The 57,671-nt window shown below is 43.1% G+C and carries 54 protein-coding genes (2 of these 54 cut by a window edge); 26 read left to right on the plus strand and 28 right to left on the minus strand.

Features of this window, described 5'->3' with window-relative positions; all coding sequences use genetic code 11:
* Window positions 1-86: the 3' end of a BRCT domain-containing protein gene (locus KIH41_RS10640; RefSeq protein ID WP_214162380.1), read on the plus strand. Its footprint begins 748 nt before the window's first position; the window shows 86 of its 834 coding nt (coding positions 749-834); the start codon falls outside the window, past its left edge; its stop codon occupies window positions 84-86.
* A 74-nt stretch (window positions 87-160) separates the two neighbouring features.
* Here KIH41_RS10640 and KIH41_RS10645 read toward each other — a convergent pair whose 3' ends face one another.
* Entirely contained in the window at window positions 161-709 is a 549-nt protein-coding gene (locus KIH41_RS10645) for a hypothetical protein (RefSeq protein ID WP_213945900.1), read from the minus strand.
* A gap of 374 nt (window positions 710-1,083) precedes the next feature.
* On the opposite strand from KIH41_RS10645, the gene KIH41_RS10650 reads away from it, so the two are divergent.
* The 4 genes from KIH41_RS10650 to KIH41_RS10665 all read left to right on the plus strand — a co-directional run bounded on the left by KIH41_RS10650 (window position 1,084) and on the right by KIH41_RS10665 (window position 6,805).
* Complete coding sequence (locus tag KIH41_RS10650; RefSeq protein WP_214162381.1) at window positions 1,084-2,181, plus strand: DUF4236 domain-containing protein; 1,098 nt, start codon at window positions 1,084-1,086, stop codon at window positions 2,179-2,181.
* A gap of 76 nt (window positions 2,182-2,257) precedes the next feature.
* On the plus strand, window positions 2,258-3,430 hold the full coding sequence (locus tag KIH41_RS10655) for a glycosyltransferase family 4 protein (RefSeq protein ID WP_214162382.1): 1,173 nt from the start codon (window positions 2,258-2,260) through the stop codon (window positions 3,428-3,430).
* Between the two features lie 94 nt (window positions 3,431-3,524).
* Window positions 3,525-4,598, plus strand: coding sequence for a glycosyltransferase family 4 protein (locus KIH41_RS10660; RefSeq protein WP_213945903.1), 1,074 nt, complete (start codon window positions 3,525-3,527; stop codon window positions 4,596-4,598).
* A 29-nt stretch (window positions 4,599-4,627) separates the two neighbouring features.
* A complete protein-coding gene (locus KIH41_RS10665; protein WP_214162383.1) occupies window positions 4,628-6,805 on the plus strand; it encodes an amylo-alpha-1,6-glucosidase in 2,178 nt (725 codons plus the stop codon).
* 181 nt (window positions 6,806-6,986) lie between these two features.
* Here KIH41_RS10665 and KIH41_RS10670 read toward each other — a convergent pair whose 3' ends face one another.
* Together KIH41_RS10670 and KIH41_RS10675 are read right to left on the minus strand one after the other, a co-directional pair.
* On the minus strand, window positions 6,987-7,724 hold the full coding sequence (locus KIH41_RS10670; protein WP_213945905.1) for an EcsC family protein: 738 nt from the start codon (window positions 7,722-7,724) through the stop codon (window positions 6,987-6,989).
* 207 nt (window positions 7,725-7,931) lie between these two features.
* Window positions 7,932-8,834, minus strand: a complete 903-nt coding sequence (locus KIH41_RS10675) for a DUF3078 domain-containing protein (protein WP_213945906.1) — start codon at window positions 8,832-8,834, stop codon at window positions 7,932-7,934.
* 63 nt (window positions 8,835-8,897) lie between these two features.
* Here KIH41_RS10675 and KIH41_RS10680 point away from each other — a divergent pair, with 63 nt between their 5' ends.
* The 4 genes from KIH41_RS10680 to KIH41_RS10695 all read left to right on the plus strand — a co-directional run bounded on the left by KIH41_RS10680 (window position 8,898) and on the right by KIH41_RS10695 (window position 12,242).
* Window positions 8,898-9,167 (plus strand): YidH family protein, encoded by a 270-nt coding sequence (locus KIH41_RS10680; protein WP_213945907.1) that lies wholly within the window; start codon window positions 8,898-8,900, stop codon window positions 9,165-9,167.
* Complete coding sequence (locus KIH41_RS10685; protein WP_213945908.1) at window positions 9,167-10,951, plus strand: SLC13 family permease; 1,785 nt, start codon at window positions 9,167-9,169, stop codon at window positions 10,949-10,951. Before KIH41_RS10680 ends, KIH41_RS10685 begins: the two co-directional genes overlap by 1 nt.
* A 94-nt stretch (window positions 10,952-11,045) precedes the next feature.
* The gene (locus KIH41_RS10690; protein ID WP_213945909.1) at window positions 11,046-11,258 is read left to right on the plus strand and encodes a hypothetical protein; all 213 of its coding nucleotides are present in this window, start codon (window positions 11,046-11,048) and stop codon (window positions 11,256-11,258) included.
* Between the two features lie 111 nt (window positions 11,259-11,369).
* Entirely contained in the window at window positions 11,370-12,242 is an 873-nt protein-coding gene (locus KIH41_RS10695) for a Ppx/GppA phosphatase family protein (protein WP_213945910.1), read from the plus strand.
* 70 nt (window positions 12,243-12,312) lie between these two features.
* On the opposite strand, the gene ppk1 is transcribed toward KIH41_RS10695, so the two are convergent.
* The 5 genes from ppk1 to KIH41_RS10720 all read right to left on the minus strand — a co-directional run bounded on the left by ppk1 (window position 12,313) and on the right by KIH41_RS10720 (window position 19,714).
* On the minus strand, window positions 12,313-14,436 hold the full coding sequence (ppk1, locus tag KIH41_RS10700; protein ID WP_213945911.1) for a polyphosphate kinase 1: 2,124 nt from the start codon (window positions 14,434-14,436) through the stop codon (window positions 12,313-12,315).
* Between the two features lie 123 nt (window positions 14,437-14,559).
* Window positions 14,560-16,515 carry a DNA topoisomerase (ATP-hydrolyzing) subunit B gene (gyrB, locus tag KIH41_RS10705; RefSeq protein WP_213945912.1) on the minus strand — a complete coding sequence of 652 codons (1,956 nt, stop codon included), beginning with the start codon at window positions 16,513-16,515 and terminating at the stop codon, window positions 14,560-14,562.
* A gap of 148 nt (window positions 16,516-16,663) precedes the next feature.
* The gene (locus KIH41_RS10710) at window positions 16,664-17,038 is read right to left on the minus strand and encodes a CoA-binding protein (RefSeq protein ID WP_213945913.1); all 375 of its coding nucleotides are present in this window, start codon (window positions 17,036-17,038) and stop codon (window positions 16,664-16,666) included.
* Between the two features lie 4 nt (window positions 17,039-17,042).
* A complete protein-coding gene (locus KIH41_RS10715; RefSeq protein WP_213945914.1) occupies window positions 17,043-18,629 on the minus strand; it encodes an NAD(P)/FAD-dependent oxidoreductase in 1,587 nt (528 codons plus the stop codon).
* Window positions 18,630-18,748: 119 nt separating this feature from the next.
* Window positions 18,749-19,714: a tryptophan 2,3-dioxygenase family protein gene (locus KIH41_RS10720; RefSeq protein ID WP_213945915.1), complete on the minus strand. Its 966-nt coding sequence runs from the start codon at window positions 19,712-19,714 to the stop codon at window positions 18,749-18,751.
* 134 nt (window positions 19,715-19,848) lie between these two features.
* Between KIH41_RS10720 and KIH41_RS10725 the strand changes: the two genes are divergently transcribed.
* Window positions 19,849-21,057 (plus strand): acyl-CoA dehydrogenase family protein, encoded by a 1,209-nt coding sequence (locus KIH41_RS10725; RefSeq protein WP_213945916.1) that lies wholly within the window; start codon window positions 19,849-19,851, stop codon window positions 21,055-21,057.
* A gap of 13 nt (window positions 21,058-21,070) precedes the next feature.
* On the opposite strand, the gene KIH41_RS10730 is transcribed toward KIH41_RS10725, so the two are convergent.
* The 3 genes from KIH41_RS10730 to KIH41_RS10740 form a co-directional block, all read right to left on the minus strand.
* On the minus strand, window positions 21,071-21,979 hold the full coding sequence (locus tag KIH41_RS10730) for a diacylglycerol/lipid kinase family protein (RefSeq protein WP_213945917.1): 909 nt from the start codon (window positions 21,977-21,979) through the stop codon (window positions 21,071-21,073).
* Entirely contained in the window at window positions 21,976-23,013 is a 1,038-nt protein-coding gene (locus tag KIH41_RS10735) for a phosphatase domain-containing protein (protein ID WP_213945918.1), read from the minus strand. The genes KIH41_RS10730 and KIH41_RS10735 overlap by 4 nt, the downstream gene beginning before the upstream one ends.
* Window positions 23,014-23,084: 71 nt before the next feature.
* Entirely contained in the window at window positions 23,085-24,182 is a 1,098-nt protein-coding gene (locus KIH41_RS10740; protein WP_214162384.1) for a DUF1573 domain-containing protein, read from the minus strand.
* Window positions 24,183-24,253: 71 nt separating this feature from the next.
* Here KIH41_RS10740 and trpS point away from each other — a divergent pair, with 71 nt between their 5' ends.
* Window positions 24,254-25,225: a tryptophan--tRNA ligase gene (gene trpS / locus KIH41_RS10745; RefSeq protein WP_213945920.1), complete on the plus strand. Its 972-nt coding sequence runs from the start codon at window positions 24,254-24,256 to the stop codon at window positions 25,223-25,225.
* A 55-nt stretch (window positions 25,226-25,280) separates the two neighbouring features.
* Here trpS and KIH41_RS10750 read toward each other — a convergent pair whose 3' ends face one another.
* Entirely contained in the window at window positions 25,281-25,703 is a 423-nt protein-coding gene (locus KIH41_RS10750; protein WP_213945921.1) for a hypothetical protein, read from the minus strand.
* Between the two features lie 194 nt (window positions 25,704-25,897).
* On the opposite strand from KIH41_RS10750, the gene hppD reads away from it, so the two are divergent.
* The gene (gene hppD, locus KIH41_RS10755) at window positions 25,898-26,992 is read left to right on the plus strand and encodes a 4-hydroxyphenylpyruvate dioxygenase (protein WP_213945922.1); all 1,095 of its coding nucleotides are present in this window, start codon (window positions 25,898-25,900) and stop codon (window positions 26,990-26,992) included.
* A gap of 137 nt (window positions 26,993-27,129) precedes the next feature.
* Window positions 27,130-28,857, plus strand: a complete 1,728-nt coding sequence (locus KIH41_RS10760; protein ID WP_214162385.1) for a phospho-sugar mutase — start codon at window positions 27,130-27,132, stop codon at window positions 28,855-28,857.
* Window positions 28,858-28,899: 42 nt separating this feature from the next.
* Here KIH41_RS10760 and KIH41_RS10765 read toward each other — a convergent pair whose 3' ends face one another.
* The 4 genes from KIH41_RS10765 to KIH41_RS10780 all read right to left on the minus strand — a co-directional run bounded on the left by KIH41_RS10765 (window position 28,900) and on the right by KIH41_RS10780 (window position 32,470).
* Window positions 28,900-29,118 carry a hypothetical protein gene (locus KIH41_RS10765; RefSeq protein WP_214162386.1) on the minus strand — a complete coding sequence of 73 codons (219 nt, stop codon included), beginning with the start codon at window positions 29,116-29,118 and terminating at the stop codon, window positions 28,900-28,902.
* A 218-nt stretch (window positions 29,119-29,336) separates the two neighbouring features.
* Window positions 29,337-30,302, minus strand: a complete 966-nt coding sequence (gene egtD, locus KIH41_RS10770) for an L-histidine N(alpha)-methyltransferase (protein ID WP_214162387.1) — start codon at window positions 30,300-30,302, stop codon at window positions 29,337-29,339.
* 4 nt (window positions 30,303-30,306) lie between these two features.
* A complete protein-coding gene (gene egtB, locus KIH41_RS10775) occupies window positions 30,307-31,452 on the minus strand; it encodes an ergothioneine biosynthesis protein EgtB (RefSeq protein WP_213945926.1) in 1,146 nt (381 codons plus the stop codon).
* Window positions 31,453-31,522: 70 nt separating this feature from the next.
* On the minus strand, window positions 31,523-32,470 hold the full coding sequence (locus KIH41_RS10780; protein WP_214162388.1) for a succinylglutamate desuccinylase/aspartoacylase family protein: 948 nt from the start codon (window positions 32,468-32,470) through the stop codon (window positions 31,523-31,525).
* Window positions 32,471-32,569: 99 nt separating this feature from the next.
* Here KIH41_RS10780 and murB point away from each other — a divergent pair, with 99 nt between their 5' ends.
* Complete coding sequence (murB, locus tag KIH41_RS10785) at window positions 32,570-33,583, plus strand: UDP-N-acetylmuramate dehydrogenase (RefSeq protein ID WP_213945928.1); 1,014 nt, start codon at window positions 32,570-32,572, stop codon at window positions 33,581-33,583.
* On the opposite strand, the gene KIH41_RS10790 is transcribed toward murB, so the two are convergent.
* Complete coding sequence (locus KIH41_RS10790; RefSeq protein WP_213945929.1) at window positions 33,580-34,062, minus strand: deoxycytidylate deaminase; 483 nt, start codon at window positions 34,060-34,062, stop codon at window positions 33,580-33,582. The genes murB and KIH41_RS10790 overlap by 4 nt on opposite strands.
* Before the next feature lie 180 nt (window positions 34,063-34,242).
* On the opposite strand from KIH41_RS10790, the gene KIH41_RS10795 reads away from it, so the two are divergent.
* The 4 genes from KIH41_RS10795 to KIH41_RS10810 all read left to right on the plus strand — a co-directional run bounded on the left by KIH41_RS10795 (window position 34,243) and on the right by KIH41_RS10810 (window position 35,991).
* On the plus strand, window positions 34,243-34,782 hold the full coding sequence (locus tag KIH41_RS10795) for a DUF4136 domain-containing protein (RefSeq protein ID WP_246535414.1): 540 nt from the start codon (window positions 34,243-34,245) through the stop codon (window positions 34,780-34,782).
* Between the two features lie 197 nt (window positions 34,783-34,979).
* Window positions 34,980-35,339 carry a response regulator gene (locus KIH41_RS10800; protein ID WP_213945930.1) on the plus strand — a complete coding sequence of 120 codons (360 nt, stop codon included), beginning with the start codon at window positions 34,980-34,982 and terminating at the stop codon, window positions 35,337-35,339.
* Between the two features lie 179 nt (window positions 35,340-35,518).
* Window positions 35,519-35,719, plus strand: coding sequence for a hypothetical protein (locus KIH41_RS10805; RefSeq protein ID WP_213945931.1), 201 nt, complete (start codon window positions 35,519-35,521; stop codon window positions 35,717-35,719).
* Between the two features lie 128 nt (window positions 35,720-35,847).
* Entirely contained in the window at window positions 35,848-35,991 is a 144-nt protein-coding gene (locus KIH41_RS10810; protein ID WP_213945932.1) for a hypothetical protein, read from the plus strand.
* Between the two features lie 43 nt (window positions 35,992-36,034).
* On the opposite strand, the gene KIH41_RS10815 is transcribed toward KIH41_RS10810, so the two are convergent.
* Window positions 36,035-37,639: a peptide MFS transporter gene (locus KIH41_RS10815; RefSeq protein ID WP_214162389.1), complete on the minus strand. Its 1,605-nt coding sequence runs from the start codon at window positions 37,637-37,639 to the stop codon at window positions 36,035-36,037.
* A gap of 296 nt (window positions 37,640-37,935) precedes the next feature.
* On the opposite strand from KIH41_RS10815, the gene pckA reads away from it, so the two are divergent.
* On the plus strand, window positions 37,936-39,537 hold the full coding sequence (gene pckA / locus KIH41_RS10820) for a phosphoenolpyruvate carboxykinase (ATP) (RefSeq protein ID WP_214162390.1): 1,602 nt from the start codon (window positions 37,936-37,938) through the stop codon (window positions 39,535-39,537).
* A 66-nt stretch (window positions 39,538-39,603) separates the two neighbouring features.
* Here pckA and KIH41_RS10825 read toward each other — a convergent pair whose 3' ends face one another.
* Window positions 39,604-39,873: a hypothetical protein gene (locus KIH41_RS10825; RefSeq protein WP_213945935.1), complete on the minus strand. Its 270-nt coding sequence runs from the start codon at window positions 39,871-39,873 to the stop codon at window positions 39,604-39,606.
* A 110-nt stretch (window positions 39,874-39,983) separates the two neighbouring features.
* Here KIH41_RS10825 and KIH41_RS10830 point away from each other — a divergent pair, with 110 nt between their 5' ends.
* A complete protein-coding gene (locus KIH41_RS10830) occupies window positions 39,984-40,418 on the plus strand; it encodes a peptidylprolyl isomerase (protein ID WP_213945936.1) in 435 nt (144 codons plus the stop codon).
* Window positions 40,419-40,485: 67 nt separating this feature from the next.
* On the opposite strand, the gene KIH41_RS10835 is transcribed toward KIH41_RS10830, so the two are convergent.
* The 4 genes from KIH41_RS10835 to KIH41_RS10850 all read right to left on the minus strand — a co-directional run bounded on the left by KIH41_RS10835 (window position 40,486) and on the right by KIH41_RS10850 (window position 44,251).
* Window positions 40,486-41,772, minus strand: a complete 1,287-nt coding sequence (locus KIH41_RS10835; protein ID WP_214162391.1) for a NupC/NupG family nucleoside CNT transporter — start codon at window positions 41,770-41,772, stop codon at window positions 40,486-40,488.
* A 134-nt stretch (window positions 41,773-41,906) separates the two neighbouring features.
* Window positions 41,907-42,512, minus strand: coding sequence for a bifunctional nuclease family protein (locus KIH41_RS10840; RefSeq protein ID WP_214162392.1), 606 nt, complete (start codon window positions 42,510-42,512; stop codon window positions 41,907-41,909).
* Between the two features lie 6 nt (window positions 42,513-42,518).
* Window positions 42,519-43,484, minus strand: coding sequence for an electron transfer flavoprotein subunit alpha/FixB family protein (locus KIH41_RS10845; RefSeq protein WP_214162393.1), 966 nt, complete (start codon window positions 43,482-43,484; stop codon window positions 42,519-42,521).
* A 29-nt stretch (window positions 43,485-43,513) separates the two neighbouring features.
* Window positions 43,514-44,251, minus strand: coding sequence for an electron transfer flavoprotein subunit beta/FixA family protein (locus KIH41_RS10850; protein WP_214162394.1), 738 nt, complete (start codon window positions 44,249-44,251; stop codon window positions 43,514-43,516).
* Window positions 44,252-44,324: 73 nt separating this feature from the next.
* Here KIH41_RS10850 and KIH41_RS10855 point away from each other — a divergent pair, with 73 nt between their 5' ends.
* A complete protein-coding gene (locus KIH41_RS10855; RefSeq protein ID WP_213945941.1) occupies window positions 44,325-44,657 on the plus strand; it encodes a tetratricopeptide repeat protein in 333 nt (110 codons plus the stop codon).
* On the opposite strand, the gene KIH41_RS10860 is transcribed toward KIH41_RS10855, so the two are convergent.
* The 4 genes from KIH41_RS10860 to KIH41_RS10875 all read right to left on the minus strand — a co-directional run bounded on the left by KIH41_RS10860 (window position 44,654) and on the right by KIH41_RS10875 (window position 48,682).
* Window positions 44,654-45,655 (minus strand): quinone oxidoreductase family protein, encoded by a 1,002-nt coding sequence (locus tag KIH41_RS10860; protein WP_213945942.1) that lies wholly within the window; start codon window positions 45,653-45,655, stop codon window positions 44,654-44,656. The two genes, KIH41_RS10855 and KIH41_RS10860, sit on opposite strands and share 4 nt — an antisense overlap.
* Before the next feature lie 101 nt (window positions 45,656-45,756).
* Window positions 45,757-46,824: an agmatinase family protein gene (locus tag KIH41_RS10865; protein ID WP_214162395.1), complete on the minus strand. Its 1,068-nt coding sequence runs from the start codon at window positions 46,822-46,824 to the stop codon at window positions 45,757-45,759.
* A gap of 3 nt (window positions 46,825-46,827) precedes the next feature.
* Window positions 46,828-48,108 (minus strand): polyamine aminopropyltransferase, encoded by a 1,281-nt coding sequence (speE, locus tag KIH41_RS10870; RefSeq protein WP_213945944.1) that lies wholly within the window; start codon window positions 48,106-48,108, stop codon window positions 46,828-46,830.
* Window positions 48,109-48,205: 97 nt separating this feature from the next.
* Complete coding sequence (locus KIH41_RS10875; protein ID WP_214162396.1) at window positions 48,206-48,682, minus strand: SixA phosphatase family protein; 477 nt, start codon at window positions 48,680-48,682, stop codon at window positions 48,206-48,208.
* A 151-nt stretch (window positions 48,683-48,833) separates the two neighbouring features.
* On the opposite strand from KIH41_RS10875, the gene topA reads away from it, so the two are divergent.
* The 4 genes from topA to KIH41_RS10895 all read left to right on the plus strand — a co-directional run bounded on the left by topA (window position 48,834) and on the right by KIH41_RS10895 (window position 53,376).
* Entirely contained in the window at window positions 48,834-51,155 is a 2,322-nt protein-coding gene (gene topA, locus KIH41_RS10880) for a type I DNA topoisomerase (RefSeq protein WP_213945946.1), read from the plus strand.
* 161 nt (window positions 51,156-51,316) lie between these two features.
* Window positions 51,317-52,228 carry a hypothetical protein gene (locus tag KIH41_RS10885; RefSeq protein WP_213945947.1) on the plus strand — a complete coding sequence of 304 codons (912 nt, stop codon included), beginning with the start codon at window positions 51,317-51,319 and terminating at the stop codon, window positions 52,226-52,228.
* Window positions 52,225-52,917, plus strand: coding sequence for an SIR2 family NAD-dependent protein deacylase (locus KIH41_RS10890; RefSeq protein WP_213945948.1), 693 nt, complete (start codon window positions 52,225-52,227; stop codon window positions 52,915-52,917). The genes KIH41_RS10885 and KIH41_RS10890 overlap by 4 nt, the downstream gene beginning before the upstream one ends.
* A gap of 15 nt (window positions 52,918-52,932) precedes the next feature.
* On the plus strand, window positions 52,933-53,376 hold the full coding sequence (locus KIH41_RS10895) for an OsmC family protein (protein WP_214162397.1): 444 nt from the start codon (window positions 52,933-52,935) through the stop codon (window positions 53,374-53,376).
* A 45-nt stretch (window positions 53,377-53,421) separates the two neighbouring features.
* Here KIH41_RS10895 and KIH41_RS10900 read toward each other — a convergent pair whose 3' ends face one another.
* Complete coding sequence (locus KIH41_RS10900; RefSeq protein WP_213945950.1) at window positions 53,422-54,213, minus strand: hypothetical protein; 792 nt, start codon at window positions 54,211-54,213, stop codon at window positions 53,422-53,424.
* 551 nt (window positions 54,214-54,764) lie between these two features.
* On the opposite strand from KIH41_RS10900, the gene KIH41_RS10905 reads away from it, so the two are divergent.
* Window positions 54,765-57,671 carry the 5' portion of a response regulator gene (locus tag KIH41_RS10905; protein WP_214162398.1) on the plus strand. It continues 1,191 nt past the right edge of the window, so the window shows 2,907 of its 4,098 coding nt (coding positions 1-2,907); the start codon lies at window positions 54,765-54,767; its stop codon lies beyond the right edge, outside the window.

Here is a 57,671-nt window from a genome sequence, read left to right on the forward strand (position 1 = left end):
TTAAGCAAAGAGAGTTAAGGGATGACATACAGCTGATGAGTGAAAATGAGTTTTTGGAAATGGTACTGGACAACTGTCTGGTATAAAGAAAAACTCCGCAGCCAGAAGCCGCGGAGTCTTTGATTTTTTATAAAAAATCAATCAATCCCAGTTGAAAAAGTTATCCCTCAATCTCTATATCCTCTTGAATCATCTCCAAGGGAATGGTAATCCGTTTAATATTATATACTCCAGGCCCTACATCGGCTGAATTGTTTATTCTACCTTTATCTGACAGGATATGGTCAAAGCTTACCCTCACATCCTGGTCAACACTTTTTTCCTTGGGATAAATACTTACTACAAGAGTATGTTCCCCAGCCGAAAGATCCTTATCCAAATATACCACTATCTCACCGGTCACTTCATTTAGTGCCGCAATGGGAAGTTTCTGCAATCCTGTGCCACTCTCCACCATTTGGTAAACTCTCAGACTCTGTAATGTATCCTGAGAACTTACATTGAGCTTAACCTCTTTGAGGAAATGGTCCTTGGTAAGGTTAAGCTTCAATTCTGCGATCTCATTGTATTCACCCAAGTGAATGGAGTCTCGCACATTTCTCACATCAAATCGGTCGTTGCTTTCCCCTACCAGCGCTTTTTGCTGGCATGAGGTGGCTAAAAGTAAAGCGCAAAAAATACAGCTTAAATAATAGAATTTCGGGTACATAATCAAAATCAATTTTAAAGAACAAATATTTTTTGTTGAAGAAAGCAAAAAAATAGCCAATCTCCCTCCTTGATCTTCAGTGCTAATATACGGTGATATTTTTGAACTTTCCAATAGTTTGAATAGCTTTTTATAAAAATTTTTAGATTAAAAAATTAACTTTAGAACCCATTTACCCGAAGTATTATCACTTTTCAAAGCATATTTATCCCTATTACACTTTTAAGTTAGTCCTTTTTTGATAATTTCTGGTAAAAATACTTTTATAAGCCACGAATAATCAATATATTAGATTAGCAATTGGTTTACTGCCTTACGCAGTTCCTTTCACCTTTTTTTAAAATAAATTTTTTATCACTCTAAATTCCCCTTTTATGAAGTTCAGAAAAAGAACCAAGTTATTCCCCGGTGTCACTCTCAATTTCAGTAAGACTGGTATTAGCACAACTATAGGCATACCCGGTGCTAGCGTCAATATTGGCCGTAATGGAAGTTTTTTAAATACAGGCATTCCTGGCACTGGGATTTATGACCGAAAAAGAATTGGAAGAAGCAGAAAACCCTCCTCCACCCAAATCCTAACTTCTGAACACATCGCCCTTGAGGAAATAGATGACCTACTGTACGATGCATGTCCAAGCGAATACACTTCTAGCGAGCTTGGAGAATTGGCCCATAACCTTTCAGCCTGCTATGAAGAAAGGGGAAGACTTCAAACAGAACTTCACAAGGCCAAGAAAAACTTAAAGCATAAAAAAATCTCACGCACGATTGGCCGATTGCTTCTTGTAGGCTTTCTCATCAGCAAGTTTGATGAGGAAGTAAAACAGGCTCAAGAGACTGTCAGGGAAATTGAGGAAGATTTGGACGTTTGCCATATTGACCTTTCCCTGGATATGGACAAAAGCATGGAATACGATTACAAAAAGCTAATGGAAGCGTATTTTGGACTTTTGAACGCAGAAAATATCTGGGACATCAGTTCTTGCACACCAAATAAGTTCGACGATAAAAGACAGGCGAATGAAATAAGTCAAAATCGAGAAAGAATACTCTTGAACTATGCAAAATTAGACTTTATTCACGCCACTGCCAATGCCATGCACTTTCACAACAAGAAAGGCGAGGATTTATATATTTATCCCGGTTTTGCTTTGGTGAAGGGGTTAAACGATAGGCTGGGCATACTTCGATTCCAGGATCTGGAATTGGAATATAAGCAACAAATTTGGATAGAATTTGACCTGCCACCCGTAGACGCTACTATCGTAGGGAAGACTTGGGAAAAAGTCAATAAAAACGGCAAAAGAGATCTTCGCTTTAAAGTCAATAACATGGTGCCAGTGCTGGAATACGCCAGAATAAACCTCAAAAGTGAGTCAGGATTGCTCCAGAGCTATCTCGTCAGCAACAGCCCTGCTGCCAAGCAGTTTGTAGAAAGATTTCAGATTTTTAAAGAGAACTTAGTATAAGTAAAAGCCGGGGATCCGGCTTTCTTTTTTAAAAATGGAAAGGTTTTTGAATTACCCAGTTCAAAAAACTTTTGATATGTCACGATTTCTTTTTTACGATGATAAGATAATCAACCTGCTGTTAGAAAATGAAAAACCTACCGGCGGGGCTGCCGTACAGGCTTTAAACTGGGTAAAAGGCTTATTGGAAGAGGGCCATGAAGTGGCGCTGATGACCAATGTTCCAAAAGACAAACTCAAGTCAGAGTATCGAAACCTCAAGCTCATCCCTCTCTATGATGATAAGAAAGGTATGAGATGGATAAGATGGGTGAGTTATAGAATTCCTTTCATCCACGATCAAATCAGGGAATACAATCCTGACTTTTTATATCAAGGCGTACCTGGTTGGCAGTCCATGGTTTTGGCATTGATCTGTAAAAAACTAGGCATTAAATTCCTAATGAGAATATCCAGTGATGCCATGGTAGACGACAGGTTCTTGAGAAAATATTCCAAGCCACACCAAATGGTAGTTCAAAATGCATTTAACCTTGCAGATTGCATTATTTGCCAAAACGAATACCAATTTGGGCAAATGCAGGAAAAATATCCTAATAACAAAATTCTAAAGATCACCAATCCTATAGAATACAAGTCCACAACCAACAGCTATGCCTGGAAAGGTCACATTTTATGGCTGGGTTTATTTAAAGCGGTGAAAAATCTGGGATTGCTTTATGAAATTGCCTCCCTCCTTCCAAACGAAAAGTTTGTTGTGGCCGGTGAGCCTGCTAAAAGCATTGACTCCAAAACCAGGGAATATATCCAAAAGCTTGAAAAGCTTCCGAATGTGAAATTTGTGGGCTTTCTGCAAAAGACCGAAGTAACCGAATATTTGATCAATGCCAAATTCTTGCTCAACACGTCTCTATTTGAAGGCTTTAGCAATACATTCCTGGAAGCCATGCAGGTTCATACGCCCATATTGACCACAAATAAGGTCAATCCTGACCAGATTATTACCAAACACAATTTGGGAATTACGTATGATTCTGCCGAAGAATTAAAAAATAAAATTAATAATCTCACGGAAGAGCAAATTATTGCCAAACGGGAAAGCATCCAAAAATACCTCTATAATTACCACCATCACCGACATTTGGCCAAAAAGCTTGTAGAAGCTCTTACAGAAAATACCAAATCTTATAACAAAGGCATTCTACAGACTTTGACGCTGGGACAGTTCAAACCCTCTATTGCCAAATAGTTGTTTTCAAATGGCACCTAGATTGAGGCCTAGGATTAATCGATCACTATAAGGTTTTGCTAAAACCTTGTAATGACCGATTAATCTTTTGCCTATGAGAATAGCACAAGTATCTCCGCTCTATGAATCTGTGCCCCCAAAAATGTATGGCGGAACGGAGAGAGTTGTCAGCTACCTCACTGAGGAGCTGGTCAACCAAGGCCACCAGGTGACTTTGTTCGCTTCTGGTGACAGTGTGACCAAAGCCCGTTTGATAGCCCATACAAACGAGGCCTTGAGGTTGGGACAGACTTTTGACCCACTTGCCCATCATATTGTGCAAATGCAGGAAGTGATCGACCGGATCGAAGAGTTTGACCTGCTGCATTTCCATACCGATTACCTTCACTTTCCATTTACCTTCAGCAACCCCAAGCCCCACCTGACCACCTTACACGGCAGGCTTGACCTACCCGAACTTCAATACATTTATAAGAAATTTGGCTGCCAACCGGTGGTGTCCATTTCCAACTCCCAGCGTTTGCCAATTAATCGGGCAAACTGGCAAGGGACAATTTATCACGGATTACCCTTTGACCTTTACGAAAAGGGTTCTGGTGAAGGAAATTATGTGGTTTTTATGGGGAGGATTTCCCATGAAAAAAGGCCAGACCGCGCCATCGAGATTGCCAGAAGGGCTGGGATAAATATAAAAATCGCCGCAAAAATCGACAAGGTGGATAAAGAGTACTTTGACACCAAAATATCCCACCTCATGGAGCAACCTCACGTGGAATTTATTGGGGAAGTGGGCGAAGAAAAGAAAGGTGAAATTTTGAAAAATGCCAAAGCACTGCTCTTTCCAATCGAGTGGCCTGAACCATTTGGGATGGTGATGATAGAAGCCATGGCTTGTGGTACGCCTGTAATTGCCTATCACCGAGGATCAGTCCCCGAAGTGATTGACCGAGGAGAGACAGGATTTATAGTAAATAGTTTAGAGGAAGCGGTCAAAGCGCTGGAAAACATTGAGCTGTTGGACCGGGGTCAAATCAGGCGGATTTTTGAGAAGAGATTCAGCGCCAAAGTGATGGCTAGTAATTATGTAAAGGTGTATGAAAAGCTTCTGAATCGGCATAAACCCATACATCCAATTTTCGGTAAGCCCAATACTAAACTCGCCGGTTAAATTTTCTCCAACCTTCAAACCTCAACATCATGGCTCAAGATGCATCAAGTGCAAATTACCTCCATGAATCGGCCTATGCCGATGACAGAGTGCAAATCCTAAATGACTGCAACACCTTTGGGATTTTCAGCCGCAGCGGGGACATTTTCCCGGGCGCACGCAAGGCCCAGGGCATATTTCATGAAGACACCCGGTACATCAACCATTTGGAATTGAGGTTGGAAAACCTTCCATTTATCCTACTCAGTTCCAACATCAAAGAGGAAAACGAAATCCTCTCGGTGGACCTTACTAACCCCAAGTTAAAATTAAAAAGCGGGACTGTAGTTCCGGAGGAGACCCTTCATGTGCGCAGAAGCCAAATCGTGATGGCAGAGAAGTTTCACGAAAGGATTGAGCTGGAAAACTACGGGGATATTACACATACTGTCAAACTTTCCATCCTAATTAACGGAGACTTCTCTGACATTTTCGAAGTTCGAGGGGCCAAAAGGGCCAAAAGAGGGACGCTAAATAAACCTGAAGTGAGGGGCCAAAATCAATTGCTCATCAACTATACAGGTCTGGACAATGTAATGCGAACCACCGTGCTGACTTCGGAGATTGATTTTACCTTTGATAAAAAGGAAAGCATTCTCTATTACGACCTTACCTTGGAGCCACAAAATCCGGTTTACCTTAACTTCAGTATCCATTTTATAAAAGGAGAAGTAGAAAAGGAGATCAAAAAACCAAAGGCATTTCACGTGGTAAAAGAGGAATTGATGCCTGATATTGAAAGTACCAAGTCACTTTTTCCTGACATTTTCTCCTCCAATGAGCGATTCACCCATTGGATCAACCGTTCGAAAACCGATTTGGCATCTTTGTTAGCCGAAACACCACACGGCAAATACCCCTATGCCGGGGTGCCTTGGTACAACACCGCCTTTGGACGTGATGGTATCATTACGGCGTTGCAGGTTTTGTGGGTTGCACCTCAGGTGGCCAAGGATGTGTTGAAGTTTTTGGCGGCCCATCAGTCGACCATTGAAGATGCGGAAGCTGATGCGGAGCCAGGCAAAATCCTGCACGAAACACGCGGAGGGGAAATGTCAGCCTTAAATGAAGTACCCTTTAAGAAGTATTATGGAACAATAGACGCCACTCCGCTCTTTGTGATGCTTGCAGGGGCTTACTATTCCCGAACTGGTGATTTACAAACCATACGATCCATCTGGAGCAACATAGAAGCAGCCTTAGAGTGGGTGGATAAATATGGGGACCTGGATGGGGATGGCTTTGTTGAATATAAACACAAGGCCAAGAACGGGCTGACCAACCAAGGTTGGAAAGACAGCTATGATTCCATTTTCTACAAAGATGGTGAGCTGGCCGAGCCGCCCATAGCCCTTTGCGAAGTGCAGGGATATGTATTTGCCGCAAAGATTCAGGCTTCCAAAATGGCGCTGCATTTGGGAAAAAGTGAGTTGTTTTTGAAATGGAAAAAAGAAGCACGCCAGTTAAAGATGGACTTTAACAGAGCATTTTGGGACAAGGAGATGAACTGCTATATTTTGGCTTTGGATGGAAACAAAAAGCCATGCCGTGTAAAGTCTTCTAATGCGGGCCAGGTTCTCTATACCGGCATAGCCGACGACTCTAAAGCAAAGCTGGTGGCCAAATCCATGACGGCAGAAGACATGTATAGCGGCTGGGGCGTGAGGACCATTTCTTCCAAGGAAGCCCGCTATAATCCCCTCTCCTATCACAACGGCTCCGTCTGGCCACACGATGTTGCCATGATAGCCGCCGGGATGGCCAGATATGGATGCAGGCTAGAGGCGGTGAAGCTCCTCACTGGGCTATTCGATGCCAGCCATTTTATCCAGCTGCAGCGGTTGCCTGAGCTTTTTTGCGGACTGGAAAGAAGGGAGCGCGAAGGACCTACCTCCTACCCCGTGGCCTGCTCGCCACAGGCTTGGGCAGTTGGGGCTGTATTTATGCTACTGGAGGCCTTGCTACAGATTAAAATCCGGCCCGAAAAAAAAGAGATATCTTTCTTCAAGCCCATTTTACCTGATTATATAAAATTCATCAATATCAGTGGTCTCGCTGTGCAGAAGTTTAAAATTGATTTGGAGATCACCAATTATGAAGAGGAGGAAATGTTTAGTGTCAATTGGAAAAATCAGCCTCCAGACTGGAAGTTGGTGGTGATAAAGTAAATTATATTGATTATCCTTAATCATGCAAGTAGCCTATTTTTCATTGATTGGCAGGACGGAAGACGGGAGACCGAAGACCGAACAAAAGTTCCATACTAGCATCAGTCCAAGTTTCTGGCAGTTTCAATGATTACCGGATCCTAGTCGGGATATTCATATAAAGAGTAATGGCTTGGTCATATCATAAATTTTGAGCTTCCTTTTGGGAAAAGTAGCGAAGTCGATAGCAGTTCATGGCGGTCTCCCCCAGATGGTTGACCAGGCGGTAGTTGACCACAACCCCTACTCCTGCCCCGATTACGGGGATCAGTTGCGCCAGCTTGGCTAGGTCCAGATAATCTCTATATTCCAATTGAAAAGTTTTCCAGTCAAAATCCTCAATCTTGGAAGGAAGTTTATGGCTGTATTTTTCCCAGTTTTTGATTAAATTCAACACCTCTAGTCTCTTGGCATGCGTGCAGAAGGCCAACTGGAAAACATGCAGTAAAAACAATCTTTCCCTGAAATCGGAAACGTGATAGCCATATAAAGAACCAATTTCCATCAGCATCCTAAACTTGATACCCAAGAAAGCCGGAAAATCTACAAATCCCATGATAATCCCACCGGCTCCCGTAATTCCGCCTTCCACAGCGGCGGTTTTCTTATAAAATTTTATTTTATCGCTGACAAGTTTTTCCCGGATGGCGAGGGGTGTGTTTGGCTCAAGACTGGAAGTGAACATGGAAGTACCGAGCTGAATTCCTTTTACCATCTTTTCAACTATGGCTGTAATGGCCTGATGGAATTTTTCGGGTAGCCAGTTGTTGATTTTGTTTTGGACGGCTTTGGGAAGACTGCCTATGATACTGGGTTTTCTGGTTATTTTCCTCTCCCAATAAAGCATATCCCCATAAATCTCCTTTTCGTAATAATCCATAACGTCTCTATTTTCTCTGCTTTACTGTTCACGCAAATCCAATAGGTTTGTTCGGAATGAAAAAGCTTTAAAGCAAAAAAGCAGGAAAAATTTTCCTGCTCTTTATAATGAAAACTAAACCAACTATTATTTAACTACCACAATTAGAACAAATTTAACAACTTTTTCCAAATAGCAAAACAATTCAAGTAAAATCTTTCAGCGTGCTTACTTTTTATTACCAATTTTATACAATAAACCAATTGCTAGCGCCTGGCTATACTGAACATTCGGGTCCTGATCGAAATCATACAGGTTTATACTGGTAAAAGTCACGTTAACCCACTCCGTAATTTTGGCGGTTAAGGTGAGGTCAAATCGGTGATCTATTCTTTGCCATTCCAAGGTTTCGTAATTGGCAAACATCATATACCTAGACCTGATATTGAAATTTTCGGTGATGTCCTTATCCCAAGTAGCGAATAATTGGAAAGCCAACCACTCCGTTCTCATCCTGCTTCCGATTGGTACACCATAATTATCCGGCACATTTAGGAACAATTCCTGATTTCTCATAAATGTAAATCTTGGCGAAAGAGGTGCTATACGCAGGTTAAATTCCTGGTTAGGTTTGTATTCAATCCCCAACCCCGTGGTAAGGTAACCCGGTGAAAGAAAATCAGAGATCATCAATCTTTCGGGAGTATCATAGTCGTAACCCGGAGCGAATTGTGAAATGAAGTTGGCAGAGAAAAAGGCCCCCCAATTTCCCGTCAATTGATACCCGACTTTGGAGTCCATAAAAATCCGGTCATTTTGCTTTCGGGATTGTTCTCCTTGATTGTTGACTATACCGTAGAGCAACTCGACTTCGTTATCCCAGGTCATTTTGCCTTTCATGTAATTGGCTTTTCCAGCCACTATACCACCAAAGGCGATGGAATTGATACCTCCACCTCTCCAGTTTCCGCTGAAAGAAGCCTGATTAAAATTGATCCCAACACTAAAGTCACTAGTCCAAAAACCTTGTTCCAAGGTATTAATAAGTATGGAATCAGCGGGAATTACTTGTGATTTTGAAGGAAAAGCTGCAAATAGCAGAAAAAATACAATTAGTAAATAATTTTTCATATTATTAGTATATTTAATATAGGATATTCAAATATAACCATATAAAGTTAATTTTTAAATGCAATGGCTGAAGAAACTACGCTCATCATTAGGGATTATCTGGCAAGACAAAGAACAAGAATGGCCAATGAAAGAACTTTGCTCTCCTATATCAGGACAAGCTTATATTTTCTGGTAAGTGGCACAGCACTTGTTAAGGTTGAAGATCTAGCCAACATTAGTAGTTTAGGCTATTTTTCCTTTGCCATAAGTATCGTATTAATAATTGTTGGCTTTTTTAACTTCTTCCGTGTAAGGAGAAAGATGCGAAAAGGCTATTACCATAAAATGTAATGACCGGAGAAATCACCGCAGTTTTTGCCATCATCATTTTGGCCATGGTTCTGTTTTTTACAGAGAAATTCTCTATTGATACCGTTTCTGTTCTGGTCATGGCGCTGTTTATGGTCACAGGGATCCTGACTTTTGAAGAAGGGATTTCCGGCTTTAGCAATTCAGCCACCGTTACGGTCGGGGCAATGTTTGTTTTGAGTGCGGCAATCTTTAAATCCGGCTCCTTAAACAATTTAAACAAGGTTTTTCTCAGGATGAGCAAAAAGAATGAATTCTTGTTTATGCTCACCATGATGGCATTTGCTGGAGGACTTTCTGCATTTATTAATGATACAGCCGTAGTAGCCATTCTGATGCCTACTGTAATCAAAATAGCTAAAGACACCGGTATTTCCCCATCCAAACTATTGATGCCCCTTTCCTTCGGCGCCCTCATGGGCGGGGTTTGCACTCTTTTAGGCACCAGTACCAACATTTTGGTCAGTGGAATCGCCGAGAAAAACGGTTTACAGCCCTTCGGGATTTTTGAAATGAGCGGAATGGGCCTGGTTTTCCTTGTATCGGGCCTGGCATACATGCTCACTATCGGCAGATGGCTGAGCCCAGACAGGCCGGCAAAACGGGATTTGACGGAAACTTTCGACCTTGGGGATTACCTTACCGAAATCAGCATACAGGAAGATTTTAAAGACATTGGGACCTCTATCAAAACTTCCCAATTCTTCAGTGAGCATGAAATAGAAGCTCTGCAGATTGTGCGAAAAGACGGAGAAGTTTTAAATGCATATCCTTATTCTGTCATTAAAGAAGGCGATACCATACGGATAAGTTGTGATAAGGAAACCCTTAAAATAATCAAAGATCACCCCGGGGTATCCCTAAAGGTGGACCTGAAATTTACCGATGAGGACTTGGAAACCGGCAACACCAAACTGTATGAGGCCATGGTCACACCGCATTCTTACCTGGTGGACAAAACGCTAAAATCCATCAACTTCAGGGATTTTTATAGTGGCAATACCGTTTTGGGTATCCGTCATCGAAATGACATCAAGTCCACCAAATTGACCCATTCCAGAATGTCGGCGGGAGATGTATTATTGATCAGGTCAGAAGACAAAATGATCAACAAGATCCGAAACAGCTCGGAGGATTTGCTGATCATATCGGAGGAACCAACTTTCAAGTTCAGCTGGAAAAAAATGATCTTGACATTGAGCGTTGTGGCTTTGGTGGTTTTGCTGGCCACTTTCAAAATATTCCCTATAGCGGTGGCTGCCATTACAGGTTGCGTGTTGCTTATACTTTTGAGGTCCCTGACTGCCGAAGAGGCCTATAAGGCGGTTGATTGGAAAGTGATCTTCATGTTGGCTGGAATTTTATCCATGGGAGTGGCTTTGGAAAAGACTGGCGCGGCAGACCTTCTGGCCAAAGGCCTGACCGAATCTCTGGGTCAATTTGGCCCTACAGTTATAATGAGTGTTATTTTTGGCATCACGTTTTTGGCCACCAACATCATGAGCAATAATGCCACGGCGGCCCTTTTGGCGCCTATCGCAATAGCCGTGGCCAGTTCCATGCAGGTGAGCGAAAGGCCATTTTTGATGGCAGTCACCTTTGCGGCATCCTTGAGCTTTATGACGCCCATGGGATACCAAACCAACACCATGATCTACACCCCGGGTAATTACAAATTTGTGGATTACCTTAAAATAGGCACACCGCTTAATTTGTTATACTGGGTATTGGCAACCCTTTTAATGCCTTATTTCTTTCCATTTTAACCAAACATTGGAAAAATAGACCAATTTCATTCTTGAAATCCTGATAGTTTGGTCAATATTTTGCGGTAACAATTATGCACCAAACTTAACCACTATGAAAGTCTTTGGAATGATACTGGTTGTATTGGGGATTATCATGCTGATCATCACAGGATTTTCCTATACTACCGAAGAGACCATAATCGATGCCGGTCCACTCAATGTGACTGCCGAGCAGGAAGAAACAATAAACTGGCCCCCCTATGTGGGCGGTATTGCCTTGATCACAGGTGTGGTATTATTGGCTATGTCAAGGGATAAAAACTAAAAAAGGGGGGGGGACTCCCCTTTTAGTTTTTATTTTTTCAAATCCATAGGAATTTTAACCTACATTTTTCAATTTGCCAAAATCAAACCGGAACCAAAACCAGACAACGTATTGAAATTAGCTGCCGTAGATATTGGCTCCAATGCCATCCGTTTGCAAATTACCAATGTCATTAACTATCAAGGTAATATAAATTTCAAAAAACTTGAATACCTCCGATTCCCTTTGCGGTTGGGGAATGATGTATTTTACCATAAAAACATCAGCGATAAAAACAGGAGAAAGTTTTTGAAGCTGATGAAGGCCTTTAAAATCCTGATCGACCTGTATGAGGTAGATGATTACATGGTATGCGCCACTTCGGCCATGCGTGAATCCGAAAACGGGCGAAAAATCGTAGAGGAGGTCAAAGAGGATATCGGGCTGAAAATCCATATTATTGACGGCAACAAAGAGGCCGATCTCATCAATAAGGCGCTAGGCGCATACATCGACGACAAGGCTTATCTCCACATTGATGTCGGCGGGGGAAGCACCGAGCTCAATATCTATAAGGATAAAAACAAAATTGCAAGTAAGTCCTTCAAAATCGGTTCTGTCCGCACTATGGACAGCCAGGAAGACCCAAAGGTCTGGAAAAAGATGGACAAATTCATCCAAGAAAACATCTCTGAAAAGCAAAAGATAACCTGTATCGGCACTGGAGGCAACATCAATAAGATATTTGAGCTTTCAAAACCTTCAAAAAACAAGCGCTATCTCCATATAGAAAAAATACAGGAGATCCAGCATTACCTCGAAGGTTTTACCTTTGAGGAAAGAGTCAACGTGTTGAATTTGAACAATGACCGGGCCGACGTAATTATCCCAGCCTCGAAAATATACCTCCACGCCATGAAAGCCGCCAAATCCAAACGCATGATTGTCCCTGATGTGGGGTTGAAAGACGGGGTGATGAACTTGCTGTATGAGCGGAATAAATAAAAAGACCGGAGACCGGAGATGCAAAAACAAACTGGCCTTTCAAGCTAAATAGATTTGAAAGGCCAGTTTTTTAATCGATCAGTTTGACTTCTCTGACTTTGTTGATGTCCAGGTGGAAAAACTCCCGGTGGATATTGAAGGGTTCCTCGCCTTCTGCAGGACACTTAGGCACATAACTTCCATCTTCCTGCATGACATAACTGTTGACATTGTCTCTTAAATTGAAGGATAGAATATTCATCAATTGTTTTTGAAGCATTGGGGACTCCACACGAAACAGCGACTCTAACCTGCGGTCAAAGCTCCTCACCATCATGTCGGCACTGCCTACATAGGTGCGGAAATCGCCGTTGTTATGGAAATGGTAGATTCTGGAATGCTCCAAAAAGTCACCCACTATGGATATCACCTCAATATTTTCACTCAGATCCACTCTTCCAGGTCTTAAACAACAAATACCCCTTACCACCAATTTAATGGGGACTCCAGCTTGTGAGGCTCGATAAAGGGCATAAATGGTCTCGCTATCTTCCAGAGAATTGACCTTGATGAATATGCCACATTTCAGACCATTTCTGGCATTTTCAGCTTCATTTTCTATAAAATTGATCAGCTGATTTCGCATATCGCGAGGTGCGGTGATCAGGTTTTTATAGGTAGTAGGCATGCTGTGTCCGGTGATTACATTAAAGAATTCTGATACATCATTGGCCAAGATTTCATTGGTAGTCAACAGACCTATATCCGTGTACAGCCTTGAAGTATCTTCATTGTAATTCCCTGATCCTAGGTGGACATACCGGGTCACTCTATCCTCATCCTTTTTCACGATCAAAAGAAGCTTAGTATGGGTTTTCAAGTTACTCACCCCATATATCACAAAGCAGCCGGCTTTTTGGAGTTTTTTAGCCTCCCGCATGTTGTTTTCTTCGTCAAATCTTGCCTTGACTTCAAAAAGAACCGAGATATGCTTACCATTCTCCACTGCCCGCAACAAAGCAGAAGTGATCCTGGAATCCTTCGCCAAACGATAGATGGTCATCTTAATGGCCATCACATTGGGATCATCTGCGGCTTTCTCCAGCAAATCCAAAATCGGGTCAATGTTGTTGTAAGGATGGTGCAAAAGCACATCTTGGTGCTTTAACACTTGGAACACATCCTCCGTGCTGGCATCAGGATAAGAAAGCGGCGGAACCGGATCGGGTATTGGCGGGATTTTATCCTTAAAACGCTTGTTGCCTATCACTTGCCACAACCCTGTAAAATCGAGCATACTGGTTTTGGCTACGGTAAAAATACTGTCGTCCTTTATTACCCAACGCTCCTTCAGCAGGTTGACCATCCATTGGCTGTAGCCATCCTCAATTTCGATCCGGACCACGCGCCCGGTTTTTCTGGCGTTAAGTTTCCTTTTCACCTCCTCCAGGAAGTTGTTGTCCATGTCCTCACTTTCCTCCAAGGTGAAATCACCGTTTCTGGTAATCCTGAAAAGGTTAATGGATTCGATGTCAACATTCCTAAACAAGGACACAATATGCACTCTGATAACCTCTTCAATAGGGACATAAATCACCAGATCCTCCCTTTCGATTTCGAAAAACCTCGGGATATTGGATGGAATCTGAACAAATGAAAGTTTGCGGTTATCCTTTTTGTCTCCCGGACTGATTGTTACCACTCCAAATATCAGGAGCTTGTTCATCAATATGGGAAAGGTATGGTATCCATCAAAAACCATGGGAGTCAACATGGGGTAAACCGCCTTGAAATAATATTCTTTGATATATTCTTGCTCTTCGGGCAGGAGGTTTCGCACATTGCTTAGCATGAAACCGGAGTCTATGAGACTCGGCAACAAGCTGTTTTGAAAGTGATCTTGGATTTTGGCATGAAAATCCTGACATTCCTGCATCAGTTTCATTTTGAAGGGCTCTTCCCGAAGACCGGAATAATCGACCCTTTCTTTATCATAATCCAAGTAATTATATAGGGACCCTACCCTAATCATGAAAAACTCATCCAAATTGGAAGCGGCAATGGCCAGAAACTTCAGCTTTTCAAAAACCGAACGGGTCTCCTTGGTGGATTGATCATATACACGATCATTAAATTTGAGCCAACTCAAATCCCTGCTGATCAGGTCACTGCTATAAATTAACTGTTCTATTTTATCTTGCTGAGCTACTTTCATTTCCATATCAGTTTGGCAAAATCCTTTCTGAATCTGTCTCAAATTCTGCCTTATAAATATAAGGTATTTGTATAAAAAAAGGGGCCCATGGCCCCTTTTCTGCTATCTTTCGACAAACGCTTATCAAGTATCGATTTTGGCGTACTTGGCATTTTTCTCGATAAAATCTCTTCGGGGTGCTACCTCGTCTCCCATCAGCATACTGAATAAATGGTCAGCCTCTGCTGCGGATTCAATGGTAACCTGTTTCAAGGTACGCGTGTTTGGATCCATGGTGGTACTCCAAAGCTGCTCAGGGTTCATTTCCCCAAGACCTTTATATCGCTGAATCGAAACACTTTCCTCTTTCCCATCTTTGGCCAATTCCTTGATCATTTCCTTTCTTTCTTCCTCTGTCCAGCAATAGCGTTCCTCTTTTCCTCTTTTTAACAAATAAAACGGAGGAAGTGCAATGTAGACATATCCCTTTTCAATCAAAGGTCGCATGTATCTAAAGAACAGGGTCAAAATAAGGGTACGGATGTGGGAACCGTCAATATCGGCATCCGTCATGATTATTATTTTGTGATAACGAAGGCTGGTGACATCCAGCTCACGTTCGTCGTTCACCGTACCAAACTTAACCCCAAGGGCAGTCAGTATGTTTTTAATTTCGTCATTGTCATAAATTTTATGCTCATGGGCTTTCTCCACGTTAAGGATTTTACCTTTAAGAGGCAGAATAGCCTGAAAATCACGATCACGGCCCTGCTTGGCAGATCCACCCGCAGAGTCTCCCTCGACAAGGTATAATTCACAGACAGTCGGGTCACTGTTGGCGCAATCGGCGAGCTTTCCTGGAAGTCCCCCTCCACCGAGCACGTTCTTTCTCTGCACCATCTCACGGGCTTTTTTTGCCGCATGACGTGCCTGAGCGGCCAATACGACCTTACCAACGATGATTTTCGCCTCTTTTGGATGCTCCTCAAGCCAAATCTGCAAAACTTCTGACACAGCCTGATCCACAGCCCCCACCACATCGGAGTTACCCAATTTGGTTTTGGTCTGTCCTTCAAATTGTGGCTCGGCTACTTTTACTGAAATCACCGCCGTAAGACCTTCTCTAAAATCATCACCTGAAATGTCAAACTTGAGCTTGTCAAGCATACCAGATTTATCGGCATAGCTTTTTAGTGTTCTGGTAAGGGCTCTTCTGAAACCGGATACGTGTGAACCACCTTCATAGGTATTGATGGTGTTGACATAAGAAACCACATTTTCAGAATACGAGGAATTATAACTCATGGCCACCTGTACGGGCACACTGTTTTTCTCAGATTCAATGTAGATAGGCTCCGCTATGATCTTTTCCTTGGTTTCATCAAGGTATTGAACAAATTCAACCAATCCGCCTTCGGAAAAGAACTCCTCAGACTTAGGCTGCCCATCCTCTTCTATTTCACGAAGGTCAGTAAGGGTAAGGCGTATACCGGCATTAAGAAATGCCATTTCTCTCAATCGAGTGGCAATGGTTTCGTACTTGTATTCCGTATGTTGAAAAATTTCCCCATCGGGTTTAAAGTGGATGATGGTACCTCTTTTCTCGGTAGTCCCAATTTCGGTCACTTCTGTTTGGGGAATACCTTTGGAGTATTCCTGTTCGAAAATTTTCCCGTTTCTATGAACCGTAGCCCTTAAATGGGTGGAAAGTGCGTTCACACAGGAAACCCCCACACCGTGTAAACCACCGGAAACTTTATAGGTATCCTTGTCAAACTTACCACCGGCGTGGAGCACGGTCATCACGACCTCAAGTGCCGATTTATTTTCTTTTTTGTGCAGGTCGGTAGGAATCCCCCTACCGTTGTCCTCCACCTTGATGGAATTGTCTTCTAAAACTGTAACATGAATGGTGTCACAATGGCCGGCCAAAGCCTCATCAATTGAGTTATCTACAACTTCCCAAATGAGGTGGTGAAGCCCTTTTACACCAACATCGCCAATATACATGGCGGGCCTTTTTCTTACGGCCTCTAATCCTTCTAAGACTTGAATATTACTCGCGCCGTAATCCGCGCGGTTTTCATTTTCTTGACTCATAGTAATCTCAATAACATTCTCAAAGGAGGCATGGGGCCTCAGTTATTCAAAGTTTTTCAATCTTTAATAATACGGCTTTTTTGGCGAAAAACCGCCAAATTAGAGGAAATTTCCTCATTTGGAAGGTAAAATCCGAAGGCGGTGAAAATTAGAACTGATCGGACCTCAGCATGACCAGGGTGCAGCCAAAAACAGTTTCCACACCCTGCTCTTTGGCTTTGTTCATAAGCGACTGATCCTCAGTACCCGGATTGAATATTATTCTTTTGGGATGTAGGGATAAAATGTAATCGTGCCACTCAGGCAAATTTCTGGCTCCAATATATAGCGTGACCGTATGCACATCTGGTACCTCAGGCTTTTGCCTTAGGTCAAGAATTTCCTTTCCGTTAACCTTTCCTGTTTTTATGCCCACAGGGATGTATTCCATCCCATATTCCTCCAACATGTTGGCTGCTACAAATGCGTATCGGCTGGAGTTGGTCGTTGCCCCAAGTATTACCGTTTTTTTTGGTGTCATCATGTCATTATTTAGTGCGGTGGTATTGTTCGATGAGCTTTTCTGCACATCTTTCCCCATCCATAGCAGCTGAAACTATGCCACCTGCATATCCTGCGCCTTCTCCACAGGGATAAAGTCTTTTTAATTGGGGATGCTCAAAAGTATCCTTGTCCCGCGGAACCCTCACAGGGGATGAGGTACGGCTTTCCACACCGATTATTTGGGCCTCATTGGTCAGATAACCCCTCATTTTTTTCCCAAATGCCAGAAAAGCATCCTTCAACCTGCTCGCCACAAAATCTGGCAAGACTTCGTGCATATTCACAGAAGCCAAGCCCGGCTGATAGGAAGTGCTCAGCAGGGAGTTGCTGACTTTTCCATTGACAAAATCCTGCATGCGTTGGGCAGGTGCCACTTGTGTTTTGCCGCCATAAACCCAGGCATTTCTTTCCACTTCTGCCTGAAACTCCATGGCTGCCAAAGGCCCGTATTTTTGATATTGAGGCAGGTCCTCCAGCTCCACAGCCACGACCATACCGGAATTGGCAAACTTGCTATCTCTCCGGCTGGGGCTCATCCCGTTTACCACCAATTCCTCCTGTGCGGTGGCGGCCGGCACGATAAATCCACCCGGACACATGCAAAAGGAAAATACCCCCCGCTGCTTACCTTTAAACATAGTCTGCTCCACTAAGCTGTAGGAAGAAGCTGGCAGGTATGGCCCGCGGTCAATCTCGCAATGATATTGGATTTGGTCGATTAGATTTTGGGAATGTTCTATCCTGACTCCCAAGGCAAAGGGTTTCGCTTCGATCAGGACTTTATGTTCATGCAATAGGTGAAATATATCCCGCGCAGAGTGGCCTGTTGCCAGAACTACTCCCATACCGGTTATTTTTTCGCCATCCTGAGTCACGACACCCTTGAGTTCATTTCCCTCAATAACAAGGTCGGTGACTTTGGTATCGAAAAGTACCTGCCCCCCAGCATTGCGGATGGTTTCTCTCCATTCCTCTACTAGCTTGGGTAGCTTGTTGGTCCCGATATGCGGATGGGCGTCTACCAGAATCTCTTCGGTGGCCCCATGGGCAACCATAATTTCGAGAATTCTTCTGATGTCTCCTCTTTTCTTGGAGCGGGTATAAAGCTTACCATCGGAATAGGTTCCTGCGCCCCCTTCGCCAAAGCAATAATTGGATTCGGGGTTTACCTTATGCTCTTTGTTGATGGCGGCAAGGTCTCGGCGCCTGGCCCTTACATCCTTGCCCCTTTCAATCACAACGGGTTTAACCCCCAACTCAATAGCCCGCAAAGCGGCAAAAAGTCCCGCCGGACCAGCACCAACGATGATCATTTGCTGGGCATTGCTGACATTGGGATAATCAAAAGTGTTGGTCAGGCGTGATGGAGGTGTTTCTTTGACAAACACCTCAGCCTGTATATTCACCTTGACCTGGCGCCGGCTTCTCGCATCAATGGAGCGCTTCAAAACGCGGACATCCGCGCTTTTTTCCTGCGGTGAAACCCCTGCCTGCCTGAGCAGGATATCACGCAAAACCTGCTCCTGAAACGCCTCTTCCGGCTTCAGTACTAATTTCAGTTCTTTTCTCATATCAGTAAGGTATTTATCCTTAAAAATTTTCAATTCTAATCTTAAGGCAAATAGGCCTTGGTGCAACTTCTTTTAAAACTTTGTGCCCATTGTGCCCATTTCCTTTTGCACTTTCCTTCCTAAAGCTCTTCTTTTCCGAAAACCTCTTTCACAACCCAGCCTTTCCCCCACTCAGCTATCTCCTCCTCAGTCCAAAGTTCGGGATAGAAAATTACCTTTTGGAAACGCGGTGGCAAATACTTTTGCCAATTGGTACCGCCTGTGGCCGCAATGTCAACCGGATCGCGTTGCAAATAGCGCACGGCCGACTTGTAGTGCGAAAGCGGCCAATACACGTTGGCTTTCAGGTCAAAGGTCTTCATCAGCCCCTTCAGCTCCTCATCCTTGTCTTCACAAAGCAGATACTGCTGCCAAAGATTGCTGTGCTTATATTTATCGATCAGTTCCTTGATCTCCTTGCCATATTTTTGCTCAAAGGACTTTAGGGTCAACGTTTTTTCTCCCGTCGCAAGTTCAGTTGCCCCAAACTGCCAGTAAAGCTTATCAAACAGCTCCTGGGTTTGGCTTTCGGGGCTTAGCTCTTTTCTGAATTTCATGGCAGCCAGGGTGTGCGTATCAGTGGCCAGCAACTCGATAAATCTATACTGGGCACTTTGGAAACCACTGGATGGCAGAAGCGACATCCTGAATTTGAGGAATTGCTCTTTCTCCATCCCCTTCCACATCACTGCAAAAGATGAAATCAAATGGTCAAAATACATGATTACCCGCTCCAATCTTTGCTTGAAAAATTCAGCTTTGATATTTTTCTCTTCCGAGAGTTGCTCCATTTCCCAAAGGCATAATTTAAAGTACAGTTCGGTAATCTGGTGGTAGATGATGAAAATCTTCTCATCCTTGAAAGAGGTCTTTGGCTGCTGAAGCGTCAAAAGGGTATCAAGATTGATGTAGTCCCAGTAGGTTAAGTAATCCGCATAGAGTAGGCCCTCCAAATAAGAGGACAAATCCTGTCCGGAAGCCTTGAATTTCTGCTCTAAAAGCTCAATCTTTTGGGTAATGTCATTGTTGGGTTTATGCTTTTCCATAAGGAATAATTTCTGCAGGCAAGGTAGCTTTTTAAGAAAGTTCTTGCTTACTTGAGTTAATCTTAAAGCTGAGCATTTGATCAGCATTCGAAATGTAAAATTCTATTTTAAAAACCAATTAAGCAAAATTAATTATGGAGGCAGCCGAGGCAAAACACAAATCTCAAAAGCAGGACGCATTCGAGGGGGTGGATTTTTACAACTTGGACGATCTATTGACCGAGGAGCACAAGCTGATCCGGAATTCCATCCGGGACTTTGTCAAAAAGGAAATTTATCCGAATATAGAAAACTGGTGTCAGGACGCTTACTTCCCCTATGACATTGTGAAGAAATTTGGTGATGTGGGTGCCTTTGGACCTCAAATACCAGAAAACTACGGGGGCGGAGGATTGGACTATATTTCCTATGGCCTCATCATGCAGGAAATCGAGCGAGGCGACTCGGGCATGAGGTCCACCGCCTCTGTCCAGGGTTCATTGGTGATGTATCCCATCTATAAGTTTGGCTCCGAGGATCAGCGCAACAAATACCTGCCCAAACTGGCTTCCGGTGAAATGCTGGGCTGCTTTGGCCTTACCGAACCTGACCACGGGTCCAACCCAAGCGGTATGGTGACCAACTTCAAGGACATGGGCGACCACTACTTGCTCAATGGAGCGAAAATGTGGATCTCCAACTCTCCAAAAGCTGACATTGCGGTGGTTTGGGCCAAAAATGAGGAAGGCAGAATCCATGGCTTAATCGTAGAAAGAGGTATGGAAGGCTTCACCACTCCAGAAACCCACAACAAGTGGTCACTCCGCGCTTCCTGCACGGGTGAATTGGTTTTCCACGATGTGAAAGTTCCAAAGGAGAACCTGCTTCCTGGCAAATCCGGGCTTGGTGCACCCCTTATGTGCTTGGATTCCGCCCGCTACGGGATAGCCTGGGGAGCAATTGGCGCTGCTATGGACTGCTATGACTCCGCTAGAAGGTATTCGCTCGAAAGGCAGCAGTTTGGCAAGCCAATCGGAGGCTTCCAGCTGATCCAAAAGAAACTTGCCGAGATGCTGACGGAAATCACCAAAGCACAACTCCTCACCCACCGACTGGGCCAATTAATGAACGAGGGAAAGGCAACTACCTCCCAAATCTCCATGGCCAAGCGAAATAATGTCAACATGGCCTTGGAAATAGCGCGTGAAGCACGTCAGATTCATGGCGGCATGGGCATTACCGGAGAGTATCCGATTATGCGCCACATGATGAATTTGGAGTCTGTGATTACTTATGAAGGAACACACGATATTCACCTTCTGATATTAGGAAATGAAATCACCGGGATTCCGGCATTCAAATAAAGTAAACAGGGAGCTACTCGCTCCCTTTTTTGATTTCCGATGGATTTATGATCACTTTCAGCCGGTTTTTCATGATCCCAATTTTTGCCTTTCTCACATCCCGCTCGACGTCTCCGTCAATTTGAAAAGTTGCCCCATCCGGGTTCTGGATGGTGGCCTCGGTACACTTCCAGGTTTTCACAAAATCGCAGCTTTTCAGCTCGCCTCTCATCAGGTGGTAAAAAAAATTTACAATTTCATCGATACCGTCTGGATTAAATGCCAAGATTTCAAACATTCCATCGTCAATCCTGCCAGCGGGGTTGATAATAGCTCCAGTCCCATATTGATTCCCATTGGCTATTAACAGCATTCTCGCCATCACTTGGATTTCCTTTCCATTTATCTGAAGATTAAATTGGTATGGCTTATTTTCAAACAGCTCTGATAACGCACCTTTTAAATAGGTGATCATTCCCCTACCCTCAATCTGCTCATATTTTGCCACCAAACCCGCGTTGAATCCAAAATCACTGAGATGGAGACAGATGTTATCGTTGATGGTTAGGATATCCATTTCCGTGGAATCATTGGCAGCCATGGCCTCTAGGGCTTCCTCCAATTCTGACATGCCCAAGCAGGTGGCCAAGCCATTTGCTGATCCCAAAGGAAGAATGCCAAGTGGATAGCTATAATTATCTTTTATAAAAACCTCCACAATTCTCCGTACCGTACCATCTCCCCCTGCCACAATGACCAAATCCCATTGGAATAAATCCAGACTTTTTTTGATGCTCTCAGGTGATTTGTTTTCACCTTTGAGAATGTGGCTGTGCAAATTTTCCAATGCAGGAAAGGTGAGGTTAATCCTGGATAATAAAAACTCTTCCGCCACCTGGGTTCTTCCAGCAGTGGGGTTAAAAAAAAGCAAGATTTTCTTCATATTGTATTGGGCTTGATAAAGCCATTTTCAAGTGCATGGTCAATTGCTTCATGGGTGTTTTTGACGTAAGCAATCACCACCTTATTTTTAAATCTGTCGAGCAATCCCCGGCGTTCATCGTCCATGGGTTTGATGATCCGAATATACACGGCGATGACTTTGTCGGGAAACTCTTCGATGGCTTCAGCGTAAAGTTCCGGATCATGCTGCCCACTATCCCCTACAAGGATAAACTTCATGCTCCGATAAAGTTTAAAAAGTAGGATGATTTTATCTTTCTTGTGCTGATGGCTTCCCCCTCCCGATTTCCAGATGTTTCTGATGTTGACGTGCAGATCCTGCAACAAAAGAGGGCCTCTGGGTATATGTCGGTATTCCAAAAAGTCTTTGATCAATTCATTTAAATTCCAATCACTGCTAGAGACATAGAAAACCGGGTTTTCCTCATGGTTGGTAAGCCCTTTGTAAAACTTGCTAATACCGGGAAAGGGCCTACGGGTGTAGGCATTTTTGGAAATGGACAGCCATAATTTTTCGCCAAGCTGTGTAGCTTTTGACACCAAAATGGTGTCATCGATGTCCGATATGATGCCCAAAGGGTGATCGGATGAATAGCGGCTTACTGGAAATAGCACCTCTTTCTGCTGGTAGGAAAGGTCTCCATTCTCAATAAAGGTAAAGCTTACGAGTTCTTGCTTGGCGGTTTTTGGAGTTTTAAACTTCCCTTCCAAAATCCCCTCTTCATCACTCACCATTACAATTTCCTTATCCCCCAGTCGAGCAGCAACCTCCACATCGGAAACACTGCTACCGGAATACCTTCTCACAGCGGCCAGCATATTTTTTGGCGCTGACTTCCGCTCCGAGGGTACGCTTTGCTTGTAGGATTCTACCACCCGTGCTTTTATATAGACTTTCCTTTCATTGCCAAACGCATACAGAGGTTCAATTTGGATCATGTCCAACTTTCCCACGGCTCTTTTGAGCTTTGAAAACCCATAGCGAAAAGGTAATGTCAAAAGCCTAGCTATCATATGTTTTAGAAAACTGGTAGAACTAAACTTAGAGCAAAAAGAAAGCCTCAAAAAACTTTGAGGCTTAAAACTTATTTGATGCTGCTTTTTATCAGAATTGTTCTGGTGGGGCTAAGCGGGTCGTTACTGAAAATTGTAATGGTTTTATGGTCCAGCCCCTGTCTGCCCCGAGGGTCAAAGGTAAACCTCAGTTGCTCTTTGTCACCAGGCGCGATATCATAATTTCTAAGCTCCACTTGCAAACATTCACAATTGGAAACCACCTTGCGAATGTTGACAGGCTGCCCGCCCATGCTGCTCAAGGTCACGGCATTGCTAACCGGTCTGTTACTGGAAACATTACTCAGATTCACATTCACGTCGGATATTCCCAGCTTAGGCTGATCGTTTACCTCAGACTTTTTTACCGGAGGAAAATACTCATGCACTGTAGTCAAAAGGCGGACTTCCATTTCGGTAGTCCCCCTGTCTTCAATGAAAAACTGTATCCTCTCATCGAAAAAGCCCAGATCCCCCTTTTGTTCCCCATCATAGGTGATTTCCAAAATCCCTCTGGATTTGGCTGGCACAATTGCCGGGCTCATTTTCAGTTTGATATGGTCTGGCAGTACGGTTTTGGAATCGTTGAGCGTCACAGACATATCCTTGAAGTTAAAAAAGTCCACGTATTTGGTCTTGGGCTCATTATTAATTATATCCCCAACATTTACACTGGTAAATTTGAACCCCATATCGCCCACCCGGTGCGAATAATGCACATCCACATTTTCGGGGTAAGGCAGGTTATAACCTTCCAGAAAAAGTGTATCCCCGTCGGAATCAATGTTGGTTTTGACGATTACCATCTTACTGAACTGCCCTCCCCTATTGGTAGGGTCGTATGCCACCTTGATCTCACCGATTTTGTCTTGGTACAGGGTATCAGTAGTGTAGGAGGCCACTGTACAGCCGCAGTCGGTTTCTACATTTTGAATAAAAACAGGAAAATCAGCTCTATTCACAAAATAGAAATCGCTGGTGACCATCCCCGATTCTTCCATCACCATGCCGAGGTCTACCCGTTGTTTTTCCCAAATAATTGGCCGGTCAGCAATCGACTGAGCAGCAAGACCATGGGCAAATCCCAAATAGAAAATCACACCTAAAAGACTGAATACTGAATTTCTCATAATGGCAAATAACGGTAAAAAAACAGGGATTTGTGTGCACATTTCTTTAATTTGCGCCAAAAATTTTATCGATGGCGAGAGTATTAACAGGAATTCAAAGTTCAGGTAGGCCCCACTTGGGCAATTTGTTAGGAGCAATCGAACCTGCGATTGCCTTGACGAAAAAAAACAACAACGAATCTTTCATTTTTATTGCCGATTTTCATTCTTTGACCACTATCAAAGATGCTTCCACCCGAAGGGAAAACGTGCAGGCTGTGGCTGCTGCCTGGCTTGCTTTTGGGCTGGACATCAACAAAAGTGTATTCTACCGACAGTCCAGAATACCAGAGGTAGCCGAATTGACTTGGTATCTCAGCTGCTACACCCCTTTTCCAATGCTTGCCAATGCGCACAGTTTTAAGGACAAAGCGGACCGTTTATCTGATGTTAACGCGGGGCTTTTCACATACCCAGTGTTGATGGCTGCTGATATTTTGCTTTATCAAGCGGATATCGTCCCTGTCGGGAAAGACCAACTGCAACATTTGGAAATGACCCGTGATATCGCCAGTTCATTTAACCACAAGCTGGGAGAGGACTTCTTCACCCTTCCGGAGGCCCGAGTAAACGAAGAGGTGATGATCATTCCGGGTACCGATGGACAAAAGATGAGCAAATCATACAACAACTATATCGACATCTTCCTACCGGAAAAGCAGCTTAAGAAAAATATCAACAGCATAGTCACCGACAGTACCCCATTGGAAGACCCCAAGGACCCGGACGCCTGCAATGTGTTTAAACTATTTAAACTTATAGGTACAGCTGAGGAAACCCAGGTGCTTAGAGAAAAATACGAAGCGGGTAATTTCGGATATGGCCATGCCAAGAAAGAATTTATGGGCTTAATTCTGGACAAATACGCGGAGCAACGCAAGGAGTTTGATTTCTATATGAGCCACTTGGAAGAGCTGGATTTGAAACTTTCAGAAGGTGAGGCCAAGGCTAGGGAAATTGCCAGTGAGCTGATGAGAGACATTCGGTTCAAGTTAGGCTTTTAAATAAAAAGGCGCGACGGGGAAATCCAGTTGCGCCTTTTTAATTGTTTTACTTCATTTATCTTGATCTCCAGAGGTCTTTTAAAGAGACCCCGTTGATTTGCATCACAAATCTCGTTGGATTGGGTACAAGGATAATTCTCACATCCTGTCCGTCAAATTGCTCAGATTCCACCGGCACACCTTCCATGCCTTTTACCTCATAGCTCACTACACCTCTTGCATCGGGAAGCATCGGGGTGTATTTGTTTGCCAAATAGGCGGAAGGCAATAAGACATCATTGTCTGGACAAAGCTTGTCATATATATTTTCCAACTGCGTTTCCAGATATGGTCCAAATTCCTCATTTAGATCATCTTCCAAATCGTGAAGCTCTTCTTCAATATCATCATAGTCCGGATCGGCATAGGTTTTCTTGCTCAGTGAGATTCTCTTTTCCACAATCGCCGTCAAATCCCTGTCGAGTTTGTCTAAATCCATAAATAAAGGTTTGTAGTTTTCAATGTAAATATGAAGGTAAAGAATAAGGAAAAAGTTTCCAAAAAGGGCTGAATTTAAAGTTTTCCCCTCATTTGGGCATAGTTCAACTATTGCGGGAATGTATTGCCGAAATTGGCTAGAAAATTTTATCTTTGTCTACACCAAAAATGAATATAAACCCAAAACTATAGATTATGCAAGAAGATTTTCTGCCTATAAACGGCACAGATCACGTTGAAATGTATGTGGGGAATGCAAAGCAGTCTTCACTTTTTTATCAGTACGCATTCGGTTTTGAGCAAATCGCTTATGCCGGGCCCGAAACCGGAGTAAAGGATCGCGCCTCGTATGTTCTTAAGCAGGGGAAAATCAGATTGGTGCTCACTACCCCTCTACAGCAGGATCACCCCATCGCCGACCATATCAAAAAACATGGTGATGGCGTGAAGGTTTTGGCCCTATGGGTGGATGATGCTGAAAAAGCCTATCAGGAAACCACTTCCAGAGGCGCTGAATCCTATGAGGCCCCAAAGGTGCTTTCTGACGAAAACGGCGAGGTGAAGGTAGCATCCATCAGAACATACGGAGAGACAATCCACACCTTTGTGGAAAGAAGTAAATACAATGGTCCTTTCCTTCCAGGTTTCATTGAAAAGAAAAGCTTGTACAAATCCACTCCGGTAGGTTTCAAGTTCATAGACCACTGCGTAGGTAATGTCGGATGGGGCGAAATGAACAAATGGGTAGAGTTTTATGAAAAAGTAATGGGCTTCAATTTGCTGGTTACTTTTGATGACAAGGATATTTCCACAGAATATACCGCCTTGATGTCCAAGGTTGTTTCCAACGGAAACGGCTACATCAAGTTCCCAATCAACGAACCTGCAGAAGGAAAGAAAAAAAGCCAAATCGAGGAGTACTTGGACTTCTACAATGGCGCGGGCGTTCAGCACATGGCTATTGCTACTGACAATATTATCGAGACCGTGACTGAGTTGAGAAATCGCGGTGTGGAGTTTTTGGAAGTGCCTGGCACGTATTATGATGACTTGCTAGACCGAGTTGGGGCGATCGAAGAGGACCTGGAGCCTTTGAAGAAGCTGAACATATTGGTGGACAGAGACAATGAGGGCTACCTGTTGCAGATTTTCACCAAGCCGGTTCAAGACAGACCTACCCTGTTTTTTGAAATCATCCAGAGAAAAGGTGCAAAATCCTTTGGAAAAGGCAATTTCAAAGCTCTTTTTGAAGCAATCGAAAGGGAGCAGGCGCTTAGGGGCAATCTGTAAGCTAAGATAAACAAATTAAACAAGTCCCAAGTTTTTAAAGCACCGAACAATCAAAAATGGTTTTTGGTCTTAGACTTGGGGCTTTTTTATTCCTTTAGCAAAACGTATTTTATTTATATATAACTTTTTATCAGAAAATGACAGATACACTTATCACCCAAAAAGCTGAAAAATGGCTTAAAAGTAACATTGATGAGGCAAGCAGGTTGGAAATCACCCGAATGATGGCCGCAGAAGACCAGTCTGAGCTGGTGGATTGTTTTTACAAAGACCTAGAATTCGGTACCGGCGGCCTTCGTGGAGTTATGGGCGTGGGCTCAAACCGGATGAACGTATATACCGTAGGCATGGCCACACAAGGCTTGGCCAATTACTTATTGGCATCCTTTCCAGGCCAGGAGATTAAAGTGGCTATCACCCATGACAACCGCATCAACAACACGCTTTTTGCCGAAACTACGGCCAATGTTTTAACCGCCAACGGCATCCATGTTCTTTACTTTAGGGAATTGAGACCAACCCCCATGTTGTCTTTTGCAATCAGGCATTTTGGCTGTAAAAGCGGTGTGATGGTTACCGCCTCACACAATCCAAAGGAATACAATGGATACAAGGCTTATTGGGAGGATGGTGCACAGATAGTGGCCCCTCACGATAAAAGTATTATCATGGAGGTCCAGAAGATCGACTCCTTTGACAAGGTAAAATGGGAGAAAAATGAATCCCTCATCACCTATATCGAGGAGGACTTTGACTTGATCTACTTGAATGAAGTGAAAAAACTAAGCCTTTCGCCGGAGGCTATTCTTACCCAAAAAGACATGCCCATTGTTTTTTCCCCAATCCACGGGGCAAGTGGCAAAATGGTGCCGGCTGCCTTGAAGGTATTTGGCTTCGAAAACGTTCATGTGGTAAAAGAACAGGCTGAGCCCGACGGAAATTTCCCTACGGTGGTATATCCTAACCCAGAAGAGCCAGAGGCTTTGGACATGGCCCTCCAATTGGGCAGAAATGTGAACGCAGCTTTGGTTTTGGCTTGTGACCCTGACGGGGACAGATATGCTGCGGCCATATTGAATGAAACGGGTGCCTATGAATTGCTGAATGGCAACCAGGCTGGCGTAATCCTCACAGAGTATTTACTCTCTAAAATGCAGGAGCAAGGCAGATTGACCGGGGAACACTTTATGGTGAGTACCATCGTGACCACCGACCTGATCCACGAGATTGCCAAAGCTTACCGCACTAAATATTATAGCACCCTTACCGGCTTTAAAAACATTGCGATGGTGATCCGGGAAAAAGAAGGTAAAGAAATCTACATTGCCGGCGGGGAAGAAAGTTTTGGATTTTTGATCGGGGATTTTGTGAGAGACAAAGATGGCGTGTCTGCATGCGCTTTGACTGCTGAAGCAGTTGCCTATTATAGATCCAAGGGTAAAAGCCTTATTGATGTACTCGCTGACATCTACATGAAGCATGGTTTCTACAAAGAGGCCCTCATATCCGTGACTAAAAAAGGAAAAGACGGTGCAGAGCAGATCCAACAACTGATGCATGGCTTCAGAACAGCCCGACCAACCCACATTAATGGAATCAAAGTAGTAAAAATTGTGGATGTTCAGGAAAGCATTGAATACGATGTAGTGAACAATGCTGAAACACCATTATTGCTTGACAAGTCTAATGTGCTGCAATTCTACTTAGAGGATGGCAGTAAGATTTCGGCTAGACCTTCGGGCACAGAGCCAAAAATAAAATATTACATTTCTGTACATGAACCGCTTCCAAATCGCGAAGCCTACAGGAAAGTAGAAGAGTCCTTGAATAGAAAAATTGAAGCGCTAAAAACTTTCTTTGAGTAAAGAAAAAAGCCTTGCAATGATTTTGCAAGGCTTTTTTTATTTTTAACCCCTATTCACAGACTCTTGACCTTTCACCTGTCGGTGGGTCAACCAAGTAAAAACAAATCCCAATTGTGGTATGAGGAACAATAAAATTGTTGGCGTCAGATTTTCGGCAGCAAGGCCAAATTCAATCTCCAGGGTTCTTCCTGCCATCAACATAATGATGGTAGCAAATAAAGCAAATATATTAGCAGCGATTAATTTATTTCGATTAGACATGGCAGTTTGCGGTATAAGGTTATACAATTAATTAAAACAATCTTTCCATAAGAAAGCAAACACTCTTCCAAAAATTATAATTAATAATTTTTTAATTACAAAAAATGGTTAAAGCATCCAATTTTGTTTATAAACGACCGTGAGGTGTAAAATAAAAAGCATTTCCTTTTCAAAGGAAATGCTTTTTAAAAGATTATAACTGATTGATTTATTGAAATTTAGGATTTCACCCAGAGGCTATCCGAGAAAAAAGCTTCGTCATCCATAAAATTCTTCTCTACTTTAAACCCTTTTTCCTGGCTTAAGGCGTCAATATCATGAAGCCCATATTTTTTGGAAACTTCGGTGAAAATTGGTTCTGCATGGGTAAATTGAAAGGTTTTATGGAGAGCCTCGATGAAAACCTGTTGTTCTTCCATACTCACCAAGAAACTTTTGCATTCCCCACTTACCGGATCGTAAATGGGCCAATGCTTGAATTTATTAAGCTCAAAATTCCCTCCCAATTCCCTATTGATTCTTTCCAATAGATTTAAATTAAAATCCCTGGTCACTCCCTGAGCATCATTGTATGCCGCCAAAATAAGTTCAGGGTCTTTTTTCAAGTCAAAACCCATCAAGAGTCCATCATTTATCCTAAGCGAATCTGAAATCCTGTCTAATAGCTCTTTGGCGTCTTCTTCCAGAAAATTGCCATAATTGGATCCCAAAAACAGCATAAGGGTTGGGCTGCCGTTATCCCATTCGCGGTCCTTCAAAGCGTGTCTGTAGGTCCCTGTGATTGGATGGACTTTTACTTGGGGACATATCTCTTTAAGGTCCTCTTCCAGCTCCTTCAATACGTAACCCGAGATATCAATGGGAAAATAGGTAAACTCCACTTTCTGATCACATAAATATTGAATAAGTATTTTGGTTTTTAAGCCATTCCCGGCACCGAGCTCCACCAGGTTAAAAGGCTTTCCCGATTTTGCAAACCTGTCCAGGATTTGGGCCTTATAGGTTTCCAAAATTGCATATTCGGTGCGTGTAAGGTAATATTCCGGCAATGCCATAATAGCCTGAAAGAGCTTGTCGCCCTTCTCATCATAGAAATACTTGGAGGGGAGTGTTTTGAGCGGGGATGAAAGCCCCTGAAGCACATCCTGGGCAAAAATTTGGTCGTAAGTGGTAGTGTGGTTCATATAGTTATTTAGCTAATCTAATTCCTGAAAATTGCCATCTGGATGGCGTACTGAAAAAATTCCTATAGGTTTTTCTGGAGTGATTTGGAGAAGTGGCAATTGACGCCCCTCTCAAAACCATCTGGTTCACCATAAATTTCCCGTTATACTCCCCTATCGCCCCGGGAGCCTTGGCGTATCTGGGGTAGGGCAAATAGGCCGAACTGGTCCACTCCCACCGCTGTCCCCAGTCAAATTGGTCGGAGGCAGCCTCCCATTCGAATTCGGTGGGAAGCCTACAGCCTTTCCAAGCGGCATAAGCAGCAGCCTCGTAAAACGAAATATGGGCTACCGGGGCATCCCACTCAATCGGTTTTAGTCCATTAAGAGTATAATAAAAAAATTGATCGTTTTGTTTGTGCCAGTAAAGGGGTTTGTCGAATTCATGCTTATTTAACCAATCCCAGCCCTCCGAGTGCCAAAAGTTGTGATCTTCATAGCCACCGGCCTCCATAAATTCTAGAAACTCTCTATTGGTCACCAAGCTTTTGGAGATCTCAAAGGGCTCCAAAAAAACTTTGTGACGGCCATGTTCATTGTCATAAGAAAAGCCGTCTCCCTCAAACCCTATTTCATACAGTCCTTCTGTCATCTTAACCCAACCTTCTGCGTCTTGAACCTTATATTCATTGCAGTCCAATACTACCGGAAATAAGGGATTGAGGGAAAGGTTGTATTTTAAATCTGTAAGCAATAGCTCCTGATGCTGCTGTTCATGATTGAGCCCCAACACCATCAAATCGTGGATTTTTTGGTTGATTTCTGTTTTTTGGAAAAAGCGCTCAACACCCCGATTCACATGGTCTCTATATGCAAAGACCTCCCTCACGGTAGGCCTCGTCATCAGGCCACGATGATCCCGTTGGGTTCGGTCTCCCTTACCATTGTAGTAACTATTAAAAAGAAAATTGAAGTCTGGATGAAATTCCGAATACTCTGGGTCGAGCTCCTTCAATACAAAAGTCTCAAAAAACCAGGTTGTATGGGCAAGGTGCCATTTGGTCGGGCTAACTTCTTCGCTGGCTTGGATTACAAAATCTTCTGTTTCGAGGTTTTCGCTGAGTTCTTCAGTTAAACCTCTAACAGATTTGAATTGCTCAAAATTAATCATTTCAAAGTTTTAAAAGGTGAAACGATTCAATTTAGCAATTTTTTTATTAAAATTTAAATATTTATTATCACTAAACCCGACCTATGTGGACGAGCGCATCGCCTGCATTTACAACTGGCTGATTGTTAAGACCTACCACATAGCCGTTTGACGTACTTTTCACAGGGACCTTCACCTGTCCATAAGGATCAGATATCTTGGCTAACATTTGCCCCTTCTTTACTTGCTCGCCCAACTTGACGGTGGGTACAAAAATCCCTGAAATCTTGGCCCTGAGCCAAGAGCTTTCTGTTACCACCAGAGACTCCCGCAGCTGCAGGTCTCCTTCTATCATCCCCAAATATTGCAACATCCTCTTGGTACCGGCTATGGCCTCTTCCACAGATAAATCATCCAGCCTCATCGATTCCCCGCCTTCATATACCAAGATATGCTTATTGTTTTTGAAAGCTTCTTTTCGGAATGATTTGTCAATATGGGGAGAATTAATAATGAAGTAAGAGCCAAATGCTTTCGCAAGATCCAAACCCATTTTGTCCTTAAAATCCACCCGGATTTGGGGATAATTGCTGAGCATCCTGCCACCCGTATGGATATCAATACCGTAATCGATGTGAGGGATGATTTCCGTGGTCAAGATATTGGCAATTTGCGAGGCCAGAGAACCTTTGTTGCTTCCTGGGAAGCTTCTATTCAGGTCCCTTCCATCGGGAAATGTACGGCTGTTGCTCAAAAATCCATACACATTTACCAAAGGAATAAAAATCAGGGTCCCCTTGATCGGGTCAAACATTTCCTCCTCAAGCATCTTTTTCACCGTCACGATCCCATTGATTTCATCCCCGTGCACTCCCCCGCTAATTAAAACCACCGGACCTTCCTGTTTGGAACGTTTTATGAATACCGGCAGATCAATCAAAGTATGCGTAGGAAGTCGCGCAATCGCTATGTCTATATTGATGGATTGTCCGGGCCTGATATTGACGCCATTGATGATAATTTCCTTATTTTCCTTCATCTAGTTCTGGTTTGGGTTGAGGTGAAAATCGGAAGGCAAAAAAGCCAATTCCTTTCTTATTGGCCAAAAACTTATTTAATTCGCAATAATAAACAAGGCATGAATATACAAGAAAACATTTCTTTAAAAGAATACAATACCTTCGGAATTGACAAAAAAGCGCGTTTTTTCACAGAGGCCCATAATATTGAGGATATTTTGGAAGCACAGCAGTTTGCCAGAGATAAAGGGCTGGAGCTTTTTGTTCTTGGCGGAGGCAGCAATATACTTCTCACCCAAGATCTAAATGCGGTAGTTTTAAAAATAAATCTATGCGGAATTGAGCTACTAGAAGAGAATGAGGACTCGGTTTTGGTGAAGGTCGGAGCCGGCGAGGTATGGCATGATTTTGTACTTGAGGCGATATCAAGAAATTGGGCCGGGGTGGAAAACCTAAGCCTTATCCCCGGAACGGTTGGCGCTTCCCCAATGCAAAACATTGGGGCCTATGGGGTAGAGATCAAAGAAATATTCCACAGCTTGGAAGCTGTGGAAAGGTCCACTGGCAAAGTCAAAACATTCACCCAGCAAGAGTGCCAGTTTGGATATAGGGAGAGCATTTTCAAAACCACAGAGAAAGGGAAATTCATCATCACCTCGGTTACTTTCCAGCTCAGCAAACAACCGGTTTTCAACACCAGTTATGGAGCCATTTCTGATACGTTGAAAGCCATGAAAGTGACAGATCTGAATCTAAAGGCCATTAGTGACGCAGTAATCCAAATCAGACAAAGTAAACTTCCAGACCCCAAAAAAATTGGTAATGCCGGCAGCTTTTTTAAAAACCCAACCATCGCTGAAGGGCAATACCAAGAATTGAAAGCAACGCACCCATCTATCCCAGGGTATCCTAACGACGAAGGAGTAAAAGTACCTGCTGCTTGGCTGATTGAGCAGGCCGGCTGGAAAGGCAAGCGTTTTGGCCAAATTGGCGTACATGAATTGCAGCCATTGGTACTGGTTAATTATGGGGATGGTGAGGGTGCGGATATCAAAGCTCTAAGCCGTAAAATCCAAGAAGATGTGAAAAGCAAATTCGGGATTGACCTACACCCGGAGGTCAATTTCATTTAGATCAATACGTCCTGGAATTCTATTTCCTTTTCGTATTTCTCCACTTCCACTCCAAATTTCCTCAGAAAAGCCAACCCCTCGTCTTCCTTCAAACCTTTGTATTCCGCATAGCTAAAAAGGAAGACGACTTTGGCTATGCCCATGCTGAATATAATCCGTGCACAAGCCAAGCAAGGCGCCAATGTCACATACAGCGTTGAACCTTCCACAGAGGCATTATTTTTTACCGCATATAATATGGCATTCTGCTCCGCATGAAGGGCAAGTGAGCAACTCCCCTTGCTGTCCCTGCTGCAGCCGTGCTCAGGGAATTCTTCATCGCAATTGTGCGTGCCTGGAGGTGGCCCATTATACCCAATGGAGATGATCCTGGTTTCTTTGGTCAATACCGCACCCACATGCTTTTTAATACAGTGCGAACGCTTGGCCAGATTGACGGCCAGCTCCATAAAAATATCATCAAAATCCGGCTTTGCCATTTTTGTCTCAAATATTTGATTGCCACAAATGTAAGGAATGGCGGCAATTTAGGCTATTCCCTTTAATATTATTTAAAGTTTCCAGCACAACCTGTCCATTTTCTGGCCGTTAATTACCTTGAAAATGGAAAGTCTGAAGGTGCAATACCTTCCCTAAACATATATTACCAGAAGTTTATCATGAAATCAAATATTAAATTAATCCCAGTCATCGCTTTGATGGCCATCGTTTCTTTGGCTTGCAGTCCTGTGAAGGTATATACGGAGAAAAGCGATTTTGTCGAAGCCAAGCAGTACCAGACCTTTGCCATACTCAGTGAGGTAAAAGGCAAGCCCGCTTTCAACTCACCCATAGTAGAGGAAAGACTCCAGCAACATTTGGTGGAAGGGATGGAGCAGAGAGGTTTTTCCTATAATGCAGACCAGCCCGACCTGATCATCCGCTACAATACCGATGTGACGCCCAATCAGCGCATCATTTACCCCAACCCCTATGACATGTGGTGGCCCATGTGGGGACCTCCTACTACCCGGACACAAAAGTATGACCAGGGTGAGGTTATCATAGATTTCATCGATCCGCAGGCCGACCGCGTGATCATGAGGGCAACAGCTGTGGGCACGGTGAACAATCCGGATGAAAAGCAAAAAAAGGTAAAAGCAGCAGTTGACAAGATTCTAAAAGAATTCTCTACCAAACTAGTCAACGTCAATTCTTGACCTCCCCGATAAACATATATTGGGCATCCTAGTGAATCCAAAGCTAACCCGCTGATTCACTAGGATTAAAAATGTATTTTAAGTACAAAAAATTTGCTTTCGAATAAAATATTTTGCAATTTGTATTGCGTGATAATATTTAATAACTACTTTTACATCATTATTTATGCTATTCGACACCCATATTTTGTACTTCAATGGTTAAGATTGTTCTGATTGATGACGACCCTATCAGTACTTTTGTGACGGAAAAACTGATTTCCAAGAACATAAAAGAACCTTGCGAGATTTTTAAATTTGATAAGGCCACTGATGCTCTAGAGCGCATTACCAATATAAATCCCAATTATTTGTTTCTGGATTTGAATATGCCTGAAATGAACGGTTGGGAATTTTTAGATGCCTTTACCTCCAGAGAAACTCATTACCCTGAAATCTACATCCTGAGCAGCTCCGTAGATGAAAGCGACATCAATAAAGCCATGAATTATTCGGTGGTGAAGCGCTATTTGTCCAAACCGCTGGTAAAAAAATACATACGCACCATTTTCAATTGACAAAAATTTGGCCCTGATAATTTCAGGGCTTTTTTCTTACCCCTCCACACCACACCCCTTATACAATCCACTGAAAACCAAATTCTTATATAGATATTTTTTTTTGATAATTTTTTATTTACACAAATAGTTAATTCTCTTTCAATTAATATATTTGTATCAAACAAACCATTATCCTTATGTTTGACGATTTTGATGACGACATGGATGAGCTCAATGACATTGATGATGATGTCAACGAGTTCGAGGCCGAATTCCGCGAAGAAGTTTACGATTTAGATGAAGAAAATGAATTCGTAGACGACAGTTATGTTGATTTCGATGATGACCTCAGCGAAGACGATGGGGACTTCGAAGATTTTGACGATGAGATCGATTAAAAACACCCTTTAAAAGAACGTAAGCCAACCTGATAGAGGTTGGTTTTGTTTTTAGGTACATATTCCTTTGTCTTAAGGTGAGTCTGTATTAAATTGCGCAAAATTTGAAACTATAAATCCACTTTCATATGCTATTGGAAATTTTCAGCGCTCCGATCATGCCAGGAGCCCAGACGTTTTTACTAATCGTCAGTATTTTAGTAGGCCTAGGAGCCGGTATCACTGCCATCGATTTTAGAAAGTCTGTCAGCAAAGACAAAAATGAACATTAATAATAGCAAAAAGGGCCGTTTCATCAGAAACGGCCCTTTTTGTTTAGTGGACTTCCTTCATCCATTTATTCATAAACGGCGAGAGGATCAACACGATAACCGCCCCTGCCATGGCATACTGCGCAATAAGCACAAAACCATCCGCATATACATCCAAAGTTGCCAATCCGGCTGTAGCCCTACCTTCGGTGTTTTCCACGGATAGTTGCTTGGCGATGAATCCTACGATCTGAAATGCATAAGCCGAGGACAAAAACCAAACCCCCATCATAAAGGCCACCAACCGGGCCGGTGAAAGGGACGTAATCTTCGACAGACCTACCGGGGACATAAACAATTCACCAGAGGAAATCAACAGATACATTAATATCAAATAAATAAAGGGTACGTACCCTTGCGCATCAGCAAATACCCTACTGAATCCGAGGATATAAAACCCAACCGCCATAAGTCCCAGCCCGAAAGAAAACTTATAAGGAGTCCTTGGGTTGAGTTTGGCTTTGTCAAGACCAGTCCACATCTTAGAGACAGGTATGGAAAGCAAGATGATGAATATCGGGTTTATGGCATTCGTTTCGGCGGCCCCAATCGACCAGTTTCCTTCCACAAACGGAAGCCATCCAAAGCTGATGTCGGGCAGGATGACATTCCTATCGGCAAAAAGCGTGATCACACTTCCACTAAGCTCATGGAACCCCCAGAACAGGGTCATGAAAATGGTCAGCAAAATAGCCACGAAGAGCTTGCCTCTTTCAGCAGCGGAGGCCCTGTAAATTTCATACCCCAAGTAAACCAAGATGGCCAAACTTATGCCATAAAACAATACGTTGACAATAGTCACTTCGCCTAGAAACGTATTTCCCCCACCAATATAATTGTAGGAAGAAATCAGAAAAGCGATAAAGGGTACCGCAAGTACAGCGAGTATAGGAATCAAGGTCCCCAATGGAATCCCCATCACTTTTTCCTTTAATTTTTCTGGGTTTGGAGGAAGGCCTTTGTCCATAAATACACCTTTTCTCATCCCATTCCAAAAGAAAAACAGGCCTAAAAGCATCCCTACACCCGCCAAGCCGAAACCGTAATGCCAACCATAATAGGTGGCAAGAAGTCCGCAGAGAATCGGTGAGGCAGCTGCACCGATATTGATCCCCATATAGAATATGGTAAATCCGGAATCCTTGCGGGGATCAGTAGCCCGATAAAGGGAGCCTACAAAGGTGGAAATGTTGGGTTTGAAGAACCCATTACCCACTACGATTAGGGCGAGGGCTAGGAAAAATGCCACATTGTTTTCAATGGCCAAAACAAAATGCCCTACGGACATCAAAAGACCTCCAAGCATAATGGATTTTCGGAATCCCAAGTAGGAATCGGAAATTTTACCTCCAATGACCGGGGAAGCATATACTAGGGATCCATAAGCAGAATAAATTACTGCGGACACTGCATCTCTGTTGGCCAATGCCTGAAAGATCTCATTTACCATGTAGAGCATCAACAGGGCCCTCATCCCGTAAAATGAAAATCTTTCCCAAAGCTCCGCAAAGAACAGATAAAATAACCCTTTCGGGTGGCCAAACAACTCCGGTTCGGTCAGGTTTTCAGGCGCATGGTGCTTGCCCTGATACATTTCTTCGTTTTCCAACTCTATATATTTAGGTTCAAATTCAATTTCGCACCTGCAATGATAACAGATTTTTTCGAATTGAAGGAAATTGCCCGAAGGGAACTCTAAAACCGATTGCGATATTTTGAAAATTAAGGGTAGATAAACAGTAATATTTTGTGTATTTTTTGTTATTTTTAATTATTGTTTAAAATCTAACCAATGGGTTATGAAAACGATTGAATTGCGAATAAATCCACTTTTTTGGCATACTACTTGTCAATTATATCTATCTTTACGCAACAAATTAACAATCCTTTTTAATACCCAAAATTATGCAAGATCTTATGCTCAAGTCTGCTGAAAAAACACTGTCTTCAATAGGAATCGAAAAGGTCAACAAGGCCTTTTGGAACTTGTCTCCGGCAGAACTAGTAGAACATGCCCTTCAAAACAAGGAAGGCAAACTCACTAATGACGGAGCCTTGATGGCTGACACTGGTAAATTTACCGGAAGATCCCCGAAGGACAGATTTGTAGTCAAAGACGACAAAACCGCAGAAAGCGTATGGTGGGGAGATATCAACATCCCGATCAGCCAAGAAAACTTTGACGGCCTACACCAGAAAATGGTGAAATTTTTGGCAGACAAAAACGTCTATGTGAGAGACGCCTATGCCGGTGCCGACCCAAATTACCGTTTGAACCTTCGTGTAGTCAACACCCACGCTTGGCAAAACCTATTTTGCCACAACATGTTTCTCCGCCCTACTGCAGAGGAATTGGAAGATTTCGATCCAAATTTCACCATCATCTGTGCCCCGGAATTTGAGGCAGACCCTGAGGTGGATGGAACGAGACAGAAAAACTTTGCTATCCTCAACCTTTCCAAGAGAATGATTTTGATTGGAGGCACTGGATACGCCGGAGAGATGAAGAAAGGAATTTTCTCTGTACTAAACTATATCCTTCCTCACGAGCATGAAGTGCTTTCTATGCACTGCTCAGCCAACATAGGCAATGAAGGCGATACCGCTATCTTCTTTGGTCTATCGGGTACCGGAAAGACCACTTTGTCAGCAGATCCTCAGAGAGGCCTAATTGGCGACGATGAGCACGGCTGGACTGAGAATGCGATCTTTAACTTTGAAGGGGGGTGCTATGCCAAGGTGATTGACTTGACAAGAGAAAAAGAGCCGGATATTTGGGATGCCATCAAATTTGGGGCGATCGTAGAAAACACGAGATTCTACCCAAATTCCAGAACTGTAGACTATTCAAACAGCGAAGTAACTGAAAACACACGGACTGCATACCCAATTCACCATATTTCCAATGCAGTATCTCCTTCAGTGGGAAATATTCCTAAAAACATCTTCTTCTTGACAGCGGATGCATTTGGGGTGATCCCTCCGATCTCCAAGCTGAACACCAGTCAGGCCATGTACCACTTTATCTCTGGATACACTGCCAAAGTAGCCGGTACTGAAGTAGGCATCACGGAGCCTCAAACCACCTTCTCTGCCTGTTTTGGAGCAGCCTTCCTTCCTTTGCACCCAACGCAGTATGCGACACTTTTTGGCAAAAAGATGGAAGAAAATGATGTAAACGTATGGTTGATCAACACAGGCTGGACTGGTGGTCCTTACGGAATCGGCAGCAGAATGAAGCTAAAATACACCAGAGCCATGATCACTGCGGCATTGGAAAATCAGCTGGACAATGTGGAATTCAAAAAGCATGACATCTTTGGCGTAGAAGTGCCTCAGACTTGTCCTAACGTTCCGGATGAAGTATTGAATCCAAGAGAAACTTGGTCTGACAAGGCTGCTTATGACGCAAAAGCGCAAGAGCTGGCTAAGTCATTCGTGAAAAACTTCGAAAAATATGCTGACTATGCCAGCGAAGAGATCCTATCTGGAGCTCCTAAGGTATAAACACCTATATATTATATAAACCCAAATATAAAACGGGCCAACCTCAGTGGTGGCCCGTTTTTATTATTACTCCTCTTCCTTATCCAAGCCGTGCTCCTGTTCAAATTGGTTTCTGCGGATTTCAAACCGTTCAAGTTCCTCATTCAGCATATCCAGAGATTCATTATACCTGGAATAGAGATCCCCCATATTTTTCTCCATGTTCGTAAAACTGAATTCCATGGCGTCCAATTGTAACTGGCTGGCTTTCTCAATCAAGGCCACCTGACTGTTTTTTAGATCCTCAAGTAGTCGGAGAGCCCGATCCATTTTCTCTAATTTTTCTCTATTGTTCATAATGCTATACAAGTTGGTAGTCTTAATTTAATCAAATTCTTTATCCTAATGTTTAAATTAATTTGACCTCCCCATGAGAATCAGTATTTTTGCAAAAATCAAAATCAAATATGAGAACAGGAGAAATACATACCGCCAAAGGAGTCATGAAGGTTTCCTTCTACGACGAAGACGCCCCAAAGACCGTTGATAACTTTGTAAAACTATCCAAAGAGGGTTTCTATGACGGACTTACTTTTCACCGAGTAATCCCTAATTTCGTAATCCAGGGAGGTTGCCCTAATGGAACGGGTGCCGGTGGCCCAGGATATACCATAGACTGCGAACTTAACGGCGATAACCAACACCACGAAAAAGGCGTGCTAAGCATGGCTCATGCAGGAAGAAACACAGGCGGAAGCCAATTCTTCATTTGCCATAATAGAGATAATACTCGCCATTTGGATAGAAACCACACTTGCTTTGGAAAAGTAACTGAAGGTTTGGACATTATCGACCAAATCAAAGCTGGTGATAAAATCGAGAAAATTGTTATCAACGACTAATCAAAAGTAAAACTATTAAAAAAGCCATGGAGTTAATTCCATGGCTTTTTTTAATGTCTTTATCTTATCAGCTAAACAATGCCCCAGCAATGGTCGCAGTCATCAAGCAGGCCAATGTGGCTGCCAACAATGCCCTCATCCCCAATTTTGAAAGGTTACCCTGCTGGTTGGGCGCAATTGATCCGATACCACCTACTTGGATGGCAATGGAGCTAAAATTAGAGAACCCACAGAGGGCGTAGGTAGCAATTACCACTGACTTGGCAGAAAGCGTACCTGCCTGCTTCATATCAGCAAGACCTAAATAGGCTACAAACTCATTGATTACGGTTTTTTGTCCCAACAAAGAGCCCACCTGAAGAGAATCGGACCATTCTACTCCAATAATAAAGGCAAAAATCCTAAATACTTGTCCCAGAATATATTCTAAGGAAAAGCCGCTGAATTGCCCATTGGTGGATGCAACCACAAAAGAATTCAATCCGGTAACTTCCCCAATCAAACCGGTGAGAATGTAGTTTACGGCTGCAATTACCGCAATAAAGGCCAGAAGCATCCCGGCCACATTCACTGCCAGTCTCAAACCATCAGAGGCCCCTCTAGACATGGCGTCAATCAGATTGACTCCCATGTTTTCTTGGCTAACTTCTAGTTCATCGTTCAGGTTTTCCCGGTTGGTTTCTGGGATAATGATTTTGGACATAACAATCGCGGCAGGGGCATTCATGATACTTGCTCCCAAAAGATAAGCCGCAAACCTGCTTTGTTCCTCCAGACTATCACCTCCCAAGAAGGCCACATATCCTGCCAGCACCCCTCCTGCAATAGTAGCCATCCCCCCAGTCATCAAACACATGAGCTCAGAACGTGTCATGGTGGGCACAAATGGCCTAACCAGCAATGGGGCTTCCGTTTGCCCGAGAAAGATGTTGCCGGCTGCCGACAAGCTCTCCGCTCCAGACAGCCTCATGGTACGCGACATCACCCAGGCGATGGCAAAAACAACCTTTTGCAAAACACCCAAATAATAAAGCCCAGCTGAAACGGTGGAAAAGAAAATGATGGTGGGCAGTACCTGAAAGGCAAAAATAAACCCGAAGGAGTTGGTGGCCAAGTCCCCGAATAAAAATATCGCTCCATCACTGGAGAAGCTTAGAAACTTTACAAAACCACGGCTAACTGCGGAAAATATTTGGGCGACAAAGTCCACTTTGGTGATCAAAAACCCAAATACACACTGAAGAATTACCCCAATGCCTACCAAGCGCCAATCCACCGATCGCTTATTGGATGAAAAAATCAGCGCAAACGCAAGCAGGGCGACAATCCCTATAATACCTCTTATGTAATCCATTTATATCTTGACGAATTGCCCCTTGAACAGGACAATACATTATTTTTCAAGGCGGTAAAGATAATGGATTTTGGCTGGAATTTGTATACAAAAAACAAAAGCCTGAATAATCTTCAGGCTCTGTTTTCTATTTATCAATTACGTCTGTTTATCTCGTCCCGTATTCGGGCTGCTCGCTCATAATCCTCACTGTTAATGGCCTTGTCAAGCATCTGATTCAATTTCTCTAAACTGAAATCCTTCAGATTGCCCTCTGAAGAAGTGGCTTTGGCTGCTGGCTTTGGGGCTTTCTCCCCTCTGGCAGCGCTTTTTTCCTCTTCTTCCTCCTCCGTAAACTCAATGGCAGCTTCAGACATCACCTTCTGCGTGCAATAAATCGGGGCGTCAAAACGCACCGCTATGGCAATAGCATCAGAGGGTCTGGCATCAATCTCCACGTTTTTCACCGAACTTTGGCACACGATCTTGGCGTAAAACACCCCTTCGCGCATGTCAGAGATCAGTATATGGTCAATGGAAAAGTTGAAGTTGGCCGCAAATGATTTAAAAAGATCATGGGTCATAGGCCTATTAGGAATAATCTTCTCAATCTCTATAGCAATGGCTTGGGCTTCAAACATACCGATCACAATCGGCAGTCGCCTACTCCCATCCTGCTCACCCATCACCAAGGTAAAAGACCCCGATTGGGAATGATTGGAAGACAATCCTAATATTTCTAATTCTACAGTGTTATCCACAGCAAGTTATTTTAACGCTTTAACAGCTTCTGTAAGTTTTGGCAACACCTCAAATGCATCGCCGACAATTCCGTAGTCAGCTGCCTTGAAGAAAGGAGCTTCCGGATCTTTATTTATAACTACAATATACTTGGAAGAATTGACTCCTGCAAGATGTTGAATGGCTCCCGAGATACCCACAGCCACGTACAAGGTTGGCGCTACTTTCACACCTGTTTGCCCCACGTGCTCATGGTGAGGTCTCCATCCAATGTCTGACACCGGCTTGGAACAACCTGTGGCCGCTCCCAACTCCTTGGCTAAATCTTCGATAAGGTTCCAGTTTTCAGGCCCTTTCATACCCCTTCCTCCAGACACAACGATATCTGCTTCAGGCAAAAGAATATCACCGGTAGCCTGATCTGTAGAAGTAATTTTGGCAGCAAATACAGATTCATCAAGGCTCACCTCGAAATTTTCGACAGCGGCATCAGCACCATCCGTTTTCAGATCAATCGCGTTTTTCTTAACAGCCAAGATCTTGTTGTCGGTAGAAAGCTCAGTTTCAGCGAAAGCTTTTCCTGTATAAATGCTTCTTTTCACTTTGTAGCCTGAACCTGTATCGGGAAGGTCGGTGACGTTAGAGACCAACCCAGCATTCAGTTTGATCGCCAATCTGGCAGCCACTGCATCCCCAAGGGAACTTTTGGCAAGCACCAAAGTTTTGGCTCCTACTTTTTCAAACGCCTGTGCTACGGCAGCGGCATGCGCTTGGATCACGCCAGCGTTAAGTTTTTCGTCGTTAACATGAAGAACTTTGGCAGCGCCTGCCGAACCGGTCTTTCCAAGCTCACCTTGATCGATACTACCTAACGCAACCGCCGTTACGTCACCACCTTCTTTATCAGCCAAAGCCTTGGCAAAAGAGATGGCCTCCAATGATGTTTTTTTGATGGCTCCGTCAGCCTGTTCTATATAAACTAAAATAGACATATTTTTCAATTTTGAATTCAAACAATAAATTAAAGGACCTTGGCTTCGTTTTTCAAAAGCCTCACCAGCTCTTCCACATTGTCCTTATCGATAAGTTTCACATCACCTTTTGCAGGTGGTAGCTGAAACTCAACCACACTTGTGGCGGTCTCGTCAGATACGGCATCCACTACATTCAATGGCTTGGTTCTGGCAGACATGATTCCTCTCATGTTTGGGATTTTCCATTCGGCGATCGGCTCTTGGCATCCGGCAATAAAAGGAAGGCTGACCTCCAAATATTCCTTACCCCCTTCAATCTCTCTGGCCATTTTAGCAGTGCTGCCTTCAATGTCCAGCTTCATTACCGGCGAAATCGAAGGCATACCCAATAGCTCTCCCACCATTCCGTGAACCATACCTCCATTGAAGTCAATAGATTCTCTGCCCATAAGGATCAAATCATAACCACCCTCTTTGGCATAGTGGGCAATTTGCTTGGCTACAAAAAGTGAATCTTTTGGAAAGGCATTTACCCTAATGGCATCGTCAGCACCAATAGCCAAAGCTTTTCTGATGGTCGGCTCAGTTTCAGCCTCACCCACATTGAGTACGGTCAAACTTCCTCCTGTCTGTTCTTTCAATTCCACAGCCCTTGCCAATGCATAATCATCGTAAGGACCTATAATAAACTGAACACCAGACTTGTCGAATTTGGTGTTGTTATCTGTAAATTGAATTTTGGATGTTGTATCCGGCACGTGAGTGATGCATACAAGAATTTTCATATATTTTATTATTTTATTTTTCTTTAATTTGTCGTGAATTTAATGAATACAATGTTAATTAAAAAACGTAATCATGAGCAATTTAGGCCGTATTGAGCAACTACTGGACTTTGCAAAGGAAGAACCTGACAACCCATTCAACTTTTATGCTTTAGCTCTTGAATACCAGAACACCAACACTGAAAAAGGCGTCCATTATTTTAATTTGCTGCTTGAGAAGTTTCCGGAGTATCTCCCTACCTACTATCATGCGGGTCTGTTTTTTGAAAAAAAGAATGAGTTGGAAAAAGCAAAATCAATATTTGAACAGGGAATCTCCCTGGCAAAGGCTAAAAATGATAACCATGCCCAAAGGGAGCTGCAAAATGCTTACCAAAATTTTCTTTTTGAAAACGACCTTGATTAATCCATGCTGATAACAATCTTTCCGATCTGATCCCCGGCTTTCATCCTGTCAAATGCCTCGACAGCTTCTTCTAGCTTATAAACCTTGTCAATCACAGGCAAAATTTGTTTTTCCTGGACAAAGGCCAACATTTCCTTAAAATCGGCATCACTCCCCATAGTGCTTCCCTGGATGGTCAACTGATTCCAAAAAACCCTGCGCATATCCAGCTCCTTGGGATTGCCCAACGTGGCCCCATAAAAAACAAGCTTGGCACCTGGATTCATCACTTTGAGCAGTTTGCCCCAAGTATCCCCTACCGCGCTGTCAATGACCAAGTCAAAGCCACCGGTTTCTTTTTTTGCTTGCTCGGTCCATGCCTCCTCTTTATAATTAAACCCTCCTTTGGCACCTTGCTTTTTGGCCACCTCTATCTTTTGGTCATGTCCGCTGCTTACATACACTTCTCCACCTGCTGCTATGGCAAACTGAGCTGCATACTGGGCCACTCCCCCACCAAAACCAGTAACCAGCACTTTTTGGCCTTTCTCCACTTTTCCATGAAAGAAAACTGCCCGATACGCCGTGAGCCCCCCCAAGGGCAATGCACCAGCCTGTTCCCAATTAAAATGCTCTGGCTTTTCATGCAGCCTGTCTGCTTTGACAATGACATATTGGGCAAAAGTCCCATGAGAAGGCATGCCTAAGATCTCAAAATCCTTGGATTGGGCTTTTTGGTCTTCCCCCCAGTTCATGGCCGAATTGATAACCACTTCTGTCTCAAGCCACTTGGAGTCAACATTTTTGCCCACCTTGCTCACCACTCCAGCCCCATCGGAACCCAAAACCACACCATTGCGGATGTTTGGATATCGGCCTTCACGGCACCACTGATCCCGGTGATTTAAGGCTGCAGCCTTGACCTCAACCAGCACCTCATCATCTTTCAATTCTGGTAATTCTACCTCCCTGACCTCAATTTTGGAGGGATTTTTATCATTTAAGATTAGTCCTTTCATTTAAAAAACTGGATTAAAACCTTTTGCGAATATAACTTTAACCATTAAACCTTAACTAAAAACACAAAAAAGAGGCTGCGATACCACAGCCTCTTTAAAGGTTATTTAAAACTCAATCTTTTTTGTGACACACCGTAAAGATTGCACATTCTGTACAATACTCTAGCACCCACATTGCCGTCCCATTCATCCTCACCTGGCCCCGGTGCCACTTCCACAAGGTCAAAACCGACAATCTCCTTCCCGGCTCTCACTACTTGCTTCATCAGGTACAGCACTTCCTCCAATTCAAAACCGCCAGCAACTGGCGTTCCTGTGTTTGGACAAAGTTTTGGGTCCAGACCATCAATATCGATGGTGATATAAACTTTATCCGGCAATTCCCGGATGATATCATCACAGATTGACCTCCAGTTTTTTCCTTCATACAATGCCTCCTTGATGGATTTGTCATAGAAAGTACTGATTTTCTTATTACTTTGAGCCAATTCAGCTTCTGCTTCACAATAATCTCTGATCCCAACCTGCACCAATTTGCTGACTTGGGAATATTTTAAAGCATTGTAAGAAATGGAAGCATGGCTGTACTCAAAGTTTTCATAGGCCACCCTCAAATCAGCATGGGCATCGATCTGGAGAATACCAAAGGAGTCATGCTCCTCAGATAGCGCCTTGATCATGCCAAGCGGGGTGCTATGATCACCTCCCAGAAGAGCGACCAACTTACCTTGGGACTTGTATTTTTTAACGGTGTCGTAAACCCAGGCATTCATTTCTTCACAGGCTGTATTAATTAGGTCTGGAACGGCAGAGAATCTTTCCTGATCCTGCTCAGGTGATCCTTCTTCCAAAAACTTAATATAGTTGGATGACAGGATTCTATAATTGTTGCTTGAAACTTTAATATGGTCAGGAATCGGAATCATATGGATCCCCATCTTCCAGGCATCATTAATGTCATCTTGGTAGAGATCCAACTGAGGCGAGGCTGCCAATACCGCTTCCGGACCATCAGCAGTACCTGGGTTGTAGGACACTGTCACCTCCCAAGGCACAGGAACCACGATTAATTCGGCTGTATTTTCATCAAAAGGCAACCCAAAAAGAGTTCCCCCTTCTCCAACCCCATTAGGATCAAAACTGTCAATTATTTGAGATTTTGCAGACATAGACTAGGATTTTGGCTGTATCATTTTCTGAACAAAGTTAGGCAGCACAAATGCGGCCTGGTGGATTTCAGGATTGTAGTAATTCAAGTCAAAGGAAGGAAGCAACGCCTGTGCCTTTTCCTGAACTTGTTTTGGAGAGCAGTCGCCTTTGGCACTGTAAGAGAAAGACCACATACCTGTAGGATAAGTAGGGATGTGTACTAAGTAACAATGTACATTCTCCTTTCCGAAAATTCCTCTATAGCAATCGTAAATTTCCACAAAGACTTTCTCGTTGAAACGTGGGGACTCTGACTGGGTCACCATGATGCCGTCTTTTTTAAGAATTCTGTGCACTTGGGTGTAAAATTCAGCGGTGAACAAGCCTTCTCCAGGACCCACTGGGTCAGTACTGTCCACCAACACTATATCGAAAGACTCGTCAGCAGCTTCATTCACATACTTGATTCCGTCTTCGATCTTAAGGTTCAATTTGGGATGGTCAAAGGATGCTGCGATGCTAGGCAAAAACTCTTTGGAAGCCTCCACTACTTTTTCGTCGATTTCCACCATCACCACTTCCTCAAGTTGTTCATATTTCAGGATTTCTCTGGCCGTTCCACCATCTCCTCCACCGATAATCAATACCCGCTTAGGATCTGGATGCGTTTGCATCGGCACGTGCGAAATCATCTCGTGATACACATACTCATCCTTTTCGGTGGTCATTACCATCCCATCTAGGGTCAGCATGTTTCCATAAGCAAAGGTTTTGTAAACTTCCACTTTTTGAAACTCAGATTCCTGTTCGTACAATTTACCGTCATGCTTCAAAGACAAAGCAATGTTGTCGTTTCTTTCGGTAAACCACACGTTTTTGGTTCTCATCGGACCGCCTTCTTCAGAGGATTTTTCATCACGCATCTGGTTGATGTCAAAATCCTTGTGTGTAAGCAATGCCATCTCTCCTCTTCTTAGCTCGACAGCCGATCCGTGGGCTGCTTCAAAAGCTTTTTTCAAATAGTTATAAGAAACCCATGGGTTAACTGTTTCCCCGCAGGTAAACAAATCCACGGATGCATATCCAAACTCTGGCCAGGTGTGAATCGCCAAGTGGCTTTCCTGGATCACTACTACCCCCGACACTCCATAAGGCGAGAAGTGGTGGAAAGTGGAGTTAATTATTGTGGCGCTTGCCTCCTCGGCCGCCTCTTCCATACTGTTCTGAATATGTACCACATCATTGAGAATTTCCGGATTACAGTCGTAAAATTCTACAATGATATGCCGTCCTAATGCGCTCATAACTGCTATTTTATATTTTTTCTAAAGTTTTAACCTCGCAAAAAAAATAAAATTTTGCGTCTAATTAAAGAATTATATTCTTTCCTTGGCAAATTATCTATTGGACCACCTCCAATACGGACCCGCAATTACCTGATATATAGGACCATTTTTCAATATGCAGCTCCATTATCACACAGGTGCCCGGCTGCAGGTAATATAAGGGCTGGTCGGTGAGGTAATTGACTAATTCCATCAGGCCGGGATTGTGCCCCACCAGCATCAGCTTGGATACATCGTCCCCCACGGATTGTACTACCTTGATTAGATTGGACAAGGAACTTTCATAGACACTTTCCTTTTTAATAATCGATGAAGCCGAAAAATGTTCCTGTATAATTTGAGCGGTCTGGGTCGTCCGGACAGCCGGACTATGGATCAAAAGTTCAGGCTTGGAATATTGTACGCTCAGAGATTTTCCCACCCGTTGAATATCCATTTGACCATTTGGAGTAAGATTTCTCTTGAAATCCTCGGAAAAACTTCCCCCATGTTCTGCTTCTCCGTGTCTTAAAATATAAATTAACTTTGTCATTGGTGTTTAAATAATTCATCTTTGCACATTATAGCAAATAATTGTGCCACAAAAAAGACCAAGGTCTGGGATTTGGACATGAAAAATATCAGGTCTAATTTTACATTTTTATTGTGGCCTCCCAAAAGACCAGTAATTAAACCATAAACTTATGCCAAAAAATCTAGTCATAGTCGAGTCACCTGCCAAAGCCAAAACCATTGAAGGCTATCTGGGCAAGGACTTCAAAGTAGCCTCAAGCTACGGTCACGTCCGTGATCTCCCCAAAGGTGATAAGGCCATTGATATAAAGAATAAGTTCAAGCCCACCTATGAGGTCACTCCGGACAAGAAGGAAGTGATCAAACAGCTTAAAGGCTTGGTCAAGGATGCAGAGACCATCTACCTAGCGAGTGACGACGACCGCGAAGGAGAAGCTATCAGCTGGCATTTGAAAGAAGTATTGAAACTTAAGGATGAGGCTACCAAAAGAATTGTCTTTAGGGAGATCACCAAAAACGCCATCTCAAAGGCGATAGAAAATCCACGCACCATTGATATTGACTTGGTGAATGCACAGCAGGCAAGGAGAATACTCGATAGGCTGGTGGGGTTTGAGCTTTCCCCTGTATTGTGGAAAAAAATCAAAGCAGGCCTTTCCGCCGGCCGGGTGCAGTCCGTAGCCGTGAGGTTCATAGTGGAAAGGGAGCGGGAAATCGACAAGTTCAAGGCAAAAGCCGCCTATAGAATCACCGCTCAGTTTTTAGTGGATGGCAAACCACTTTCTGCTGAATTACCCAAGAAATTTGACACCGAGGAGGAGGCTGAGCAATTTTTGCAAACCTGCCTCAACGCAGAGTTTTCCATCAAAAACCTGGAGAAAAAACCTGCCAAAAAGACCCCGGCACCCCCTTTTACCACCTCCACCCTTCAGCAGGAAGCGAGTAGAAAAATGGGTTTCTCGGTAGCACAGACCATGAGCGTGGCCCAAAAGCTATATGAATCAGGTAAGATCACCTATATGCGTACCGATAGCGTGAACCTTTCCGAAGAAGCCATGCAGAAGGCTCAGAATGAGATCCAAAGTGCCTATGGAAAAGAATTCCATAAAGCCAGAAAATACAGCAGCAAGTCGGAAGGGGCCCAAGAGGCCCACGAAGCCATCAGGCCGACTAATTTTACCGAGCATGATGCCGGAAACGACCGGAATGAGCAGAGACTTTACGAATTGATCTGGAAAAGAGCAATTGCCTCCCAGATGGCCGATGCCCAATTGGAAAAAACCAATGTCACCATTGGCATCTCCAATGCCGAACAGACCCTTTCCGCAAGCGGTGAGGTGATCAAGTTTGAGGGTTTCCTGAAAGTGTACCTAGAAAGTACCGATGATGAGCCTGAAGAAGAGGAAAGCACCAACAAGGGTCTTTTGCCTCCATTAGCGATCGGCCAGCAGCTTGACTTGGTGGAAATGAAGGCAAAGCAGACCTTTACAAGGCCACCGGCCAGATATACGGAAGCTTCCTTGGTAAAGAAACTGGAAGAAATGGGTATTGGGCGACCATCTACATATGCCCCGACCATTTCCACCATACAGAAAAGAAACTATGTAATCAAGGAGTCCAGAGATGGTACGCCAAGGGATTATGTAGAAATGAAAATCAGTAACGGCAAGTTTGCAAAAGCCACCAAGACCGAAAACGCAGGCTCCGACAAAAACAAACTGTTCCCTACCAATATTGCTATGGTGGTAAATGACTTCTTGGTAGAGCATTTCCCCAATGTAATTGATTACACTTTCACCGCAAGGGTGGAAAAAGAGTTTGACGACATTGCCCAAGGCAAGCAGGAGTGGGAAGAGATGATCGAAAACTTCTACTCAGTCTTCCACAGCAAAGTAGAGCAAACTGAAAATGTAAGCCGAGCGGATGTCAATTCCAGTAGGGAACTGGGTACCGACCCCAAGACCGGAAAACCTATCATTGCCAGACTTGGAAAATTCGGACCTCTTGTTCAGATTGGAGATCAAGAAGATGAAGAGAAACAATTTGCCAGTTTAAAAAAAGGACAGTTTATCGAAAACATCACACTTGAAGATGCGCTTGAACTATTCAAGTTGCCGAGAGATGTTGGTCATTTTGAAGATAAAAAAATTGTTGCGGCAATTGGACGCTTTGGCCCATATATCAGACACGACGGTAAGTTTGTTTCATTAGGCAAAGAATTGGATCCGTTGAGCATCACCGAGGATGAGGCCATTGAGCTCATCAAAGATAAGAGAGAGGCGGATGCTAAAAAACATATCAAAACCTTCGAGGAAAATCCCGAAATACAGATATTAAATGGCCGTTGGGGACCTTATATAAAGTTTAACAAGAATAATTATAAGATCCCGAAGGATAAGGAAGCTGAAAACCTAACCTATGAGGAAACCCTTCACATCATAGAAAACCAGCCTGAAAAGAAAAAAGGGCGGTTTGCAAAAAAGAAAAAATAATCAAAGCTTCCCCGATTGGGGAAGCTTTTTTCATATTAGCGCTTTGTTGGAATGCCTATTGCTTTTTATAAAATTTAATTTTGACTTTTTCCAATACACTTATGCAACTCTACTATATAATCATTCTTATTTGCTCGCTTGCCGGTTTGGGGTGGACTTTTATGGCTTATAAAAAAAGGGACCGGGTAGAAGTTAAAGAAGATGACCCGAGAGACCACATTAGAGGGATGTACTTTTTAAAAATCCCCTATGAGAAAATCATTATAGGTTTCTTTGCCTTCACAGCTTTGGTTTACACCGTCAAACTTTTTGTGCAGGCCTTTATAAATCACCTGGATTTGGCCATGTTTATGGTTTCAATGGCTATTGTATTGCTCTTGGTTTACAAGATCCTGATGAGTTTTACAGCGGTGGCAGAGTTTCAATGGAGCTCGGTCGGAATGCTGGTGTTAAATGGGGTTATAAGCTTTTTCATTTATCAGCAGATGACCGGAGTGATCGAGCTTTTTCAGGAAGCGAGGGAATATACCCTCACAGTACATTTGCTGGGCATGGTGCTTGGTCTGGGCGGAACCACAGTTATAGACATCATGATTTTCCATTTCCTGCGAAATTTCAAAATCAATAATCAAGAGGCGGTAATCATGCACCTCATCAGCCAAATCATCATCATTGGCTTGATTCTGCTTATCGTAAGTGGGGTCGCATTGTTCTTAACCGATATCGAGGGATATTTATCCAATGACAGGTTCATGATGAAAATGACCGTTATGGTTGTGGTGATATTAAATGGGGGTGTCCTAAACCTATATATTACGCCAGCCTTGGAGGAAATCAGCTTGCTTAAAAAAGACCTTCAGAAAAATAATACCTTGAAGAAAACCTCCTTCGCCGTAGGGGCCATCAGCATGCTGTCCTGGTATTCGGCATTCTTTTTTGCCATGATCAAAGATTTAAGCTATTTTTCCTATGTGGCGCTGTTAATCCCCTACCTGCTCTTTCTGGGCCTGGCCATAGGGATCAGCCAGTTTGCCAAAAAACAGATGGAGAAAAAAGTCTTGAACCAATCATGAAAAAACTAGTAGTACTGACAGGGGCAGGGATTTCGGCAGAGAGCGGAATCCAGACTTTTAGGGATTCCAACGGCCTCTGGGAAGGCCATGACGTCATGGAGGTGGCCACACCTGAAGGCTGGAAAAAGAATCCTGAATTGGTATTGGAATTTTATAACCAAAGAAGGAGGCAGGCATCCACTGTCAAACCCAATGCGGCGCATTACCACCTGGCAGAATTAGAGAAACATTTTGATGTGACCATTGTTACTCAGAATATTGATCCGCTTCATGAAATGGCCGGATCCAAAAAGGTGGTTCACCTGCATGGCGAGTTGTTCAAAAGCCAAAGCTCATTGGATCCTAGCCTTGTTTATGATATTGAGGGCTGGGAACTGAAGAAGGGCGACAAGTGTGAGAAAGGCTCACAACTTAGGCCCTTTGTGGTGTGGTTTGGGGAACCTGTCTTGAAAATGGAAGAAGCAATTGAGATCGCCGCTGAGGCCGATATTTTTGCCATCATTGGAACGAGTCTGGTCGTTTATCCTGCCGCCAGCTTGATTGGGTATACCAAACCAGAAATAAGCAAATACATTGTCGACATCAAGGTCCCACATGTTGGCTTTGTGGAAAATTTGACAGCCATCGAAAGTACCGCAAGTCAGGGTACGGGAAAATTAAAGGAAATTTTAATCAACAACGAACTATAAAACCACTCAAATTCTATGAAAAGAAAAGCAACATCCATTTGGAAAGGCAACGGCTTGGAAGGAAAAGGTCACCTCTCCTCCCCCAGCGGATTTTTCGACAATACACCCTATACCACCAAATCACGTTTTAAAAACGAGGATGGCAAGTTGGGCACGAACCCTGAAGAACTATTGGCTGCAGCCCATGCTGGGTGCTTTAACATGGCCTTGAGTTTTCAGGTAGCCAACAAAGGCTTTGACGCAGACGAACTGCACACGGTCGCCACAGTCACCATTGACAAGGAGCAGGGAAGCGATGATTTTGGCATTCAGGAAATTCATTTAAAGCTCAAAGGCAAAGTGAAAGGTATGAGCAAGGAGGATTTTGAAGTTGTAGCCAGAGTAGCAAAGGACAACTGCCCCATTAGCAAAGCTCTAAAAGCGGTGCCTATATCCCTTGATATTGAATTTGAAGGTTAAAAATAATAAAGGCCAGTCCCATAATCATGGAACTGGCCTTTTTAATTATCTCACCACTTTCTCCAAAGTAGCAAGATAGACCCATTTTTGATCTCTGGATTGAAGTCCTCTCTCCACTGCTTGCTTATCTTCCTCGGAAGCCTCTAAATCCTCATATTCCATAGAATTGAAAAACTGCAGGTAATCCCTGTAAAAATTCATTGTCATATGCGTTGACTTGGCTTCACTTCCAAAGGGAAGTGCGGTACGAAGCAGACGCCAGCCCCCCATCAAATCATTATCAATTCTTTTTTGGTGAAAAGGCTGAAAAACCTCCTTCTCGGCCGCCTCGTATTCTTCAAACCTTCCTTCTACGGCCTTCATCAAATCGAAGGAGGCCAACACCCCAGGCTTCATCTCAAATTCCGTATCCGTGCGGGCTATTTCTTCCATATAGGACCTCACCGCCAAGTCTCTACTGGTTTCGGCATCCTTTAGCATCTTGGTCAGTTGTTGCTCATTCAAGGTATCATACACCTCTTTACCGTACTCCACCAATTTATTCAGGGGGATACCGTTCATCATTTTGACTGGATCCTCATAATAGGTCACCGTGACATACTGGAATTCACCACTGTCGGTGCCGGATTTGAGAGACCAGAAATCCCATCCCGAGATATCGCCTTTTTCCACGGCTTTCTTATAGATGCGTTCCAAGAAATCCTTATGATCCATGTAATTGATCGTGTTTCCAGTTTCTACTTTCATAAACTCAAACACCATATACTTCTTCTCCTGTCCAAATACCAGAGCAGTATTGAAGCACAGGGCCAACAATAATAGGGTTAACTTTCTCATAGACGTATCCTTTAAAACACAAAACTTCTTAAAAACATACCTTTAATATAAGTATTTATTCGGTTTATGTAAAATTTAACAGAATAAATAATATTAATTTTTACATGAACAAACCAAATAACCTGCCAAAACCATTAACCACACAATCCTAAGCAGACTCCATTTCTGATTATAAATTGGCTTATTAATTCCAAAAATTAATTTTTGGCATAAATTTTATAATTATTTAAGGCTAGAATATGAGAAGTGAAAAATCAAAAGCCGATTAAAACTTGGTGCAACCGAGCATAGTGTATCATCCGTTTAAAAATTTGATTCTCAGGGTAGACAAACCGGATTCGGGAATTTAGAAAGAAAAAAAGGTATCATCCTATATTTTTGAGATTAAGAATAAAAGAAAAACCTTTTTATAGAAACGAATAGTTCTTATTTTAGCGAATTAATATAAATTTTCAAATTTTATATTTGATTATTGCAATAAAGATATTTCATAAAGATAGGACTTGGGAAGCAATTCAAAACCCTCTGATTATCAATTATATAATTCTGAAATGACCCATAATAATATTAACGAAACTGAAAGGTTGGAAACCCTCAAATCCTATGATGTGCTAGATTCACATTCAGAGAGTGAGTTTGATAGGCTGACCACAATAGCTTCTTTAACATGCCAAACCCCTATGGCGGTCATTTCTCTTATTGGAGAAAACAAGCAGATTTTTAGATCCACGGTTGGTGTCGAAATAAAGGAAACCGATATCCAGTGTATTTTTTGTTTAGAATGCATTAAACAAAAAGAACTCGTCATCTCTGAAGATGCTAGCAAGGATGAGCGCTTCAAAGACAATTCCCTAGTTACTGGACCTCCCCATATCCGTTTTTACACAGGCGTGCCCCTATTATCCCCAGAAGGCCATGTCCTGGGGACATTAAGCGTGATGGATGACAAGCCCAACAGCCTGGACGATAATCAAATCAAGGTTTTAAAACTTTTAGCCCAACAAGTTATCACGGCCATCCTGGATAACAGGAAGAGAAAACAACTCCAGCAATATGAGGCGCTTTTTAAGTCCTCGTTGGATATAATGACCATTGTAGATAAAGATGGCAAAAACCAAATAATCAACCAGGCCTATATGGACATCACTGGTTGGGATGAGGAGAAAATCAAAACTCAAGGTGAAACTATCGTTCACCCCGACGATGTGCCTAGAGCCTACAAGGAGTATGAGAAAATCCTAAAAGGTAAAAAAACTATTAACTACCTTCAGCGGACGCTTACTAAATCCGGAGAATATAAGACTATTCAATGGCATGCCAACAAAAACCCTGAGACAGGGGACGTTGTAGCTGTAGGCCGCGATGTAACTGAAGACCTTAAAACCAAAGCAGAACTTCAGCAACAGAAAGACTTTCTCAATTCAATTGTAGAAGGAATGTTGGAAGGCTTTGCCATGGCTGATAGAAGTGGCAAAAAGGTACGTGTAAATAAAGCCCTTTGTCAGATGACCGGCTTTACTGAAAAAGAACTTCTTGGCCAAACTCCGCCTTATAGCTATTGGCCTAAGGATATGCAGAAGAAAAATAGCTACTACTTCACCAAGGCCATAAAAGGCGAGCTGGATGAAAATGTATTTGAGCTTGTTTACCAAAAAAAGAACGGTGAAAGATTCCCTGTATTGGTAAATACCTCTGTTATCCAAGACCCCTCTACCAAGGAAAAATTTGTTTTTGCTACGGTACAAAACATATCGGCTACCAAAAGGACCGAGCAGAAACTTCTGGTGACTCAAAAAATGATGGAGCAGACCAATCGTGTCGCTCATGTCGGGGGCTGGGACGTGGATTTAGAAACCAACACCACCTATTGGTCAGATATTACCAGAGAAATTCATGAGGTCCCTGATGACTTCAACGTGACTCTTGAGGCTGGACTCAACTTTTACAGACCGGGACGCTCACTGGAAACGATTAAGGAACATTGGAAAAAAGCAGAAGAAGAAGGGGTTCCTTTTGATTTGGAGCTCGAAATTATCACCTATAAAGGAAAATATAAATGGATACGGACCAAATGCCAGTGTGAGAAATTGCATGGGAAAGTGACCCGTATTTATGGAACTTTCCAGGATATCACCGGTAAGAAAAAGTCGGAGTTTGAAATTGAAAACAAGGAAAAGATGCTTAAAGGTATCTCCTTGGCTACCGACCAGCTATTATCCAACCGAAAATTTGAGGATGCTATAGAACGTTCTCTTAAGATTTTGGGGCAAACCGTGGAAGTTGGCAGAGTTTATCTTTTTGAAAACTCAAAAAATGAAAACGGGGAATTGGTAGCCTCCCAAACTTTTGAATATGCTGCGGATGATTGTTCCCCTCAATTTGAAAATCAGGATCTACAGGACATTTACCACAAGGACTTCGAGGATTTTTTCCAGCCCTTGAGTCAAAATAAAGTCTTTTTAGCGAAAATAAGTGATATTCAGGACAAGCCGCAATTGAAGGAATTTTTGGATATGCAGGAAATCAAATCTATCCTTGTTATTCCGATTTTCTATAGCGATAATTTCTGGGGCTTTATCGGATATGATGAATGTTATGAAGAAAGAGACTGGTCAGATGCGGAAATCTCACTTCTGAAGAGTTTTGCCAAGACCATTGCCAACGCTATTGAACGTAAAAACATGGACCTTTCCATGGAAAGAGCCATTGATCAGGCAAAATCTGCCAATATAGCCAAATCCGAATTTTTGGCCAACATGAGCCATGAAATCCGCACACCCCTGAATGGTATTATCGGGTTTACTGACTTGGTGATGAAAACCAATCTGGACCCAACCCAGTCCCAATATCTGGGAATCGTCAACAATTCTGCTAATGCACTATTGAGTATCATCAATGATATTTTGGATTTCTCTAAAATTGAAGCGGGTAAACTTGAATTGGACATCGAACGGTTTGATGTATATGAAATGGCTAGCCAAACGGCTGACATTATCAGTTACCAGGCCCAAAGCAAGTATTTAGAAATGCTATTGAACATTTCTCTGGATGTTCCAAGGTTTATTCATACAGACGAGGTGCGCATTAGGCAAGTACTCATCAACCTGCTTAGCAATGCCGTGAAATTCACGGAAGTAGGTGAAGTGGAATTGAAGATAGAGGTAATTGAATATCAAGATGAAGAATGTGTGCTCCGCTTTTTGGTAAGGGATACCGGAATTGGTATCAAAAGAGAAATGCAGGAAAAAATATTCGAGGCTTTCTCCCAGGAGGATGGCTCCACCACTAAAAAATACGGCGGTACAGGTCTGGGGCTTGCGATTTCAAACCAGCTTTTGGGACTGATGAGCAGCCATCTCAACTTGGAAAGTGAACATGGAAAAGGAAGTACATTCTACTTTGATTTAAGAGTAAAGGCAGATCAAGGTGAAAGCATTGAGTTTGAAGAGGTGGAAAAC

The sequence above is a fragment of the Litoribacter ruber genome (genome assembly GCF_018500185.1).
Taxonomy (GTDB): Bacteria; Bacteroidota; Bacteroidia; order Cytophagales; family Cyclobacteriaceae; genus Litoribacter; species Litoribacter ruber.

Excerpts from the sequence above, each read along its gene's own strand:
- KIH41_RS10645 (WP_213945900.1), bottom strand. The coding sequence starts at position 709 with ATGTACCCGAAATTCTATTATTTAAGCTGTATTTTTTGCGCTTTACTT.
- KIH41_RS10650 (WP_214162381.1), top strand. The coding sequence starts at position 1,084 with ATGAAGTTCAGAAAAAGAACCAAGTTATTCCCCGGTGTCACTCTCAAT.
- KIH41_RS10655 (WP_214162382.1), top strand. The coding sequence starts at position 2,258 with ATGTCACGATTTCTTTTTTACGATGATAAGATAATCAACCTGCTGTTA.
- KIH41_RS10660 (WP_213945903.1), top strand. The coding sequence starts at position 3,525 with ATGAGAATAGCACAAGTATCTCCGCTCTATGAATCTGTGCCCCCAAAA.
- KIH41_RS10665 (WP_214162383.1), top strand. The coding sequence starts at position 4,628 with ATGGCTCAAGATGCATCAAGTGCAAATTACCTCCATGAATCGGCCTAT.
- KIH41_RS10670 (WP_213945905.1), bottom strand. The coding sequence starts at position 7,724 with ATGGATTATTACGAAAAGGAGATTTATGGGGATATGCTTTATTGGGAG.
- KIH41_RS10675 (WP_213945906.1), bottom strand. The coding sequence starts at position 8,834 with ATGAAAAATTATTTACTAATTGTATTTTTTCTGCTATTTGCAGCTTTT.
- KIH41_RS10680 (WP_213945907.1), top strand. The coding sequence starts at position 8,898 with ATGGCTGAAGAAACTACGCTCATCATTAGGGATTATCTGGCAAGACAA.
- KIH41_RS10685 (WP_213945908.1), top strand. The coding sequence starts at position 9,167 with ATGACCGGAGAAATCACCGCAGTTTTTGCCATCATCATTTTGGCCATG.
- KIH41_RS10690 (WP_213945909.1), top strand. The coding sequence starts at position 11,046 with ATGAAAGTCTTTGGAATGATACTGGTTGTATTGGGGATTATCATGCTG.
- ppk1 (WP_213945911.1), bottom strand. The coding sequence starts at position 14,436 with ATGAAAGTAGCTCAGCAAGATAAAATAGAACAGTTAATTTATAGCAGT.
- gyrB (WP_213945912.1), bottom strand. The coding sequence starts at position 16,515 with ATGAGTCAAGAAAATGAAAACCGCGCGGATTACGGCGCGAGTAATATT.
- KIH41_RS10710 (WP_213945913.1), bottom strand. The coding sequence starts at position 17,038 with ATGATGACACCAAAAAAAACGGTAATACTTGGGGCAACGACCAACTCC.
- KIH41_RS10715 (WP_213945914.1), bottom strand. The coding sequence starts at position 18,629 with ATGAGAAAAGAACTGAAATTAGTACTGAAGCCGGAAGAGGCGTTTCAG.
- KIH41_RS10720 (WP_213945915.1), bottom strand. The coding sequence starts at position 19,714 with ATGGAAAAGCATAAACCCAACAATGACATTACCCAAAAGATTGAGCTT.
- KIH41_RS10725 (WP_213945916.1), top strand. The coding sequence starts at position 19,849 with ATGGAGGCAGCCGAGGCAAAACACAAATCTCAAAAGCAGGACGCATTC.
- KIH41_RS10730 (WP_213945917.1), bottom strand. The coding sequence starts at position 21,979 with ATGAAGAAAATCTTGCTTTTTTTTAACCCCACTGCTGGAAGAACCCAG.
- KIH41_RS10735 (WP_213945918.1), bottom strand. The coding sequence starts at position 23,013 with ATGATAGCTAGGCTTTTGACATTACCTTTTCGCTATGGGTTTTCAAAG.
- KIH41_RS10740 (WP_214162384.1), bottom strand. The coding sequence starts at position 24,182 with ATGAGAAATTCAGTATTCAGTCTTTTAGGTGTGATTTTCTATTTGGGA.
- trpS (WP_213945920.1), top strand. The coding sequence starts at position 24,254 with ATGGCGAGAGTATTAACAGGAATTCAAAGTTCAGGTAGGCCCCACTTG.
- KIH41_RS10750 (WP_213945921.1), bottom strand. The coding sequence starts at position 25,703 with ATGGATTTAGACAAACTCGACAGGGATTTGACGGCGATTGTGGAAAAG.
- hppD (WP_213945922.1), top strand. The coding sequence starts at position 25,898 with ATGCAAGAAGATTTTCTGCCTATAAACGGCACAGATCACGTTGAAATG.
- KIH41_RS10760 (WP_214162385.1), top strand. The coding sequence starts at position 27,130 with ATGACAGATACACTTATCACCCAAAAAGCTGAAAAATGGCTTAAAAGT.
- KIH41_RS10765 (WP_214162386.1), bottom strand. The coding sequence starts at position 29,118 with ATGTCTAATCGAAATAAATTAATCGCTGCTAATATATTTGCTTTATTT.
- egtD (WP_214162387.1), bottom strand. The coding sequence starts at position 30,302 with ATGAACCACACTACCACTTACGACCAAATTTTTGCCCAGGATGTGCTT.
- egtB (WP_213945926.1), bottom strand. The coding sequence starts at position 31,452 with ATGATTAATTTTGAGCAATTCAAATCTGTTAGAGGTTTAACTGAAGAA.
- KIH41_RS10780 (WP_214162388.1), bottom strand. The coding sequence starts at position 32,470 with ATGAAGGAAAATAAGGAAATTATCATCAATGGCGTCAATATCAGGCCC.
- murB (WP_213945928.1), top strand. The coding sequence starts at position 32,570 with ATGAATATACAAGAAAACATTTCTTTAAAAGAATACAATACCTTCGGA.
- KIH41_RS10790 (WP_213945929.1), bottom strand. The coding sequence starts at position 34,062 with ATGGCAAAGCCGGATTTTGATGATATTTTTATGGAGCTGGCCGTCAAT.
- KIH41_RS10795 (WP_246535414.1), top strand. The coding sequence starts at position 34,243 with ATGAAATCAAATATTAAATTAATCCCAGTCATCGCTTTGATGGCCATC.
- KIH41_RS10800 (WP_213945930.1), top strand. The coding sequence starts at position 34,980 with ATGGTTAAGATTGTTCTGATTGATGACGACCCTATCAGTACTTTTGTG.
- KIH41_RS10805 (WP_213945931.1), top strand. The coding sequence starts at position 35,519 with ATGTTTGACGATTTTGATGACGACATGGATGAGCTCAATGACATTGAT.
- KIH41_RS10810 (WP_213945932.1), top strand. The coding sequence starts at position 35,848 with ATGCTATTGGAAATTTTCAGCGCTCCGATCATGCCAGGAGCCCAGACG.
- pckA (WP_214162390.1), top strand. The coding sequence starts at position 37,936 with ATGCAAGATCTTATGCTCAAGTCTGCTGAAAAAACACTGTCTTCAATA.
- KIH41_RS10825 (WP_213945935.1), bottom strand. The coding sequence starts at position 39,873 with ATGAACAATAGAGAAAAATTAGAGAAAATGGATCGGGCTCTCCGACTA.
- KIH41_RS10830 (WP_213945936.1), top strand. The coding sequence starts at position 39,984 with ATGAGAACAGGAGAAATACATACCGCCAAAGGAGTCATGAAGGTTTCC.
- KIH41_RS10835 (WP_214162391.1), bottom strand. The coding sequence starts at position 41,772 with ATGGATTACATAAGAGGTATTATAGGGATTGTCGCCCTGCTTGCGTTT.
- KIH41_RS10845 (WP_214162393.1), bottom strand. The coding sequence starts at position 43,484 with ATGTCTATTTTAGTTTATATAGAACAGGCTGACGGAGCCATCAAAAAA.
- KIH41_RS10850 (WP_214162394.1), bottom strand. The coding sequence starts at position 44,251 with ATGAAAATTCTTGTATGCATCACTCACGTGCCGGATACAACATCCAAA.
- KIH41_RS10855 (WP_213945941.1), top strand. The coding sequence starts at position 44,325 with ATGAGCAATTTAGGCCGTATTGAGCAACTACTGGACTTTGCAAAGGAA.
- KIH41_RS10860 (WP_213945942.1), bottom strand. The coding sequence starts at position 45,655 with ATGAAAGGACTAATCTTAAATGATAAAAATCCCTCCAAAATTGAGGTC.
- KIH41_RS10865 (WP_214162395.1), bottom strand. The coding sequence starts at position 46,824 with ATGTCTGCAAAATCTCAAATAATTGACAGTTTTGATCCTAATGGGGTT.
- speE (WP_213945944.1), bottom strand. The coding sequence starts at position 48,108 with ATGAGCGCATTAGGACGGCATATCATTGTAGAATTTTACGACTGTAAT.
- KIH41_RS10875 (WP_214162396.1), bottom strand. The coding sequence starts at position 48,682 with ATGACAAAGTTAATTTATATTTTAAGACACGGAGAAGCAGAACATGGG.
- topA (WP_213945946.1), top strand. The coding sequence starts at position 48,834 with ATGCCAAAAAATCTAGTCATAGTCGAGTCACCTGCCAAAGCCAAAACC.
- KIH41_RS10885 (WP_213945947.1), top strand. The coding sequence starts at position 51,317 with ATGGCTTATAAAAAAAGGGACCGGGTAGAAGTTAAAGAAGATGACCCG.
- KIH41_RS10890 (WP_213945948.1), top strand. The coding sequence starts at position 52,225 with ATGAAAAAACTAGTAGTACTGACAGGGGCAGGGATTTCGGCAGAGAGC.
- KIH41_RS10895 (WP_214162397.1), top strand. The coding sequence starts at position 52,933 with ATGAAAAGAAAAGCAACATCCATTTGGAAAGGCAACGGCTTGGAAGGA.
- KIH41_RS10900 (WP_213945950.1), bottom strand. The coding sequence starts at position 54,213 with ATGAGAAAGTTAACCCTATTATTGTTGGCCCTGTGCTTCAATACTGCT.